Genomic DNA, 42942 nt, shown 5'->3' with positions numbered 1-42942 from the left:
GGGGTGGGCGCGCCACCTTGGGCGCAACCGCGAATGGAGCGCCTGCGCCCGGCCACCCGCACCATCGACCCAGTGACAGGTAGGCGCGCCAAGGCGGAACCCGAATTCACCTTTCGATTGAACGGGTCGCCCTCTCGACGGATGGTGGGGTTCGCGGGCGCAGGCGCCGATTCGCGGTTGCCACAGAGGGTGTGTGAAACAACGGTGTTGATGAAGTAACTCTGGAGCGCTCGGGCAGTCGACCGCGAGCAGCGCCGGAGAACGCGGACCACGCCAGCCGTCAGCGCGAAGTCCACCGAACGAGAGAAAGATGGGATTCGTCGGATAGGACGATATTCCGAAGCACGGCGCTTCCTACGATCCCGGCAACCCCCGCAAAAGAGCGGGCCCACAACGATGCCCCGCGTGCACAACGCACCGCAGGGCCGCCGACGGAGACCCAGTTGCTCATCCTTCAAATCCTCGTGGCAGGCATCGCGCTAGGCTGCGTCTACGGCTTGATCGCACTCGGTTTCGTGCTGATCTACAAGGCCACCGAAACCGTCAACTTCGCCCAGGGCGAACTCATGATGCTCGGCGCCTTCATCTGCCTCGCGTGCATGGGCCCCCTCGGCATGCCCTTCTGGCTCGCCGCCGTCGCCGCTGTCGCCGCCATGGCCCTCGTCGGCCTGGGCCTGGAGCGCGCCGTCATCCGCCCCGTGCTCGGCCAGCCTGCCTTCTCCATCGTCATGCTCACCATCGGCGTCGGCTACGTCGCCCGTGGCGGCGTCACCATGATCCCCGGCATCGGCACCGACACCCACACCCTAGCCGCTCCCTACAAAGGCGAAGCCGTCGAACTCAGCGGCCTCGTGCTCGCCGGCGAACAGGTCCTCATCATCGCCGCCACCGCCGCCCTCTGCGCCGGCCTCTGGCTCCTGTTCCGCTTCACCCGCGTCGGCATCGCCATGCAGGCCTCCTCGCAGAACCAGCTCGCCGCCTACTACATGGGCATCCCGGTGCAGAAACTCAACGGCCTCGTCTGGGCCCTCGCCGCCGCCGTCGCCACCGTCGCCGGCATCCTGCTCGCGCCCATCACCTTCGTGCACGTCAACATGGGCTTCATCGGCCTCAAGGCCTTTCCCGCCGCCATCATCGGCGGCTTCAGCAGCCTGCCCGGCGCCATCGTCGGCGGCCTCGTCATCGGTGTCGTGGAAGCCCTCTCGGGCTTCTTCCTGCCCGAAGGCTTCAAGGACGTGATGCCCTACGTGGTCGTGCTGATCATGCTCGCCGTGCGCCCCACCGGCCTGTTCGGCGAACGCGCCAGAAAAAAAGTCTGAGGCCGGCCCGATGCGATTCATCTTCAAGACCTCCTACGACCAGGACATCCACCTGGTTCGCCACGAAGGACAGCGCTTCTGGTACGGCCTGCTGCTCGTGGCCCTGCTCGCCGCGCCCTGGCTGCTGCCCGACTACTGGCTCGCGCAGCTCACCTTCGTCTTCATCTACGCCATCGTCGCCGTCGGCCTCATGCTGCTGGCCGGCTTCACCGGGCAGTTCTCCATCGGCCACGCCGCCTTCATGGGCGTGGGCGCCTACACCGAGGCCTGGCTGGCCGCGCGCGGCTGGCCCTTCCCGGTCTCGCTGGCCTGCGCCATGGGCCTGTCGGCGGCGGTCGGCGTGATCGTCGGCCTGCCGGCGCTGCGCGTCAAAGGCATGTACCTCGGCATCGCCACGCTGTCCTTCGGCTTCATCGTCGAAGAGGTGCTGGCGCGCTGGGAGTCGGTCACCGGCGGCAGCGCGGGCCAGAGCGTCAAGCCCATGGCCCTGTTCGGCTGGACCTTCGACTCGGACCGCTCCTTCTACTTCGTCTGCCTGGTCTGCCTGGTCTGCATGGTGCTCAGCACGCTGGCCGTGCTCAACCTGCTGCGCGCGCCCACCGGCCGCGCCTTCGTCGCCATCCGCGACTCCGAGGTGTCGGCGCAGAGCATGGGCATTCACCTGGCGCGCTACAAGTCGCTGTCGTTCGGCATCTCGGCCGCGCTCGCCGGCCTGGGCGGCGCGCTGTACGCGCACAAGATGACCTTCATCTCGCCCGACCAGTTCAACCTCGTGCAGTCCATCGACCTGCTGCTGATGGTGGTCATCGGCGGCCTGGGATCGATGCACGGGGCTTTCTTCGGCGCCATCTTCCTGATCGGCGCGCCGCAGGTGATCGCGCTGTTCAAGGACCTGCTGCCGCCCGCCATCGGTCAGGCCACCGGCCTGCAGGCCGTGGTCTACGGCCTGGTGCTGATCGCCTTCGTGATGTTCGAGCCCATGGGCATCCACGGCCGCTGGCTGAAGATCCGCACCTGGCTGGAGCTGTACCCGTTCTACCGGCGCGGCATGTTCAAGCGCCAGAAGAGCTTCCAGAAATCGGAGCGCTTGAAATGAACGACGACATTCTGCTTTCAGCCCGCAACCTCAGCGTGCGCTTCGGCGGCGTGCTCGCGGTGAACAACGTGAGCTTCGATGTGAAGCGCGGCGAGGTCTTCACGCTGATCGGCCCCAACGGTGCCGGCAAGACCACGGTGTTCAACCTGATCAGCCGCATCTACACCCCCACCTCGGGCACGCTGGCTTTCGACGGCCAGGCGCTGAATGCGGTGCCGCCGCACGAGGTGGCCCTGCTGGGCATCGCGCGCACCTTCCAGAACATCGAGCTGTTCGAGCACGCGACCGTGTTGCAGAACCTGCTGATCGGCCGCCACATCCGGCGCCGCACCTCGGTCTGGCGCGAGGCGCTGTTCGGCCCCGGCGTTCGCGCGGCCGAGCGCGAGACACGCGCCAAGGTGGAAGAAGTGATCGACATGCTGGACCTGCAGCACCACCGGGACTCGCTGGTGGCGGGCCTGCCGTACGGCGTGCGCAAGGTGGTCGAGCTGGCGCGCGCGCTGTGCATGTCGCCGAAGCTGCTGCTGCTGGACGAACCCTCGTCCGGCCTGAACAGCGAGGAAACCGGCGACATGGCTTTCTGGATCCAGGACATCGTGCGCGACCTGGGCATCACGGTGCTGATGGTCGAGCACGACATGGGCCTGGTCTCGCGCGTGTCCGACCGGGTGCTCGCGATGAACCAGGGCGAGGTGATCGCGGTGGGCGCGCCGGCCGATGTGCAGTCGCACCCGGCGGTGGTGGAGGCCTACCTGGGCAGCGTGGACGACGTGGCCTCGCTGCGCCGGCCGGTGGAGGTTTCAGCATGAGCGAGCCCGTTCTGACCCTGAACAACGTGGAAAGCGCCTACGGCCCGGTGAAGGCGGTGCGCGGCGTGAGCCTGAGCGTGCACGCCGGGCGCATCGTCACCGTGCTGGGCTCCAATGGCGCGGGCAAGACGACCATCCTCAAGACCATCAGCGGCATCCTCGACCCGCGCAAGGGCAGCATCCGCTTCGAGGGCGAGGACATCACCGCCGCCGATCCCACGCACGTGGTGCGCAAGGGGCTGGTGCACGTGCCGGAGGGGCGCGAGGTGTTCCCGCTGCTCTCGGTGCGCGACAACCTGCTGATGGGCGCCTACACCCGCAGCGACCGCGACGGCATCGCGCGCGACATGGAGACCGTGTTCGGCTACTTCCCGATCCTGAAAGACCGCGCCGCGCAGGACGCCGGCCTGCTTTCCGGCGGCCAGCAGCAGATGCTGGCGATTGCGCGCGCCATCCTCGCCGGCCCCAAGCTGATCCTGCTCGACGAGCCCAGCCTGGGCCTGAGCCCGAAGCTCACCAAGGACATCTTCGAGATCGTGGTGCGCATCAACCGCGAGCGCGGCACCACCATTCTGCTGGTGGAGCAGAACGCCAACATGGCGCTCAACGTGGCCGACCATGGCTTCGTGCTGGAGAACGGCCGCATCGTGATGGACGACAGCTGCGAGAACCTGCGCGAGAAGGACGACATCAAGGAGTTCTACCTCGGCATGAAGGAAACCGGCGCGCGCGGCGAGCGGCGCTGGAAAAAAAAGAAGAACTGGCGGTAACCCCCATGGCACAACTCTGGAACCTCGAATCCCTGCGGCCGCGCCAGCGCGAGCCGCTGCCCGGCGAGACCATCCCCGCCATGTTCTGGGCCGGCGTGGCGCGCCGCGCCGATCGCGTGCTGATGCGGCAGAAGACGCTGGGCATTTGGCGCGAATGGACCTGGCGCGAGGTCGGCGACACCGTGCGCGAGATCGCCCTGGGCCTGGTGGACCTGGGCCTGCGCCCGGGCGACACCGCGTCCATCCTCTCCAATACGCGGGTGGAATGGGTCTGGTGCGACCTCGCCGTGCTCAGCGCAGGTGGCGTGTCCAACGGCATTTACCCGACCGACGCGGCCGGCCAGGTGCAGTACCTGTGCGAGGACTCGTCCACCAGTGTGCTGTTCGTGGAGGACGAGGAGCAACTGGACAAGGCGCTGGAGGCGCGCGCCCACCTGCCGCGCCTGCGCTGCATCGTGGTCATCGACCCCAAGGGTCTGGAGCATTTCAGCGACCCGGGCGTGATCACGCTGGACGAGCTGCGCCGCCGGGGCGCGGCCCAGCCCGATACCCTGGCGCAGCGGGCCGGCGCGCGCCAGGCCGGCGACCTGGCGATCCTGATCTACACCTCCGGCACCACCGGGCGGCCCAAGGGCGCGATGCATTCGCATGCCAGTCTGCTGGCCACCGTGCGCGGGCTGGACGGCATCCAGCCGCAGGACGAGAACGACGAGCGCATGTGCTTCCTGCCGCTGTGCCATGTGGCCGAACGCGTGATCGGGCTGTATGCCTCGTTCTACAGCGGCACGCGCATGAACTTCGTGGAGAACCCCGACACCGTACCCGAGAACGTGCGCGAGATCGCGCCCACCGTGTTCGGCGGCGTGCCTCGGCTGTGGGAGAAGTTCTATTCGGCCGTGACCATCTCGGTGCAGGAGGCGGGTCGGGTGCAGCAGGCCCTGTACGCCTGGGGCATCGGCGTCGGCCACGAGGTGTCTGCCGCCGTGCTGGCGGGCCGGCCGGTGGGCCCATGGCTGCGGCTGAAGTACCGGCTCGCGGGCCTGGCCTCGCTGGACCACGTGCGGCGCTTCATCGGCATCCACCGCTGCCGCTTCCTCATCACCGGCGCGGCACCGATCTCGCCCGACCTGATCCGCTGGTACCTCGCGCTGGGCGTGCCCATGCTGGAGGCCTGGGGCCAGACCGAGTCGGGCGGCATCTCCACCATCATGCCGGCGCAGGCCATGCGCCCGGGCAGCATCGGCCGCGCCGCGCCCTGCAACGAGGTGCGCGTGGACCCGCAGACCGGCGAGCTGCTGGTGCGCGGGGCCAACGTGTTCATGGGTTACCTGAACCAGCCCGAGAAGACCGCCGAGGCGATCGACGCGGACGGCTGGCTGCGGACCGGCGACGTGGGCGTGGCCGACGAGGGCGGCTACTTCCGCATCACCGACCGCATGAAGGACATCATCATCACCGCCGGCGGCAAGAACATCACGCCCAGCGAGTGGGAGAACGAGCTCAAGTTCTCCCCCTACGTGACCGACGCCGTCGTCATCGGCGACCGGCGCGCCTACCTCACGGCCATCGTGATGATCGAACAGGAGAACGTCGAGAAGTTCGCGCAGGACCACGACGTGCCCTTCAGCAACTACGCCAGCCTGGCGCGCTCACCCGAGGTGCAGGCGCTGATCCGCGGCGAGATCGACAAGGTGAATGCCAAGTTCGCCCGCGTCGAACAGATCAAGAAGTTCTTCCTGCTCGAAACCCGCCTGGGCGCGGAGGACGAGGAGCTCACCCCCACGATGAAGCTCAAGCGCAAGCTGGTGCAGACCAAGTACGCCGAGCAGATCGAGGCCATGTACCGCTGACTACCTGAAAGGACCGTTCCAATGAAGACGTTTTCCCTCCTCGCCGCCGCGCTGCTGGCGCTCTGCGGCACGGCCTCGGCCCAGTCGCTGGGCGTGAGCAAGGACGAGATCCGCATCGCCACCATCCCCGATCTCTCGGGCCCGCTGGCCGGCTACGGCAAGGACATCCGCAACGGCATGCAGCTGCGCGTGGCCGAGATCAACGAGCAGGGCGGGGTGCACGGCCGCAAGATCACGCTGCTGGTGGAAGACGCCGGCTACGACCCCAAGCGCACCGTGCTGGCCGCGCAGAAGCTGGTCAACCAGGACAAGGTGTTCGCGATCGTGAGCACCTTCGGCACGGCGCACGCCAACGCGGCCATGCCCATCATGTTCTCCAAGCACGTGCTCAGCCTGTTCCCGCTCTCGCTCTCGCGCGACATGTACGAGCCCCTGCACAAGTACAAGTACGCGCTGATCGCTTCCTACTTTGACCAGATGGCCGTCGTGGTGCCCAAGCTGTACCGGGAGAAGGGCGCGAAGAAGGCCTGCGCCATCTACCAGGACGACGACTTCGGCACCGAGGTGCTCAAGGGGGCCGAGGCCGGCCTGGAGAAGGTCAACGCCAGGTTGGAGGAAAAGGCCAGCTTCAAGCGCGGCGCCACCGACTTTTCCTCGCAGGTGGCGCGGCTGAAGGCCGCGGGTTGTGACTTCATCGTCATGGGCACGCTGATCCGCGAGTCGGTGGGCACCATCGCCGAGGCCCGCAAGCTGCAGTTCAACCCGGTGTTCGTCGCCACGTCCTCCGCCTACACCGACCTGATCCCGCGCCTGGGCGGCAAGGGCATGGACGGTTTCTACGCCGCCACCACCGCGCAGCACCCCTACCTGGACGACGCCTCGCAGCCGCTGCGCTTCTGGGCCAACAAGTACCAGACGCGCTTCAACGAAGCGCCGACGACCTTCTCGACCTATGGCTACACCATGATCGACCTGTTCGCCCGCGCGGCGCAGAAGGCCGGTCCGGCGCTCACGACCGAGTCGTTCGTCAAAGCGATGGACAGCCTGGGCAACATCCCGGGCGACCTGTTCGGCAACCCGCCGATGTCGTTCTCGCCCACCAAGCACCTGGCGTCGGACGCCTCGCGCCTCTCGCAGATCCAGGACGGGCGCTGGAAGGTGGTGTACGACTACGCGCAGATGAAGTGAGCCCCATGAGCCGGAATGTGTTTGTGACGGGCGTGGGCATGGTGCCATTCACCAAGCCCGGCGCCGGCGACCCCTACCCCTTGCTGGGCGCGGCGGCCATCAAGGCCGCGCTGGCCGACGCGGGGGTGGACTACCAGTCGGTGGACCAGCTCTACGCCGGCTTCGTCTACGGCGACTCCTGCTGCGGCCAGGCGGCGGCCTACCACGTGGGCCTGACCGGCATCCCCGTCGTCAACGTCAACAACAACTGCGCCACCGGCTCCACCGCGCTCTGGCTGGGCCGCCAGGCCATCGCCAGCGGCGAGGCCGAGTGCGTGCTGGTGGTGGGCTTCGAGCAGATGCAGCGCGGCGCGCTGGCGGCGCACTTCACAGACCGACCCGACCCCTCGCAGCGCCTGCTCGACGTGATGGCCGACACCCAGGGCCGCGACGAGGCCGCGCCGATCGCCGCGCAGCTCTTCGGCGGCGCGGGCCGCATGCACATGCAGCTCTACGGCACGCGGGCCGATACCTTTGCGCGCATCGCGGTGAAGGCGCGGCGGCACGCGGCGAACAACCCCAACGCCATCTTCCGCGAGCCGATCACGCTGGACCAGGTGCTGGCCTCGCCCTCGGTGTTCGATCCCCTGACCCGGCTGCAATGCTGCCCGCCGAGCTGCGGCGGCGCGGCGGCGGTGCTGTGCTCCGAGGCCTTCGCGAAAAAGCACGGGCTCAACCGCCAGGTGCGCATCGCCGGGCAGGCGCTGGTGACCGACGGCAACAGCAGTTTCGACGAGAACGACATGCGCAAGCTGGTCGGCTTCGACATGACACGCCGTGCGGCCCAGCGCGTCTACGAACAGTCGGGCATCGGCCCGGGCGACGTGCCGGTGGTCGAGCTGCACGACTGCTTCACGGCCAACGAACTCATCACCTACGAGGCCCTGGGCCTGGTGGAAGAGGGCGGGGCCGAGCGCTTCATCCTGGACGGCGACAACACCTACGGCGGCCGCGTGGTCACCAACCCCTCGGGCGGCCTGCTGTCCAAGGGGCACCCGCTGGGCGCGACCGGGCTGGCGCAGTGCGCCGAGCTGGTGTGGCAGCTGCGCGGGCAGGCCGGGGCCCGGCAGGTGGATGGCGCGAAAGTGGCCTTGCAGCACAACCTGGGCCTGGGCGGGGCCTGCGTCGTTACGATGTACGCAAGGACGGGATGACATGGCAACCGAAGGCGCGCGACTGAGACTGGTGAGCACGGCGACCGAGGCCGTGGACGAGGCCGCGCGCGGCTCGCCGCTGGCGGCCAAGCTCAACCCGCCGCTGCCCACGGCTTTCGAGATCGTGCGCGCCGAGGTCGGCGAGAAGATCTTCAGCGCCGGTTCGGCGCGGCTGGTGCTGCTGCGCGCGCCGGCGGGCTTCGGCAAGACCACCGTGATGCTGCAGGTGCGCCACCGTTTCGAGGAGGCCGGCCTGCCCACCGCCTGGCTCACGCTGGACCGTGCGGACAACGACGTGGGCCGCTTCCTCACCGTGCTGGCCGCCGCGCTCGAACCGCTGGTGCCCGGCCTGGCGCGCGCGCGCGGCGCGCCCGTGGGCAACCTGGAGGAGCTGGCCTTCTCGGTGATCGACCACGTGGCGGCGCACCCCGCGCCGTTCGCGCTCTTCCTCGACGACTTCGAGGCCTTGCAGAACCCGGTGGCGCTGGGCCTGGTGAACGAGCTCATCGACCAGCTGCCGCGCGGCGCCCAGCTCATCGTGGGTTCGCGCGGCGCGCCCGAGCTGAGCCTGGGCCGGCTGCGCGCGCGCGGCCGCCTGCTGGAGATCGACCCGGCACAACTGCGCTTCTCGGTCAGCGAGACCGAGGGTTTTCTGCGCGAGCGGCGCGGCCTGGTGCTGGAGAGCGAAGACATCGTGCGCCTGCACCGCAGCACCGAAGGCTGGGCGGCGGCGCTGTGGCTGGCCTCGGTCTCGCTCGAGCACCGCGACCACCCGGGCCCCTTCATCGCCGGCTTCACCGGCTCCAACGCCGCCGTGGTGGACTACCTGGTGGAAGACGTGCTGGCGCGCCAGACCGAGGACGTGCGCGGTTTCCTGCTGCGCTCCAGCGTGCTCGCCGTGCTCAACGCCTCGCTGTGCAACCTGATCTGCGGGCGCGAGGACAGCGCCGCCATGCTGCGCTCGCTGGAGCAGTCGCACCTGTTCCTGATTCCGCTGCAGCCTGAGGGCAGCGGCTACCGTTACCACGGCATGTTCGCCGAGTTCCTGCGCGCGCAGCTGCAGCGCCAGTACCCGGACGAGGTGCCGGGCCTGCACCGCGCGGCGGCGCGCTGGTTCCTGGGCCAGGGCCGGCCGGTGCCCGCCATCGAACACGCGCTGGCCGCCGGCGACGTGCGCACCGCGCTGCCGCTGCTGAACCAGCACGCGCAGGCCCTGCTGGACCAGGGTCGCATGCGCCTGCTCTCGCGCTGGCTGGACCCGCTGCTGGAGCGCGGCCTGCTCGACGAACACCCCATGCTGCAGGTGGTGCACGCCTGGGCCGTGTGTTTCGCGCGCGGGCCGCTGGCGGCCGCGCCCCTGCTGGAGCGGCTGGAGCGCCGCGCCGACCCGGACGAGGAGGTGGGCGCGCACCGGCTGGCCATGAAGCCGCTCTTCATGGTGCTGACCGACCGCACCGACGAAGCCACCGAGCTGGCCTCGGCCCTGCTGGGCGCATTGCCCAGCCACGTGAGCTTCGTGCGCGGCTTCCTGGAGATCATCCTGGCCAACCTGGCGATGATTGCGGGCCGCTACCACGAGGCGCTGCGCTACGCCGACGCCGCGCGCAGCCGCCAGCCCGAGCACCGCAGCAGCTTCAACTTCACGCTCTCCGAAGCCGCCGAGGCGGCGGTGGACCTCACGCAGGGCCGGCTGCGCAAGGCGCTCGCGCGCCTGCGGCTGGCCGTCAATGCCGGCACGCACGACGCCGGGCGCACCACCAACGGCAACGCCATGGCCGGCGTGCTGCTGGCCGAGGCGCTGTTCGAGGCCGACCAGCTCGACCAGGCCGAGCGCCTGCTGGCGGTCTACATCCCGCTGATCCGCCACGTCGGCATTCCGGACCAGCTGATCCTGGCCCACGTGGTGATGGCGCGCATCGCGCAGGACCAGGGCGACAGCGACCACGCGCTGCAGTTGCTGGCCGAGCTGGAGCACCTGGGCCACCGCGACGGCCTGCCGCGCGTGGTGGCCGGCGCGCGGCTGGAGCGCGTGCGCATGCTGGTGACCGAAGGTCGGCTGGGCCGCGCGCGCGCCGAGATCGACCACTGCGGCGACAAGGCGCTGTGGGCGCGCGTGAGCCGCTCGTCCTTGCGTGCCAACGAGGTCGAGACGCTGGCGCTGGCGCACGCGCGCTGGGCCGTGCAGGCCGGGCACGCGGCCGAGGTGGTGGCGGAGTTGCGCGCCGAGGTGGACGCGGCCGAACGCGCCCAGCGCGAGCGCCGCGCCATGACACTGCGCCTGGTGCTGGCGCAGGCCCAGTACAAGCTGGGCGAGCGCAACCGCGCCATGCGCGTGCTGGCCAAGGCCGTGTGCTTCGGTGCCGCCGAGGGCTATGTGCGCGCCTTCCTGGTGGAAGGGCCGCTGTTGCTGGTGATGCTGCAGGAACTGCGCAGCGGGCCGACCGACCTGCTCGATGCCGACGGCGGCGCGCCCATCGCCTTTCTGGACAGGCTGCTGCGCGCGCCCGTGGCGCCGCTGCCGCCGCCTGCCGTGGCCGGCGCGGCGACGCCGTCGGCCAGCGCCATCGATGCGCTGACCAAAAAAGAACTGCAGGTGCTGCGCCTGGTGGCCGAAGGCCTGTCCAACGACCAGATCGGCGAGCGCATGTTCGTGGCCGAAACCACCATCCGCACCCACCTGCGCAACATCAACGTGAAACTCGACACCCGCAACCGCATGGAGGCCGTGCAGGTCGCCCGGCGCGCGGGCTGGCTGGCCTGAGAAAGCTTTTATTCCCATGATGCAACGCGAGATCTTCCAACCCGAACACGAACTTTTCCGCGAGACGGTGCGCCGTTTTCTGCAGGCCGAGGTGGCGCCGCAGATCGAGCACTGGGAGGCGCGCGGCGGCTTCGGGCACGGCTTCTTCGAGGCGGCTGGCGCGGCCGGCCTGCTGTGCCCCACCGTGCCCGAGGCCCTGGGCGGGCCGGGCGCCGACCTGCTGTACTCCGCCGTGCTGCTGGAGGAGGCCGCGCCTTACAGCAACTTCGGCCTCTCGCTCACCATGCACTCGGAGATCGTCACCAACTACCTGCTGCACTTCGCGGGCGAACACCTGCAGCAGCGCTGGCTGCCGCGCATGGTGACGGGCGAGGTGATCGGTGCGCTCGCCATGACCGAACCCGGCGCGGGCTCGGACGTGAAGGCGGTGCGCACGACGGCGGTGCGCGAGGGCGATGTGTTCGTGCTCAACGGCTCCAAGACCTTCATTTCCAACGCCACGGTGTGCGACCTGGTGATCGTGGTCGCCAAGACCGACCCGGCCGCCGGCGCCAAGGGCGTGAGCCTGCTGGCGGTGGACACCACCTTGCCCGGCGTGCGCAAGGGCCAGCCGCTCAAGAAGATGGGCCTGAAGTCGCAGGACACGGGCGAGCTGTTCTTCGAGAACGTGCGCGTGCCGGCCGACGCCCTGCTGGGCGAGGAGAACCAGGGCTTCGTCTACCTCATGCGCGAGCTGCCCTGGGAGCGGCTGCAGATCGCGATCTCGGCCATCGCCGCCGCCGAGGCGGCCTACCGCTGGACGCTGGACTACGTGCGCGAGCGCAAGGCCTTCGGGCAGGCGGTGGCCGATTTCCAGCACACCCGCTTCGTGCTGGCCGAGCTCAAGACCGAGATCCAGATCGGCCGCACCTTCGTCGACCACTGCCTGGCGCTGCTGCTGCGCGGCACGCTGGACGCGCAGGCCGCCTCCATGGCCAAGTACTGGACGACCGACCTGCAGGGCAAGGTGGTGGATGCCTGCGTGCAGCTGCACGGCGGCTACGGCTTCATGGCCGAGTACCCGATCGCGCGCGCCTACGTGGACGCGCGGGCGCAGCGCATCTACGGCGGCACGAACGAGATCATGAAAGAGCTGATCGCGCGCGATCTGTAGCCGGGTTTTCCGGGCTTGCCTGCCAGGGGGCGGGCGTGCCATGCTGGATGCCATGAACACCCCGCTGCGCCGCTGGAGCACCGAGGCCGCCGGCGCCGGGCGGTCCCTGGACTACTGGGTGGAGGCGGTCTGCGAAGGCTTTCTGGAGATGGACGTGCGCAGCCGCGCGCCGCAGCGCTTCGACGCCGCGCTGACGTCGGCCCCGCTGGGCGAACTGCAACTCAACCGCGTCGAGGGCAGCGCGCAGGACGTTTACCGCACACCCCGGCACCTCTCGCGCGGCGGGCCGAATTTCTTCTACCTGCTGTGCAAGGCCGATGAGCCCTGGGCCGGCGCCCAGGAAGAGCGCGGCGCGCGGCTGGCGCCGGGCGACTGCCTGCTGGTCGATTCGCGCCGCCGCTACGAGTTTCACTTTCCCACCCGTTGCGACACGGTCTCGCTGCAGCTGCCATCGGACTGGGTCGAGCGCTGGATGCCCGACCCGGCGGCCGCCTGCGGGCGCGCGCTGGACGGCCGCAGCGGCTTCGGTGCCGCGCTCTCGGCCTTCGCGCGCCAGCTGCAGCCGGAGCTGGCGCTGGCGCCACCGCTGCCACCCGCGCTGCTGGCCGATCAGCTGGGGGCGCTGCTGGCGCTGGCGGCCGGCACCGAGGTACCGCTGGCCCGTCCCGGCCTGGCCGCGCGCATCGCCGACGCGGTGCGCGAGCGCCACGCCGAGCCCGGGCTCACTGCCGCCGCCGTGTCCGCCGGCCTGGGCATTGGCGAGCGCAGCCTGCACCGGGGGCTGGCGGCCCACCAGCACACGTTCGCGCAGCAGCTCATGGCCTGCCGCATGGACAGCGCGCGCCGCCTGCTGGCCGACCCGCGCTTCGACCGACTGACGGTGGCCGAAATCGGCCGCCGCGTGGGCCTGCTCGACCCCTCGCATTTTGTGCGCGCCTTCCGCAGTGCCACCGGGCAGACGCCGGGTGCCCTGCGCCGCCAGCGCTGACGCTCAGCGGCCATGGGCCTGGCCGGCAGCGGCCATCCGCAGCCGCCGGCGCGGCCTACAGTTCGCTCCACTTTCAACAGGAGACCCTCATGTCCGACACCTACGTCCTTGTCCACGGCGCCTGGCACACCGGCGCTGAAATCGAAGCCACCGCCGAGCACCTGCGCGCCGCCGGCCACACCGTGCACTGCCCGACCCTGGCCGGCAACCGGTCCGGCGACGACCGCGCCAGCGTGGGCCTGGCCGATGCGGTGGCCTCGCTGGTGCACGAGGTGGAAAGCCGCGACCTCAAGGCGGTGCGCCTGGTCGGCCACAGCTACGGCGGCATGGTCATCTCGGGCGCGGCCGAGCGGCTGCTGCCGCGCCTGGCGCGCCTGGTGTATGTGAACGCTTTCGTGCCGCAGCCGGGCGAGTGCCTGAACGACATGGTGCCGCCGCACTACAAGGCGCTGTTCGACCACATTGCCGGCGCGAACGGGCAGGCGGTGATGCTGCCGTTCGAGATCTGGCGCGAGGCCTTCATCAACGATGCCGACCTCGCCCTGGCCAAGGCCGCGTATGCCAGGCTCAACCCCCATCCTTATCGCACCTTCACCGAGCCCTCGGCCATCACCCAGCCCCTGGCCGCGCTGGCGGTCGGCAAGTCGTATGTGAACTGCGTGCTGGACGTGGCGCTGCCCGGCAGCCTGCCCTGGCACCCCCGGCTGTCGGAACGGCTGGGCCTGTTCCGCTATGTCGAGGCGCCCGGCAGCCACGAGGCCTGGTTCACGCGCCCGGCCGAACTGGCGCAGGCGATCATCGCGGCCGGGCGCGACTAGGATCTGTAGGGCCGGGCGGGATCTGGCGGATGAGGTCCCGCAGCCACACGAACAGGGGCAGGCGGTGGGTGCGCTCGTGCCAGACCATCACGGTCTCGATGTCGGCCAGGGGAAAGGGCACGGGCCAGATGTCCAGCGGCAGGTGCGCCGCGAACTGCTCGCAGATCCAGGTCGGCAAGGTGGCGACGTGGTTGGAGCCGGCGACGATGTGGGGAATCAGCAGGACGGAGGGCACGCGCACGGACCGCACGCGCTCGTGGCCGACGGCCTTGAGCGCATGGCTCAGGGTGTGCTCCAGCGTCGAGCGGGGTGAAAAGGGCGAGCCCAGCACCACGTGGGGGCGGTCGAGGTAGGTGTCCAGCGACATGGCCGGGCAGCTGCCGCGCGCGGTGATGCAGGACATCGGCTGGGAGTACAGCGGGAGGCGGCGCAGGTCGGGATGGACCTCGGGGAAGTAGCCGATCGCGATGTCGCATTCGCCCTCGCTGAGCCATTCCTTCACATGGTCGGGGTCGGGCGCGCGCACGTTCAGCACCAGGCCGGGCGCCTGGTCGGCGATCAGGCGCGAGAGCGTCGGCAGGTAATTGAGGCCCAGGTTGTCGGCGGCCGCCAGCGTGACGGTGGCCTGGGTCTGCGCCAGGTCCAGCGAGCCCTCGTTGGCGAAGATCTCTTCCATGAGCTCGATGCCGTTGCGCACCTTCTGCGCAATGGTCTGGGCGCGTTCCGTGAGGTTGAACTCGTTGCCGGAGCGCACCAGCAGCGGGTCGCCGATGAGCTCGCGCAGGCGGGACAGGGCGTTGCTCATGCCGGACTGGCTCATCTCCAGCCGCTCCGCCGCCCGGGTGACGGAACGGGTGGTCAACAAGGCGTCCAGACACACCAGCAGGTTGATGTTGCTGCGTTTCACAAAGGGCCTGTCAACACGGTTTTCTGAAGTGGAAGGTGGTCACCTAGGGTTTGTTCCTATCCACGCGGGGCAATGACCACATTGCATCGCCTTGATTGTTCGGGGTGGTCGATCTTGATTGAATCGGAAGTCTAACGAACTTACCGAGGCCCCCATGACCATTCCCGCCGTCAAACCCACCCGAGAAGCCATGCTCGCCTGCGTGGCCCGTTTCCAGGATCTGCAGCGCTGCGAGACCGGCCTGCCGGACATGCAGCTGCCCGAATGCAAGCGCGCGTTCTACAACGTGCTGGGCTTCGACCAGCCCAAGGGCGAGGGCAAGTTCTCGCCGTTCGGCGACCGCGCCAAGGCCCGCGTCTCTCACCTCACGGCCGGCTTCGGCGTGTCCTTCATCGCGGCCGAGCCCGGCAAGGGCGTGCTCATGCACACGCACGACACGGTGGAGACCTTCATGGTGATGAAGGGTGTCTGGAAGCTGGAGTGGGAAGGCGACCAGGGCGACGATCACGTGATCCTGCGGCCGCTGGACTTTGTCGCCTTCCCGCTGGGCGTGCAGCGGCGCTTCGAGTGCGTGGAAGCGCCGGCAGGCGAAACCGAAGGCCTGCTGCTGGGCATGATCGGCGGCAACGCGCCGGCGGCCGAGATTTCCACCGGCGGCATCGAGCGCCTGATCGAAGCGGGCATCTTCCAGCGCCAGACGGCGCCGGCCTGAGGCCCTGCATCCCCACGAACCCAATACAACAGGAGACAAACATGAGCAAGATCTTTCGCGCCGCCTTGGCGGCCTGCGCCGCGGCCCTGACGCTGGCCCCGGTGGCCGCACAGACGGCCTACCCGACCCGCACCGTGCGCATCATCGTGCCCGCGCCGGCCGGCACGGGCCCCGATGTGCTGGCGCGCCTCTACGCCCAGCACCTGGGCCAGGCGCTGGGCCAGCCCTTCGTGGTGGACAACCGCCCAGGCGCTTCCGGCAACCTCGGCGCGGAGGCGGTGGCGAAGGCGCCGGCGGACGGCTACACCCTGCTGTATGGGTACAACCAGATCTTCACGATGAACCCGCACCTGTTCACCAAGCTGGCGTACGACTCGGCGAAGGACCTGGCCCCGGTCACGCAGACCGTGGGCACGGCCTATGTGCTGGCGGGCAACAACAACCTGCCGGCCCAGGACCTCGCGGGCGTGATCGACTACGCGCGCAAGAACCCCGGCAAGCTGGCCTACGCGAGCTACGGCCCGGGCACGGCCTCGCACCTGATCATGGAGCTGATCCAGGACAGCGAGAAGATCCAGCTGCTGCACGTGCCCTACAAGCAGGGGCAGATGACCGATGTGATCAACGGCCAGGTGGCGATGGTGATCGAGCCCTTTCCTTCCGGCATTCCGATGGCGAAGTCCGGCCGGGTGAAGGCCCTGGCGGTGACGGGAGAGAAGCGGATCGCCGAGCTGCCCAATGTGCCGGCGATGAACGAGGCCGTGCGCGGGCTGAACCTGCTCGGCTGGCAGGGCATCTGGACCACGGCGGGCACGCCGCCCGAAGTCATCACGCGCCTCAACGCCGAGTTCGTGCGCATCACCAAGCTGCCGGACATGCAGAAGCGCATCCAGGATTTCGCGTCGGTCCCGATCGGCTCGTCGCCGCAGGAGATGGCCGCCGTGATCCAGCGCGAGTCCCGGCAATGGGGCGCGGTGATCCGCGACAAGCACATCGTGCTGGACTGAGCGAGCGCGCCGACCGACATGAACGCCCCTGAACAGATCCACGGCTGGCTGCCCGAGGTCCGGCCGCGCACCGTGCCGCCGGCCTTTCTCGACGCCTTGCGCGAGCGCTTCGGCGAGCGCTGCAGCATCGCGCTGGCGGTGCGCGAGCAACATGGGCGCGACGAGTCGGCCTATGTGAGCGTGCCGCCGCCCGAGGCGGTGGTGTTCGCCGAAAGCACGCAGGACGTGGCCGATGTGCTGCGCGGCGCCGACGCGCAGGGCGTGCCCGTCATTCCTTTCGGCGCGGGGTCCTCGCTGGAAGGCCACCTTCTCGCCGTGCAGGGCGGCATCAGCATCGACGTGTCGCCCATGAACCGGGTGCTGTCCATCGATGCCGACGACCTGACGGTGACGGTGCAGCCGGGCGTCACCCGCAAGCAGCTCAACGAGGCGCTGCGCAGCACAGGCCTGTTCTTCCCGATCGACCCGGGCGCCGACGCCACCCTCGGTGGCATGGCGGCCACCCGCGCCAGCGGCACGAACGCGGTGCGCTACGGCACCATGCGCGAGAACGTGCTCGCGCTGGAAGTCGTCACCGCCACGGGCGAGGTGATCCGCACCGGCACGCGGGCGCGCAAGTCCAGCGCGGGCTACGACCTGACGCGACTTTTCGTGGGCAGCGAGGGCACGCTGGGAGTCATGACCGAGATCACGCTGCGCGTCTTCCCCTTGCCCGAAGCGGTGTCGGCGGCGGTCTGCTCCTTCCCCAGCCTGGAGGCGGCCGTGCGCACCACCATCGAGACCATCCAGATGGGGGTGCCGATCGCGCGGGTGGAACTGATCGACGGGCCATCGGTGCGCATGGTCAACCAGCACGCGCGGCTCGGCCTGCGCGAGGAACCGATGCTGCTGATGGAGTTCCACGGCTCGCCGGCGGGGGTGCAGGAGCAGGCCCTGGTGGTGCAGGAGATCGCGGCCACGCACGGCGGTGCGGCGTTTGAATGGGCGACCACGCCGGAAGAGCGCACCCGCCTGTGGACCGCACGGCACAACTTCTACTTCGCGGCCCTGCAGAGCCGCCCGGGCTGCCGCGCGATCTCCACCGACACCTGCGTGCCGATCTCGCGCCTGGCCGACGCCATGCTGGCCTCGGTGGACGAAGCCCGGGCCAGCGGCATGCCCTACTTTCTCGTGGGCCACGTGGGCGACGGCAACTTCCACGTGGGCTACCTGATCGACCCGCACGACGAGGCCGAACGCGCGACGGCCGAGCGCCTGAACCACCAGCTCGTGATGCGCGCGCTGGCGCTGGGCGGCACCTGCACCGGCGAGCACGGCGTGGGCTTGCACAAGATGGACTTCCTGAGCGCCGAAACCGGCCAGGGTGCGGTGGCCATGATGCGCACCCTCAAGCGCGCGCTCGATCCGAAGAACATCCTGAACCCCGGCAAGATCGTGCGCGTGGACTGAGCGGCCGGCCATGCAGCGACAGTTTCCGCGTTGGCGCGAGCTCCGACCTCTGTTGTCCTTCCAGCGCTTCGAGTGGAACGGCACGGCCCGGCGCCTCGCGAAGGCACACACCATCGACGACCTGCGCGCGATCGCCCGGCGGCGCACACCGGCGGGGCCGTTCCATTACGTGGACGGCGCCGCCGACGAGGAGATCACCCTCGGGCGGGTGCGGCAGTACTACCGCGACCTGGAGTTCCAGCCGGGCGTGCTGCGCGACGTGTCGGTGACCGACCCGGGCACCGAGCTGTTCGGCCGGGCGCTGCGGCTGCCCTTCGGTTTCGCCCCGACCGGCTTCACGCGCCTGCTGCATGCCGAGGGCGAGCGCGCCGTGGTGCGCGCGGCGCAGGCCAAGGGGATTCCCTATGCGCTGTCCACCATGGGCACGACCGGCATCACCGAGCTCGCGCAGGCGGCGCCACACGCGCGCCGCTGGTTCCAGCTCTACCTCTGGAAGGACCGCGAGCGCTCGCTGCGCTTCATCGAGCAGGCCCGGGCGGCGGGCTACGACGCCCTGGTGGTCACCGTCGACGTGCCCACGGCGGGGAACCGGCTGCGGGACCTGCGCCACGGCATGACCATGCCGCCGCGCCTGTCCCTGAAGACCTTGCTCGACGCCTCGCACCGCCCGAACTGGTGGTTCGACTTCCTCACCACGCCGCCGCCGCGTTTCGCGTTTGCGTCCGCCGGCGAGCACGAGGGCGCGGCGGAACTGGTGGCCAAGCTCTACGACACCAGCGCCACGGTCGAGGACCTGCGGTGGATGCGCGAGGCCTGGAACGGGCCGCTGGTGGTCAAGGGCATCCAGACCCTGGAGGACGCCCGGCGCGTGGCGGATTTCGGCGCCGACGGCATCGTGCTCTCCAACCATGGCGGGCGCCAGCTGGACCGCGCGCCCATCCCCTTGCGGCTGCTGCCCGAGGTGGTCGATGCGGTGGGCCGGCAGACGGCGGTGATGATCGACTCCGGCATCCAGCACGGCGCCGACATCGTCGCGGCCCTGGCCCTGGGGGCCCGGTTCGCCTGGGTCGGTCGCGCCTACCTCTACGGCCTGATGGCCGGGGGCGAGGCCGGTGTGCTTCGCGCCGCCGACATCCTCGAATCGCAGATCGTCCGGACCCTGAAGCTGCTGGGCGTGCAGCGCATCGACCAGCTCCACCGCGACCACGTCCGCCTGCTGGAAGCGCAGGCATTCACCACAAGGAGAACACATGTTGAAGTGGCAAGGTGAGGCCGAGGTGGTCGGGCAGGTCCGCTGCCGGCGTTTTGTGCCCCGGTCCCAGGCCGATGGCGCGGCGACGGGGGCGGTGTACGAACCCGTGGGCGATGCGCGGCCAGCGCGTCTGGCGCTCATCCAGCACGGCGGCAGCTCGCACAAGGCAGGTGCCGACGTGTGGGACGTGGCGCACGCGCTCACCGGCCGGGAGGGCGTGCGGCTGGTCGCGCTGGACGGGCCGGTGCACGGCGCGCGCCTGGGCCGCGACGAGGTGCTCGAACCCCTGGCGGTGCGCGCGCGTTTCTTCGAGAAGTGGGCGCACGAGCCGGCCCACGTCGGGCAACACGTCGAAGCCTGGCGGCGCCTGATCGACGAGCTGGTCGGCGCCTGGCGGCCCGAACACCTGGCCTGGGTCGGCGTGTCCATGGGGACCGCCTACGGCCTGCCGCTGCTGGCGCAGGAGGACCGCATCCATGCCGCGGTGATCGGCATGTGGGGCACGAGCTTCGTCAACTCCGCCCGCCTGCGGGCCGATGCGATGGCGGTGCGCGCGCGGGTCCTGTTCCAGCAGAAATGGCACGACGAGCTGTTCAGCCGGGACGGGCAGCTGGAACTGTTCGACGCGCTGGGCACCGATGACCGGCGCCTGCACGTCTACCCCGGCGGCCACACCCGCCTGGGCGAGGAGCAGATGGCGGACCTGGTGCGCTTCGTCGTGAATGGGCCCTAATCGTCCAAGGCGACGATATTCCGGAGCACCCCCGCTGGCAGAGTGGCGGGCATGTCAACTGCCACCGCCACCCGGCCCGCCGCCGGCATCACCCTGCGCACCGAAGGCGCCGTCGCCACCCTGGTGCTGGACCTCGCGCAACCCAAGAACACCTTCCGCACCGCCGACGTGCAACGCCTGGGCGCGCTGCTGGACGAGGCGCTCGCCGGCGGCGCGCGCTGCCTGGTGATCCAGGGCGCCGGCGCGGTGTTTTCCGCCGGCTGGGACATCGGCTCCATCGACCCGGCGGCCGACGACCCCATGGCCCTGATCGCGAACGTGGTCGGCCCGTTCTGCCGCCGACTGCGCGAGCTGCCCATCCCCACGGTGTCCGCCGTGACCGGCCCGGCCCTGGGCTTCGGTTTCGGCCTGGCGCTGTGCTGCGACCTCTGCTTTGCCGAGGACGGGGCGCTGTTCGGCAGCCCGTTCCGCCACATCGGCATGGTGCCCGACAGCGGCACCCACCACTTCCTGCTCGACCGCCTGGGCCATGCGCTGGCGGCCGAGCTGATCTACACCGGGCGCCTGCTGAGCGGCGCCGAGGCCGCGCGCCTGGGCCTGATCAACCGCGCGCTGCCGCGCGACCAGCTCGCCGACGAGGTGGCGAAGACGGCGCAGGCCATCGCCGCCGGGCCGACGCAGGCGCTGCGCCTGTCGAAAGAGATCCTGCTGCAGGGCGGTGACTTCGACGCCATGTTCGCCCACGAGGGCCGCCAACTGGCCCAGGTGTTCGCCACCGCCGACCTGAAGGAGGGCATCGCCGCCTTCCAGCAGCGGCGCCCGGCCGTGTTCCAGGGGCGCTGAAGCGCGCCATTCCCCAACCATTCCTTGCAATATGACGGAAGCCTACATTCTTGACGCCGTGCGCACCCCGCGCGGCCGGGGCCGCGCCAGCGGCGGTCTGCACGAGGTGCCTTCGGCGCGCCTGGCCGGGGGGCTGCTCGCCGCGCTGCGCGACCGGCACGGCCTGGACACCTCGCAGTTGAACGACGTGATCCTGGGCTGTGTCGAGCCGGTGCAGGAGCAGGCGGCCGACATCGCCAAGAGCGCGGTGTTCGCCGCCGGCTACGACCAGGCGGTGCCCGGCATCCAGATCAACCGCTTCTGCGGCTCGGGCCTGGAGGCCTGCAACTTCGCGTCCGCGCTGGTGAAGTCCGGGCAGGCCGAGCTGGTCATTGGCGGCGGCGTGGAGAGCATGTCGCGCGTGCCCATGTTCACCTCGGGCGGCCCGTGGATCACCGACCCGCAGCTCACCATCCCCAACCGCATCGTGCCCCAGGGCATTTCGGCCGACCTGATCTCCACGCTCTACGGCTACAGCCGCCAGGACGCGGACGCCTACGCGGTCGAGAGCCAGCGCCGCGCGGCCCAGGCCTGGCGCGAGGGTTACTTCGACAAGTCGGTGGTGCCGGTGCGCGACCTCAACGGCCTGGTGATCCTGGCGCGCGACGAGCATGTGCGCGGCGACACCACGATGGAGACGCTGGCCAAGCTCGATCCTTCGTTCACCGCGCAGGGCGAGAAGATGGGCTTCGACGCGCTGGCGCTGCACCGCTACCCGCAGCTTGGCGGCATCGAGCACATCCACCACGCCGGCAACTCCTCGGGCATCGTGGACGGCGCCTCGGCCGTGCTCATCGGCACGAAGGAAGCGGCGGCCGCGCAGGGCCTGAAACCGCGCGCCCGCGTGCGCGCCTTCGGCACCGTGTCCACCGAGCCCACCATCATGCTCACCGGCCCGGCGCCGGCCGCGCAGGCCGCGCTCAAGCGCGCCGGCATGAACGCGCGCGACGTGGACCTGTTCGAGTGCAACGAGGCCTTCGCCTCCGTGGTGCTGCGCTTCATGGAGGTGCTCGACGTGCCGCACGACCGCGTGAACGTCAATGGCGGCGCGATCGCCATGGGCCACCCGCTGGGCGCCACCGGCGGCATGCTGCTCGGCACGCTGCTCGACGAGCTGGAGCGGCGCAACCTGAGCACCGGCGTGGTCACCATGTGCGTGGGCGGCGGCATGGGTTCCGTCATGGTCATCGAGCGCGTCTGAGCGCCACAACAACAAGCAACTGGAGCGAAACAATGGTGGATTACACGGTGGACGCGGACGGCATCGCGACCCTGACGTGGAACGTGGCCGACCGGCCGATGAACGTGCTGAACACGGACTCGATCGCGGCCTTCGGCGCGGCGGTGAGCCGCGCGGCGGCAGACGCGGCGGTGCGCGGCGTGATCGTGACCTCGGCGCGGCCCGAGTTCCTGGCCGGCGGTGACCTCGAATTCATCCGCACCATCTCGAGCGCGCAGCAGTCGATGGACATCACCGCGCCGCTGAGCGCCACGCTGCGCCGCATCGAGACCTCGGGCAAGCCCTTCGTGGCCGCCATCAACGGCACCGCACTGGGCGGCGGCCTGGAGGTTTGCCTGGCCTGCCACCGCCGCATCGCGGTGGACGACGCCCGGCTGCAGCTCGGTGTGCCCGAGGTGACGCTGGGCCTGCTGCCCGCCGCCGGCGGCACGCAGCGCCTGCCGCGCATGATCGGCATCAAGGCCGCCTTGCCCTACCTGCTGGAGGGCCGCAAGGTCGGTCCGCAGAAAGCGCTGGAAGCGGGCATCGTGGACGAGGTGGTGCCGGCGGCCGAGCTGCTGGCGCGCGCGAAACAATGGCTGCTCACGGACGGCCCGCAGGCCACCGTCAAACCCTGGGACGCCAAGGGCTACAAATTCCCCGGCGGCACGCCGCAGTCGCCCGGGCCCACGCAGGTGTTCTTCGGCGTGTCCGGCCACCTGCTGGGCAAGACGCAGGCGCTGTACCCGGCGCCCGAGGCCATTCTGGCCAGCGTGTACGACGGCTGCCAGGTGGACATCGACACCGGCCTGCGCATCGAGCAGCGCCAGTTCGCGCGCCTGGCGACCTCGCCCGAAACCAAGAACATGATCCGCACGCTGTTCTACGCCATGGGCGACGCGAACCGGCTCGCGGGCCGGCCCCAGGGCGTGCCGCCGCGCAAGTTCGGCAAGGTGGCGGTGCTGGGCGCCGGCATGATGGGCGCGGGCCTGGCCCATGTGTGCTCGGTGGCGGGGCTGGAGACGGTGCTGCTGGACGTGAGCCTGGCCGCCGCCGAGAAGGGCAAGGCCTACGGCGCGAAGATCCTCGACGGCCAGGTGGCCAAGGGCCGCCTGGACGCGGCCCAGCGCGACCAGACCCTGGCGCGCGTGAAGACCACCACCGACATGGCCGAGCTCGCGGGCTGCGGCATCGTGATCGAGGCGGTGTTCGAGGACCGTGCGGTCAAGGCCGACGTGACGCGCCGCGCCGAGGCCGCGATGGACGCCGACGCCATCTTCGCCACCAACACCTCCACGCTGCCCATCACCGGCCTGGCCGAGGTGTCCTCGCGCCCCGCCTCGTTCGTGGGCCTGCACTTCTTCTCGCCGGTGGAGAAGATGCCGCTGGTCGAGGTGATCCGAGGCGAGAAGACCGGCGAGGCCGCCGTGGCGCACGCGATGGACTTCGTCAAGCGCATCCGCAAGACGCCCATCGTGGTCAACGACTGCCCGGCCTTCTACGCCAACCGCGCCTTCGGCATGTACCCCTTCGAGGCCATGACCATGCTGGCCGAGGGCGTGAACCCGAACCTGATCGAGAACGCCGGGCGCCTGGCCGGCATGCCCATGCCGCCGCTGGCGCTGATCGACGAGTTCTCGGTCGAGTTGCTGCACAAGGCCATGAAGCAGGGCCGCCTCGATCAGGGCGCGGCCTACCGCGAACAGCCGCAGGACGAGGTGCTCGTCGCCATGGTGGACGAGCTGGGCCGCCCGGGCCGCAAAGCCGGCAAGGGCTTCTACGACCACCCCGCCGAGGGCGGCAAGAAGCTCTGGCCGGGCCTGGCGCAGCGCTTCCCGCTGGCGGAGGAACAGCCCAGCCTGGACGACGTGCGCAAGCGCCTCATGTACTCGCAGTCGCTGGAGGCCGCGCGCTGCGTGGCCGAGGGCATCGTGAGCACGCGCGACGCCGACGTGGGCTCCCTGCTGGGCTGGGGCTTCCCGGCCGTGCTGGGCGGCGCCATCAGCCACATCGACATGGTGGGCGCGGCCCGCTTCGTGGACGAATGCGACCGCCTGGCCAAACGCCACGGCCCGCGCTTCGAGGCGCCGCAGGCGCTGCGCGACATGGCCGCAGCGAACGGCCGCTACCACGCGATCTGATTCACTTTCACCACCACTGCAGGAGACAAGAGATGAAGCACCGCCACCTGATCCCATTGGCCGCCGTGTCCCTGGCGGCGCTGGCCTGGCCCGCCCTGGCCCAGCAGCAGGGCGTGAGCAAGGACCAGTTGCTCATTGGCTCCATCCTCGACCTCTCCGGCCCGCTCGCGGGCTACGGCAAGGACCTGCGCAACGGCATGAACCTGCGCATCGCCGAGGTGAACGAGCAGGGCGGGGTGCACGGCCGCAAGCTCGCGCTGCGGGTGGAAGACAACGGCTACGACCCCAAGCGCGCCGTGCTCGCCGCGCAGAAGCTGGTGAACCAGGACAAGGTCTTCGTGATGGTCGGCATGCTGGGCGCGGCCAGCGCCAATGCGGCCATGCCCACGCTGGCGCAGAAGAACGTGATGAACTTCTTCCCCATGGCGCTGGCCAAGGACATGTACGAACCGGTGGACAAGCTCAAGTTCGCTTTCGTCTCGTCCTACATCGAGCAGATGACGCGCGCCACGCCTCGCCTGTACAAGGAAAAGAACGCCACCAAGGCCTGCACCCTGTACCAGGACGACGACTACGGCCAGGAGGTGATGAAGGGCGCGGAGATCGGCCTCAAGAGCATCAACGTGGAGTTCGCCGAGCGGACCACCTACAAGCGCGGCGCGACCGACTTCTCTTCCCAGGTGGCGCGCCTGCGCGCGGCCAACTGCGACTTCGTGGTGCTGGGCACGGTGATCCGCGAGACCGTGGGCGCCATCGCCGAGTCGCGCAAGCTGGGCTACAACCCGACCTTCCTGACCTCGGTGGGCGCCTACACCGACCTGATCCCGCGCCTGGGCGGCAAGGGCATGGACGGCCTGTACTCGACCATGATGGCGCAGGTGCCCTACGAGGACGACGCCTCGCAGCCGCTGCGCTTCTGGGCCAACAAGTACAAGACCGCCTACAACGAGAACCCCACCGTGTTCTCGACCTATGGCTACGTGATCATCGACCGGCTGGCGACCGCGCTGCAGAAGAACGGCCCGGCGGTGAGCACCGATTCGCTGGCCAGGACGCTGGAGTCGCTCAAGGTGCCGAGCGACATGTTCGGCATGCCGGCAATGAGCTGGTCGCCCACCAGCCACCTGGCCACCAGCGAGGCGCGGCTCTCGCAGATCCAGAACGGCCGCTGGAAGGTCGTGCTCGACTACGACCAGATGAAGAAGTGAACCGCGCGCCTACTTCTCGGCCATGAAGCCGAGCAGGAACAGGCGCGTGATGCGCTCGCACAGCTCGTCGGACTTCATCGGGCCGCCGGGCCGGTACCAGTAGTCGGTCCAGTTCAGCATGCCCAGCAGCATCATCGCGTAGGGCTTGTAGACGCCGTCTTCCAGACCGGGATTGACCTCGCGCAGCAGGTCGGCCACCTGGTCGGTGACCTTCTTCTCCAGCTGGCGCAGCGGCGTCTGCATGGCCTTGGGCAGGAACTTCACGTCGTTCATGGCGATGACGTGGCGCCGCCGCGACTGGGCCGACTTCTGCGCGTAGGTCTGCACGAAAGCGGCGAAGCGTTCCTTCGCCGGCCGGCTGCCGGCCACCGCCTCGTCCACGCTGGCAATCACCCGTTCCAGGTGCTCGGTCAGCATCGCGCTGAGCAGGTCGTCCTTGGTCGGGAAGTAGTGGTACAGCATGGACTTGGTCGCGCCGCAGGCCTGCGCGATGTCCTGCATCTTCGCGTTGGGGTAGCCCACCTTCGCAAAAAGCGCGGCAGCGCTGTCCATGATGGATTGGCTCTTGGCGTCGTAGTCGTCGGATCGCACGCGTGGCATGTCTGTTCCCTCTCAGAGGCCTGTGAGTGTACCTGCTGATTTTCGTCTGCCCGCCTCGCGTCGGGCTCTTTAAATAACCCGACGTGTCGGACTATAATAGTGGCAAGAACCACCCGGAGACCCTCCCATGACCCTGCCTTACTTCAGCGAACCCGACATCGTCGACGAGGACCTGCGCATGGTGCGCGAACAGCTGCGCCGCTATGTGGACGAGGTGATCGTCCCCAACGGCGACGCCTGGGAGGCCAGCGGCGAGATTCCGCGCCATGTCTTCACCGACCTGGGCGCGATGGGGTTCCTGGGCATGCGCCACCCGGTCGAGTACGGCGGCGGCGGCCTGGGGGCCCTGTCCTCGCTGGTGCTGGGCGAGGAACTCTCGCGCTCGACCTACGGCGGCGTGGCCTCCGCGCTCACGGTGCACAGCGACATGTCGCTCTCGCACATCGCGCACCGCGGCACGCACGAGCAGAAGGAGCGCTACCTGCCGGCGGCCTGCGCGGGCGAGAAGGTGGGCGTGATCTGCGTGACCGAAGCGCACGCCGGCTCCGACGTGGCCGGCCTGAAGACGCGCGCCGAACGCACCGACAGCGGCTGGGTGATCAACGGCTCCAAGATGTTCATCACCAACGCGGTGTTCGGCGACATCTACATCGTGGCCGCGCGCACCGACCCGCACGCCAAGGGCAGCAAGGGCCTGTCGCTGTTCATCGTGGAGAAGGGCAACCCGGGCCTGAAGATCGCGCGCAAGCTGGACAAGCACGGCTGGCGTTCGTCCGACACGGCGGAGCTCTACCTGGAAGACCTGCACGTGCCGCACGACGCGCTGCTGGGCGAGGAGGGCAAGGGCTTCTACTACATCATGAGCACCTTCCAGAACGAGCGCCTGGTGATCGGCGCGCTGAGTTCGGGCACGGCCTCGCGCGCCATCGAGCTGACGGTGGAATACGTGAAGCAGCGCCAGGCCTTCGGCAAGTCGCTGTGGGACCAGCAGGTGGTGCGCAACAAGCTGGCCTGGATGGCGTCGAAGACGGCGGCCGTGCGCTCGCTCACCTACCAGTGCGCGCAGATGATCGATGAGGGCAAGGACATCGTGCGCGAGGTGTCCATGCTCAAGTGCTTCGCCGCCGAAACCCTGCAGGAGGTGGTGCACACCTGCCTGCAGCTGCACGGCGGCACGGGCTACATGATCGGCACGCCGGTCGAGCGGATGGCGCGCGACGCGCGCATCCTCACCATCGGCGGCGGTGCCACCGAGGTGATGCTCGAAGAAGTCGCCAAGCGCATGTGAGGTGAGGGCAGCATGAGCGGACCCCTGCAAGGCGTCACCGTCATCGAACTCGCGGGCATCGGCCCGGGCCCCTTCGCCGGCATGATGCTGGCCGACATGGGCGCCCAGGTGATCCGTGTGGACCGCATCCCCACACCCGGCGGCGGCAGCGCGCTCGAAGCGCTGATGCGCAACGACAGCGTGGTGGACCGCGGCCGCCATTCCATTGCGCTCAACATGAAGGACCCGCGCGCGGTGGAGACCGTGCTGCAGCTGGTGGAGCGGGCCGACATCCTGATCGAGGGCTTTCGCCCCGGCGTGACCGAGAAGCTCGGCGTCGGGCCGAAAGACTGCCTGGCGCGCAACCCGAAGCTGATCTACGGCCGCATGACCGGCTGGGGCCAGACCGGGCCGCTGGCGCAGGCCGCCGGCCACGACCTGAACTACATCGCGCTCTCGGGTGCGGTGCACGCCATGGGCCCGGCCGACCGGCCGCCGGCCGTGCCGCTCAACCTGGTCGGCGACTACGGCGGCGGCGGCATGCTGCTCGCGCTGGGCGTGGTCGCCGCACTGTATGAAGCGCAGCGGTCGGGCGCGGGCCAGGTGGTGGACGCGGCCATCGCCGACGGCGCGGCGGTGCTCATGGCCGCGCAGTACGGCCTGCAGGCCAAGGGCTTCTGGCACAACGAGCGCGAGAGCAACTTCCTGGATGGCTCGGCGCATTTCTATGGCAACTACCGGTGTGCCGATGGGCGCTACCTGTCCGTCGGCGCGATCGAACCGCAGTTCTACCGGCTGTTGCTGGAAAAGTGCGGCATCACGGACTCGCGCTTTGCGCAGCAATGGGAGCGTGCCGAATGGCCCGCGCTGCGCGAGAAGCTGGCGGCGCTGTTCCTGGGCAAGCCGCGCGACGAGTGGTGCGCGCTGCTCGAAGGCAGCGACGCCTGCGTGGCCCCCGTGCTGAGCATGGCCGAGGCGCCCGCGCACCCGCACAACCGGGCGCGCGGCATCTTCGTGGAGCAGGGCGGCGCCGTGCAGCCCGCGCCCGCGCCGCGCTTCGAGCGCACGCCCAGCGAGCTGCCGCCGGCCGCGCCCGCAATCGGCCGCGACAGCCTGGACATCCTGCGCCAGCTGGGCCGCAGCGACGGCGAGATCGACGCCCTGCTGGCCGCGGGCGTGGTGCACGGTGCGCCGGACTGAGATGGCCGGCACGCCACCGCCCCCGGTGACGCGCCGCCCGGTGCACCTGCGGCGCATCCGCTGCGAAGGCTTCGAGCGCAGTGACGGCCTGTACGACATCGTCGGCACACTGATCGACACCAAGCCGTTTCCGATCGAACTGGAAGAGAAGACGGTGGCGGGCGACGAGGCCATCCACCACATGACGCTGTGCCTCACCATCGACCGCGACCGCCTGATCCACGCTGTGGAAGCGCACACGCTGGAGGGCCCGCACGCGGTGTGCGGCGCCATCACCGACAGCTACGGCCGCCTCATCGGCCAGCGCATCCAGCCCGGCTTCATCCGGGTCGTCAAGCGCCTGTTCCGGGCCGAACTGGGCTGCACCCACCTGACCGAGTTGCTGCCGCCCATGGCCACCACCGCGTTCCAGATGCTGTGGAACAGCGCGGACGACGTGACCGACCCCGACCAGCCCGAGCACCGCAACTCGCCCCTGGGCGGTTGCCATGCCCTGAAGCGCGACGGCGAGTTCGTGCGCCTGCATTTCCCCCACCAGTACACCGGCAAGACCGGAGGAGACCTGACATGAGTAGCGCACCCGCCGTGCTGTTCGATGTGGCCGACGGCATCGCCACCCTGACCCTGAACGAGCCCGCTCAGATGAACCCGATCAGCGTGCCGATGCGCCAGGGCTGTCTGCAGGCCCTGGAGCGGGTGCGCGAAGACCGCTCGGTGCGCGCGCTGATCCTCACCGGCAGCGGCAAGGCGTTCTGCTCGGGCGCCAAGCTGTCCGATTTCGACCCCGATCGGCCGGCCCACGGCAGCAGCAGCGCGGGGCGCGCGATCGGCGACATGATGGCCGACGCGGGCAATCCGCTGGTGATGGGGCTGCGCACCTTGCCGGTGCCGGTGGTGTGCGCGGTGAACGGCGCGGCGGCCGGCGGCGGCGCGGGGCTGGCGCTGGCGGCGGACATCGTGATCGCGGCGCGCTCCGCCTTCTTCTACCTGCCCTTCGCCCCGGCACTGGGCATGGTGCCGGACATGGGTGCGAGCTGGGCCCTGCCGCGCGCGGTGGGCCGGGCCCGGGCGATGGGCCTAACCCTGCTGGGGAACCGGCTGAGCGCCGCCGAGGCAGCCGAGTGGGGACTGATCTGGGCCTGCGTGGACGATGCGGCCTTGACCGACGAGAGCCGGCAGATCGCCGCGCGCCTGGCCCAGCTGCCGGCGCATGCGATCCACGAAGTGCGCGAGCTGTACCGCGCGTCGGAAGGCAACACCTTGCCCGAGCAGCTGGCGCTGGAGCGGGAGCGCCAGACCGAGTTGGCCGACGGGCCGGCCTTCGCCGAAGGGGTGCGGGCCTTCCTGGGCAAGCGCAAGCCGCAGTTCGCGCCGCGCTGAGCGGCCGGCGGAGACGAGCGCCGCTCAATCGGCACTGCCCGTCAGCAGTGCGGGAACCTGTTGCTGGAGGAGTTCGAGCAGGCGGCGCGCGACGGGTGAGAGATAGCCGCCGCTGCGCGAACTCACGCCCAGCTCGCGCCGCAGTATCAGGTGCGACGGCTGTATCTCGCGCAGCCGCGCCCGCTTCTCGGTGGCGATGGTGTGGCGCGACACGAAGCTCAGGAGGTTGGTGCCTGCGATCAATTGCGGCAGCAACGGGATGGAGTTCGCCTCGATTTGAACGGGCGGCGGCGGCAGCCCGCGCGCGGCGAAGGCGGCTTCCAGCCATTGGCGGCTGGAGGCCTCTGCCTGGGGCAGCACCCACGGGTAGTCCAGGAGCATCTCCAGACTGATGTGCCGGGCCTTGAAGATGGGATGGCCGCTGCGGCAGGTCACCACCACTTCGTCGATGGCCAGCGGGTATCGCTTGTAGGCCGCATCCTTCTCCGGTGGCAGCAGACCGACCACGAGGTCGAGCTGTTTCTGCCTGAGTTGCTCCAGCAGGTCAAAGCTGGCACCCACCTCGATCCGGACCTGCGACTTCGGCGCCTGCTCGAGCAGCAGGCGGCACACCTGCGGCAGCAGGGCGCCGACGCTGACGGTGCCGCTGCCGATGCGGACCAATCCCGCCACGCCTTGCGAGAAGTCCGCGACATGGCGCAATGCCTCGTCCGCAGAAACCCGCAACTGACGGGCTTCCTCCACCAGCACCTGGCCCACCGGCGTCAGCCGAACGCCGCGTCCGGCCTTCTCGAACAGCGGCCCGCCGACCGTCTGCTCCAGGCGGCGAATGGCCTTGGTCAAAGCCGGCTGGCTGCGCGCGATCGTCTCGGCCGCGCGGCCCAGGTTTTCGGTCTGCGCTGCGATTTCAAAGTACCGAAGGTCGCGCAGATTCAGTTCCATTCCAAACTCCTAGTTATCAATCAAGGAATATTAGCGAATGGACAGTTAAACGTCGAGCGTCGAACATCCGTGCCCATGGACCTCTCTTTGAATCCGCCGACGACGACCCGCACCAGCCGCGGGGGCATGCTGGTGGTCTGGCACGACGTCGCACCTGGACAGGCTCCCGCAGTCCGGGAGTGGTATGCCCGGGAGCACCACTTTGAACGTCTGGACATCCCCGGTTTTCTCGAAGCCCGCCGGTTCGAGCGGGTGTCCGGCACGGGTGCCGAGGTGTTCGGTGCCTATCGCGTGGCGGCGACCGACGTGTTGCGCAGCGCCGACTACCGCGCCCGTGTTGACGCGCCCACGGCTTGGACCCGCGAGTCGATGCTCCACTTTCGCCGCATGTCGCGCACGGTCTGCGCCATCACGGCCTTCGCGGGTCGCGCCCAGGGTGGACACGTGGCGACCCTCGCTGCCGCGGGGGGCGGGGCGCCGGACCTGTCGGCAGCCTGCGAGCGGCTGCTGGAGCGGCCCGGCGTCCTGCAGGTCACCGCACTGAATGCCGAACGCGCGGCGCCGGCGACCGCGAGCGCCGAGCAGGCGCTGCGCGGTGCACCGGACGCGCAGGTCGCCTGGGCGTTGCTGATCGACGCCGATGTCCTCGATGCAGCGGAGCAGGCCCTGCACGCTGCCCAGGAACTCACCGAGTGCCGCGATCCCGTGCAGTCCGGGGTCTATCGGCTTTGCTTCACCGCCCGCCATTCCTCTTGAGATCAGATCCCTTGAAACACCTTCGCATCATCACCAAGAATCACACCAACCCGGCCTATGGCGGGGCGCTGGTCGGCGCCCGTGCCGTGGCGCACCGCATGGGTTGCACGCTGGATCACTTCGCACCGCAGGTGGCCGACAGTCCCGAAGAGCAGTCCCTGCTGGTCGAGCAGGCCATCGCCGACCGGCCCGATGCCATCGTCCTGCTGCCCGCCCACGCGACCGGTGTCAACGATGCGATCGCGCACGTCAACGCGGCCGGCATTCCCCTGATCCTGTTCGTGAGCGAACCGACGGCGGGCCAGTGGGTGGGCTTCATCGGGTCCGACGACACGCGCATGGCCGCTTCGCTGGCCCACGCCTTGTTGCCGCGGCTGCGCCCGGATGCCCGGGTAGCGATCATCGATGGTCACCCGGGCTCCATCACCACGCCACAGCGCCGCCGCGGATTCGAGCAGGCGCTTGCGAAGTACCCGGGCATGCAACTGGTGGACGTGATTGCCGGTGACTACCAGCACGCACCCGGCCGCGATGCGGCGCTGGCCTTGCTCTCGCGCCATGCGCGGCTGGACGCGATCCTGGCGGCCAATGACCTGATGGCGATGGGCGCTCTGGAGGCATTTGAACTGCAGGGGCGAAGCGTGCCGATCGTGAGCATCAACGGAACACCCGATGCCATCGCCGAGGTGCGCTCGGGCCGCCTGGCGGCGACCGCATCGTTCAACACCCACCACTTTGGTTGCCTGGTGGTCGAGATGGCCTTGCGCCACCTGCGCGGCGAGCACGTTCCGCGTCGCATCGACCTGAGGCCGGACATCATCGACGCCGACAACGCCGCCGAGTGGGACAAGCCTTACGAGATGCGGCAGTGCCCTGACTGGGATCAGGTCGTCGCGCGTCAGCCGCAGGCACTGGTGGCCTGAAACCTTTTCCCTTCCATGACCCCACCAGGAGACTGATTCCATGCGTTTGAACAACAAGGTCGCTTTCATCACCGGCGGTGGTGCGGGCATCGGCGCTGCAGCCGCCATGCGTTTTGCACGAGAAGGCGCGGCCGTGATCGTCGCCGAGATCGACGAAGCCCGTGGCCGCGACGTGGCGCAAGCCATCCGCGCCGATGGCGGCAAGGCCCAGTATGTGCATTGCGATGTCACCGACGAAGCGTCCACCGAACAGGCGGTGGCCCAGGGCACCGCAGCGTTCGGCGGCCATCTCGACATCCTGTACAACAACGCCGGCGGCTCAACGCCCCACGACGACATGGTGACCGTTGTCGACATGGCGGAGTTCTGGCGCTGCATGAAGCTGGAGTTGCTGGGCACCTTTCTGTCCAGCCGCTTCGGCATCCGAGCCATGCAGAAGGCCGGGCGCGGTGGCTCGGTCATCAACACCGCTTCGTACAACGCCACCATCGGGACGGCGGGTCGCGACTGCTACACCGCCGCCAAGGGCGCGGTGATCGCGCTGACCCGTTCGATGGCCGTGGAGTACGCGCCGGACGGCATTCGCGTCAACTGCATTGCGCCCGGGGTGGTGATCAGCCCGCGCATGACCAAGTTCCAGCAGGACTTTCCCAACCACCGCATTTTCAACAAGAAGAACCGCCACCATCGACCGGAAGTGCCGTCCCACCTGCTGGGTCCGATCGAGATCGAGGACCTGACGCACATGGCCCTGTTCCTCGCATCCGACGAATCGAAGCGGATCACGGGCCGCATCGAACTCGTGGACAGCGGCGCCACCGCGTCCTGATCCCTCACCGACGACAACAAGGAGACAAGACATGCCCAAGACCTCATTCGTGTGCGGCGCACGCCGCCTGTTCCTCGCCGCCGGCCTCGCGCTGTGCGGCACCGCCTTCGCTCAGGGGGCTGCGAGCTTCCCGAGCAAGCCGATCCGCGTGATCGTTCCCTTCACGCCGGGCGGCGGCTCGGACGCGGCGGCCCGCTTCTTCGGGGAAAAGCTGGCCGTCGCGCTGGGTCAGCCGGTGCTGGTGGAGAACCGGCCGGGCGGCAACAGCGGTTCGATCGGCACCGCGTTCGTGAAGAGCCAACCGGGCGACGGTTACACACTGCTGTTGGGCAGCACCGCGCCCCTGGTGACCAACGTGGTGATGGTGAAGGAACTCCCGTACGACGCCACCAAGGACTTCAAGCCGGTTGCGGGGCTGACCAAAAACACGACCGCCATCGTGGTGCCGGCCAACTCGCCGCACAAAACACTTGCCGATCTGGTGGCCGCGTCGAAAAAATCCACGATGAACGCCGGTACCGCATCCGCAGGATTCCACCTGGCGGCCGACTGGTTCGCGAACCTGGCGGGCTTCAAGTACACCCACGTGCCGTACAAGGGCCTGGCTCAGGCGCTCACCGACGTCGTCGGTGGCAGCCTCGACTGGGCGATCGTGGACCTCGCGGGCGCCACGCCCCTGCTGCAGGGCAGCCGCATTCGTGCGTTGGCCGTCACGGACGATGAGCGGCATCCCTTCTTCCCGAACGTGCCCACGGTCAAGGAGAGCGGCTTTCCCGAGTTTGTCTACAACACCTGGACGTCTTTCCACGTGCGCTCGGATACGCCGGAAGACACCACGCGCCGACTGACCGAAGCGACGATGAAGATCCTCGGCTCGGAGGCCGCCCGGGACTACGCGCACAAGGCCGGCACGCAACTGCTGCCGCTGGGCCCGGCGGAGTTCGCCAGGTACCAGCGAGAGGAGGTCGAGCGCTTCCGCAAGGTGGCGGAATCCTCCGGCATCAAACCCGAATGAGAACCGAGATGGCCGACGCTTTCCTCGCCCACATCGCCGAGATCGACTGGCTGCAGTACCCGGGGCACTTCGGCGGCGCGCTGTCCAAGCCGCTGGTGACGCCACAGACCTGCCGCTCGCAACGCATCGACCACCGCATTTCCTGCTATGCGCCGATGGCGTTCGTGGAGGAACATGTGCACAAGGTGCAGGAGCAGGTCTACCACGTGCTGGAGGGGGAAGGCCTGCTCACCCTGGACGGCAAGCGCCACGTGCTGCGCCGCCACGACTACGTGTTCGTGCCGCCCGGTGTGCGCCACGGCTTCACCAACAACGGCACGGTGCCGCTGGTGTTTCTGGTCGTCAGCACACCGGTGACCGATGAGGTGCCGGTGTGATGGCCGCGTCCTTGCAGACCTGCCGTCTGCTTCTCGCAGGTCAGTGGCAGGACGGCGTCGACAGCGCCGTCGTCCTCCACAAGTACCTTCAGCAGCCGTGGGCAGACGCTCAGTTGCCCTCCCGTGCACAGGTCGCCCAGGCCGTGGCGGCGGCCGACCAGGCCTTCCGTGCCAGCACGCTGGACGCGCACAGCCGCGGCGCCATTCTGGACCGCGCGGCCACCCTGCTCGAAGGCCGGGCCGACGAGCTGGCGGCGGTGATGCAGGCGGAAGCCGGCTTCACCAGGCACGATGCGGCCAACGAGATCCGTCGAGGTGTGATCACCCTGCGGTTGTCGGCCGAGGAGGCGCGCCGTTTCGGCGGTGAGTTCGTTCCCATGGAAGGCGCCCCCGGGCAGGCGGGCCGCATCGGATTCACCCTGCGCGTCCCGCTGGGCGTGGTGTGTGCCATCACCCCGTTCAACGCACCGCTCAACACGGTGATCCACAAGGTCGGACCGGCGCTGGCCGCCGGCAACGCCGTGGTCCTCAAGCCGTCGCTGCACACCCCCATGACGGCGGGCATCCTGGCCGAAGTGCTGCTCGCGGCGGGCCTGCCCGCCGGACTGTTGTCCATCCTGCACGGCGGCGTGCAGGTGGCCCAGTGGCTGCTGGACGAGCCCGCCATCCGCTTTTACGCCTTCACCGGCAGCACCGAGGCCGGGCGCTTGATCCAGCAACGCGCAGGCCTGAGGCGCACGCAGATGGAGCTCGGGTCCATCGCCCACTGCATCGTCTGCGACGACGCGGACCTCGACCGCGTGCTGCCCAAGATCGTCAACGCCGCGTACCGCAAGGCCGGTCAGGTCTGCACTTCGGTGCAGGTGTTGCTGGTGCATCGCTCGCGCGTGCCCGACGTCGAGCGGCGCCTGGCCGCCCAGGTGGCGGCGCTGCCCAGCGGCGATCCCGCGGCCGCTGAAACCGTGGTCGGCCCCGTGATCAGCTTGGCCTCGGCCGAGCGCATCGCCGGGTGGATCGACCAGGCGGTGGCCGCCGGGGCCCGCCGGCTGGCGGGTGGCGCCCGGCGAGGCGCCGTGGTGCCGCCCACGCTGCTGGCCGACGTGCCGCCGCAGACGCCGATCGGCCACCAGGAAGTCTTTGGCCCCGTGATGTGCATCGCCCCGTTCGACACCCTGGACGAAGCGATCGCCCGGGTCAACGCGACGCCGTTCGGGCTGGCCACGGGCGTGTTCACCAACCGGCTGGCCGACGCGCTGGCGGCGGCGCGCCGGCTCGAAGTGGGGGGGGTGCACATCAATGAAACCTCCAGTTCGCGCGTGGACCTCATGCCCTACGGAGGCTCCAAGGACAGCGGTTTCGGCCGCGAAGGACCGCAGCATGCAGTGCGCGAAATGAGCGAGGAGCGCATGGTGACGCTGCTCGCGCCCTGAATCCCCCCCCGGAGAAATTGTCATGTCCCGTATCAAAGGTGGCGAGCTGATCGCCGAGTACCTCGTCAAACAGAAAGTGCCGTACGTGTTCGGCATCTGCGGTCACGGCAACGTGGGCATCCTGGACGCCTTGCACCAGGTGCGCGACCAGGTGAAGCTGGTGTCGCCGCGCCACGAGCAGTGTGCCGGGCACATGGCCGATGCCTACTTCCGGGTCAAGCACCAGCCCGTGGTCACGCTCACGTCCACCGGGCCGGGTTCGGCCAACATGGTGATGCCGCTGGCCACCGCGCTGGCGGACTCCTCCGCCTTCCTGGCCATCACGGCCAACGTGCCGACCTCGCAGGCCAACCGGGCACCGTTCCAGGAGCTCTATGCGCACAACCAGTCGGACTTCGCGCAGGTGATGCGGCCGGTGGTCAAGCGCAGCTTCCAGCCGAGCCGGGTCGACATGCTGCCGCTGGCGATGCGCCAGGCCTTCGACTGCATGGTCACCGGCCGCCCCGGCCCGGTGAACATGGACATCCCCTACAACGTCTTCCAGGAAGAGGCGGACGTGGAGGTGCCGTCCGTGTCGCACCGGCACGGCGCGCACCGTCCCGGCGCCAGCGGGACCGACCTCGCCGAGGCGGTCAGCTTGCTGTCGCAGGCCGAGCGCCCGGTGCTGTTCATCGGTCACGGCGCCACCCTGGCCGAGGCCGGGGAGGCGCTCACCGCGCTGCAGCGGGACCTGGGCATTCCCATCATCACCTCGCCGAACGGCATGGGCTGTGTACCCGCGGACGACCCGCTCACGCTGGGCTTCATCGGTCGCAACGGCGCCTACCCGGCCAACCAGGCCGGCCGCCATGCCGACCTGGTGATCTGCATCGGCACCCGCTTCGATGACCGTTCGTCTTCGACCTGGCACCCCGGCTACTCCTGGAACTTCCCCAGTTGCAAGCTGCTGCACGTCGACATCGACCCGGCCGAGCTCGGGCGCAACTACCCGCCGACGCTGGGCATCATCGCCGACGCCCAGGTGTTCACGCGGCAGCTGCTCGCCGCCGTGAACCCGACCGCCGCGGCGCACAGGGGCCGCTTCACCGCCTGGCGCGAGCAGGTGGCGGGTTGGTGTGCCGAGTGGGAGACTTTTGTGCGACCGAACTTTGGTGCGATCACGACGCCGATCCGCCCCGAGTACGTGGTGAGCGCGCTGCAGGACGTGCTGCCGCCGGATGTGATCCTGGCGCTGGACTCCGGCGTGCATCACAACTGGTTCATGCAGTTCTGGAAGCCGCAGCGCGCGCAGAGCATGCTCAACAGCTGGGGTTACTCGTCCATGGGTTTCGGCGTGTGCGGCGTCCTGGGCGCCCAGCTGGCCGCGCCGGATCGGCCTTGCGTCGCCGTGGTCGGGGACGGGGGCTTCATGATGGCGCCCTATGTCGTGGCGACCGCCGTGGAGTACGAACTGCCCTGCGTCTGGATCGTCTGGAACAACTTCGCTTGGGGGGCCATCCGCGATCTGCAGCACGGGCTGTTCGACGGCCGGGAAATCGGCACCGGCTTCTACCGCGGCCGGCAGGGGCCCGGTGGCGAGCGCTACAACCCGGATTTCGCGGCCTGGGCGCGCGCTTGCGGCGCCGACGGCATGACCGTCACGCGCAGCGAGGACCTGCGAGGTGCGGTAGAGCTGGCGGTGCGCAACCGCCGGCCTTGCGTGATCGATGTGCACATCGACTCGGACGTGCGGCCGCCATCGACCGGCACATGGCAGCTGCCCCCCATTCCGTACAAGGAGCCGGCGTTCGGCAAGCCATGGGTGGCCTGAGGTTGCCATGGACCTGCGGCAACTGCGTTATTTCGTCGGCATCGTGGAAAGCGGAAGCCTGACCCGCGCGTCGCGCCGCCTGTGCATCGCTCAGCCGGCGCTCAGCCAGCAGGTGTTGAAACTGGAGGCAGAGGTCGGCAAGGCCTTGCTGCATCGCTCCGCCAAGGGCGTGGTGCCCACGGACAACGGACTTGCGCTGTACCACCATGCCCGTCTCATGCTGCGCCAGTTCGAGCAGGCCTTGTCCATCGCGCGGCAGGAGGGCGGCGACGCCCAGGGCGTGGTCTCGCTGGGCCTGCCGGCCACCATGCTCCGCGCCATCGGGCTTGCGCTGGTCCGCGAGATCCGGCGCAAGTACCCCGGCATTCTGCTCAATGTGGTGGAGGGTCTCAGTGGACAGATCGAGCAGATGATGCGCCTGGGCCAACTGGACCTCGCCGTGCTGTTCGCCCTAGATGCCTTGCCGGAGTTCAAGGCGCAGCCGCTGGTGGAGGAAGAACTCTTCGTGCTGCTCGCGGAAAACAGCACGCTGGTGGACGCCGACTGCCAGTCGCTCACCCTGCAACAGGTTTCGCAACTGCCGCTCATCCTGCCCACAGGCCGGCACGGGCTGCGGCGCCGGGTCTGTGCGGAGTTCGAGCGCCGCGGCCTGGCGCCCAACGTGGTGGCCGAGATCGACTCGGCCGGGCTGCTCATGGACTGTGTTTGCGACGGTATGGGCGCCACCATCAAGCCCGTGCCCGCGTCGACGCCGTCCGCAAGCCACCGCACGGGCTGGCGCGCACTGTCGATCAACGATGTGCGCATCACCCGCCGCAACTACCTGTACGCGGCCGCGACCGACGCGCCGTCGCCATCCCAACGGGTCGTTGCCCGAGAACTGTGCGAGGTCGCGGCGGCGCTCGCGGACAGCGGTGACTGGCCGGGTGTCACGCGGCTGTCCTGAGCCTTCACTGCGGCTCCAGCCGCGCGTTGCGCGCAACCGCCGCCCAGCGCTCCGTTTCGACCTGCAGAAACTTCGCGTAGTCGGCGGGGCTGGACCCCAGCGCCTGCGTCCCCTGTTCGTCGAGCTTCTGACGCACCTGGGGGGACTGCAACGCCGCGAGCAAGGCGGCGTTGAGGCGATCGACCGCAGAACGCGGCGTGCGCGCGGGAACCATCATCCCGGACCAGGCCCCGCTCTCGAAATGCGGTACGCCCGATTCCGTGAAGGTCGGAACCTGTGGGTGAAACGCCAGCCGGCGCGGTGTTGCCGTCGCCAGCAACTTGAGCTTGCCTTCCTTCAGGAAACCGGACACGTTGCTGACCGTGTCGATCATGAAGTGGATCCGGCCGCCGACCAGGTCGATGGTGGCCGGGGCACTGCCTTTGTAGGGCGCATGCACGGCGTCGATGCCCAGCGCCTGGGTGAACTGCAGCGCCGTCATGTGGTTGATGTTGCCTGCGCCCGAGGACCCGTAGACTAGAGCGCCGGGGTTGGCCTTCGCGTGAGCGATGAACTCCTGGAGTGTGCGCGCTTGCAACTGGGGGGCCACCAGCAGACCGGTGGGGATGGAGGCCGAGAGTCCCACCGGAAGCAGGTCTTTCAGCGCGTCGAAGCCCGGATTCCGGTAGACCGCGGGACTGATGACCATTGACGACGTGTTGTAGAGGACCACGTGGCCGTCCGCGGGCGCTTTGGCCACGAAGGCGCCCGCGATGTTGCCGTTCGCGCCCGCCTTGTTTTCCACGATGACCGGTTGACCCAGGGTGGATTCCATGTGCTGCGCGACCACGCGCGCCACGAGGTCGGTGCCGCCACCGGCGGCAAAGGGCACGACCAGGGTGACCGGCCGTGTCGGGAACGTGGCCTGGGTCCATCCGGCCCGGGTCGAGAGGAGTGCCGGCAATCCGATCAGCAGAGCGCGGCGGCGTAGGGGGGTCTTCATCTTGTCTCCTTGTTGTGGTGCATGAAATCGGCCTCGGGTTCAGCCCATGAAGCGCCCGCCGTTCACGTCAACGATGGCGCCTGTGCAAAAGTCGCCCCGGGTGGTCAGAAAGTGGATCGCGTCGGCCACGTGGGCCGCGGTGCCGAGCCGGCCAAGCGGGGTCTTGGCGATGCGTTCGAGCTGGTAGTGTTCGGCGTCCTTGCCGCCGCGCTCGGCGGCTCGCCCCTTCAGGATGTCGGTGTCGATGGACCCCGGCGTGACCGAGTTGACCGTGATGTTGTCCTTCGCCACCTCGCGCGCCAGGCAGCGCGCCAGTCCCAGCATGCCCGCCTTGGCCGCGGCGTAGTGGCAGGCGCCGAAGCCGCCGCCGTCGCGCGCGACCATCGAGCTGACGAACACGATGCGTCCCCATTGGCGCCTGCGCATGAAGGGCAGGGCCGCCTGGCAGGCGTGGTAGACGCTCTTGAGGTTCACGCTCAGCATGCGGTCCCACTCCGGCTCCGAGATCTCCGAGAACGGGATCGACTGCGTGATGCCGGCGTTGGCCACCAGGATGTCGGGCTCGCCGAGTTGCCTGACCACTTCGGCGTAGAGCGCATCGACACCGGCGCGAGACGCGACGTCGGCCTGCAGCGCGAGGGCTCGGCCGCCCCGGCCGCGAATCTGCCGCGCCAGTTCGGTGACGCCGTCGAGCTGGATGTCGGCGACCGCCACGGCGATGCCGCTGTCGGCCAGAGCAAGGGCGGTGGCCCAGCCGATGCCGCGCGAGGAGGCCGCACCGGTGATGACGGCCACGTGGGAGTTCTTGTCGTGCATGGTGTTTTCCTGCTCAAGCTGCGCAGTGGGTCGCGAGGGTCTGATCCCAGTCGGGCAGGGGTCGCTGGTCGTAATTGAGGTCCCAGGCCTGCAGGTTGTCTGCCTCGACCAGTTCCGCCGGAAGCACGATGTGCTTCGGAACGGCTTGCCCCTTGAGGATGCGCAGGGCCGCTTCCATGGCGATGCAGCCCATGCCCATGGCGTTGAACGCCGCACTCACCAGCATGTCGCCGGCGCGAATGGCCGCAATGCCCTCCGGGGTTGCGTTCACGCTGCCCAGCACCGCGCGCACGCCTCGCTCCCGAAGCGCCTCCAGTGCGCCGAGTCCCATGAAGTCGTTGGCCACCAGCACGGCGTCGGTGGGCCCGTGGCGATCCAGCAGCTCAAGCATGGCCCGGCGCGCAGGTTCGCGCAGAAAATCTCCGTCGCGCGCACCGACGATGCGCATGCCGGGGTGCTCTGCAAGTCCGGCCCGAAAGCCGTTGGCGCGCGGTTCGTACAGAATGCCCAGCGGGTTGCCGTCCAGGATGGCGACTGTGCCCCTGCCATCCGCGCGGCGCGCCACCGCACGCGCCACGGCCTGGGTCATGAGTCGGTCATCGGATCCGACGTGGCAACGCGCGAGATCGTGCCGCCTGGGACGGCCGACGAACGTGACGACCACCACGCCGGCTTCGCGCAACTGTTCGAGCATGGGGTCGAGGAGGCTCTCGTGCGCTGGCGAGACGAGCACGGCGTCGGGTCGCTCGCGGGCCAGCAGCGCCAGCACCTCCTTCTGCTCGGCGATGCTGTCGTCGACGTTGGGCATCCAGTGGCGCACATCGACGCGACGGGCCTTGGCCAGGCGGTCCATGCCGATGCGGGCACCGCGGTAGGCAGGGTTGCTGCCGTTCTTGCTGATGGTGACGAAACGAATTGGAGACATGGTTCCTGCTGTGTGCCGGGCCCCCGTGGCCCGGATGCAGCCGCATTCTGGAGAGCGCAGGATCCATTGGGAAATACTGTTTTCCTCTGAAAGGCAGACCGCTGCGGTATGCCTCTTCATCCCAGGTATTCGTCCGCATCTCCCGGCAGTTCGGGATGGCTTTGCCGGATGCCGTGGCGGCGCCTGTCGAGATGGGGTAAATCTGGGCGCATGCGAGAGCCCGATGGGATCGCCTGGATGGACCACTTCGAGCGTGTTACGCCGTGGAATCGAGAAAGGCCATTGGACGCAAGGCCTTGCCGAGAGACTGGTGGAGACGAGGAGGATCGAACTCCCGACCTTCGCATTGCGAACGCGACGCTCTCCCAGCTGAGCTACGTCCCCACTGGCCGAAATGGTAGCAAAGACGCTCAGTTCATGCCATTGCGGCGCGCGAGTTCGACGAACAGGCCCGAGTGGTCCAGGTCGGCCAGGCCGTGCGCCCCGGCCTGGGCGTACAGCTGCTCGAACAGGCCGGTGATCGGTGCCTCGAAGCCGATCTCGCCGGCCGTGGCCAGCGCATTGCGCATGTCTTTCAGCTGCACCGCGATCGCCGCGCGCTTGGTGAAGTCGCGCTCCACCATGCGCTGGCCGTGCACCTGCAGGATGCGGCTGTCGGCGAAGCCGCCGCTGATGGCCTGGCGGACCTTGCCCATGTCGGCACCGCCCTTCTCGCACAGCAGCAGGGCCTCGGCCACCGCGCCGATGGTGATGCCCACGATCATCTGGTTGGCCAGCTTGGCGAGCTGACCCGAACCGTGCGGGCCCACGTGCACCGCCTTGCCCAGCAGCTCGAACACCGGGAGCGCGCGCTCGAAGTCGGCCGTGGCACCGCCGGCCATGATGGCCAGCGTGCCCTGTTCGGCGCCCACGGTGCCGCCCGAGACCGGCGCGTCGAGGTGGCGCACGCCCTGTTCGGCGAGCCGGGCGGCGTGATCGCGCGCCTGCCGGGGCTGGATGGACGACATGTCCACCACCAGAGTGCCGGGCCGCAGGCCGGCGGTGGTGCCTTGCTGGAACATCACGTCTTCCACCACGCCGCCGTGTTCGAGCAGGGTGATCACCATGTCGGCCTGGGCCACGGCCTCGGCGGGGGTGTCGGCCACGGTGGCGCCGAAGGGCTGGAGCCGTTCGGCCTTGGCGCGCGATCGGTTCCACACGCTGACATCGCAACCGGCCTCGCAGAGGCGGCGCGCCATGGGGAAGCCCATCATGCCGATGCCGAGCACGGCGATGCGGGTGGGCAGGGG

Annotated in this window: 39 protein-coding genes and 1 tRNA gene; 32 read left to right on the top strand and 8 right to left on the bottom strand. The window is 69.3% G+C overall.

What is annotated here, in order from left to right; genetic code table 11:
* Positions 1–443 precede the first annotated feature (443 nt).
* The 11 genes from AC07ZS_RS05695 to AC07ZS_RS05645 all read left to right on the top strand — a co-directional run bounded on the left by AC07ZS_RS05695 (position 444) and on the right by AC07ZS_RS05645 (position 13945).
* Positions 444–1319: a branched-chain amino acid ABC transporter permease gene (locus AC07ZS_RS05695; protein ID WP_494797609.1), complete on the top strand. Its 876-nt coding sequence runs from the start codon at positions 444–446 to the stop codon at positions 1317–1319.
* A 10-nt stretch (positions 1320–1329) separates the two neighbouring features.
* The gene (locus AC07ZS_RS05690) at positions 1330–2415 is read left to right on the top strand and encodes a branched-chain amino acid ABC transporter permease (protein ID WP_494797608.1); all 1086 of its coding nucleotides are present in this window, start codon (positions 1330–1332) and stop codon (positions 2413–2415) included.
* Positions 2412–3224 carry an ABC transporter ATP-binding protein gene (locus tag AC07ZS_RS05685; RefSeq protein WP_494797607.1) on the top strand — a complete coding sequence of 271 codons (813 nt, stop codon included), beginning with the start codon at positions 2412–2414 and terminating at the stop codon, positions 3222–3224. The genes AC07ZS_RS05690 and AC07ZS_RS05685 overlap by 4 nt, the downstream gene beginning before the upstream one ends.
* Positions 3221–3994 (top strand): ABC transporter ATP-binding protein, encoded by a 774-nt coding sequence (locus tag AC07ZS_RS05680; protein ID WP_382158020.1) that lies wholly within the window; start codon positions 3221–3223, stop codon positions 3992–3994. The genes AC07ZS_RS05685 and AC07ZS_RS05680 overlap by 4 nt, the downstream gene beginning before the upstream one ends.
* 5 nt (positions 3995–3999) lie before the next feature.
* Positions 4000–5844, top strand: coding sequence for an AMP-dependent synthetase/ligase (locus tag AC07ZS_RS05675; RefSeq protein ID WP_494797606.1), 1845 nt, complete (start codon positions 4000–4002; stop codon positions 5842–5844).
* A 21-nt stretch (positions 5845–5865) separates the two neighbouring features.
* Positions 5866–7032, top strand: a complete 1167-nt coding sequence (locus AC07ZS_RS05670) for an ABC transporter substrate-binding protein (protein ID WP_494797605.1) — start codon at positions 5866–5868, stop codon at positions 7030–7032.
* 5 nt (positions 7033–7037) lie between these two features.
* Positions 7038–8225: a lipid-transfer protein gene (locus AC07ZS_RS05665; RefSeq protein WP_494797604.1), complete on the top strand. Its 1188-nt coding sequence runs from the start codon at positions 7038–7040 to the stop codon at positions 8223–8225.
* Between the two features lies 1 nt (position 8226).
* Complete coding sequence (locus AC07ZS_RS05660) at positions 8227–10986, top strand: winged helix-turn-helix domain-containing protein (RefSeq protein ID WP_494797603.1); 2760 nt, start codon at positions 8227–8229, stop codon at positions 10984–10986.
* Positions 10987–11002: 16 nt separating this feature from the next.
* Entirely contained in the window at positions 11003–12139 is a 1137-nt protein-coding gene (locus AC07ZS_RS05655) for an acyl-CoA dehydrogenase family protein (RefSeq protein ID WP_494797602.1), read from the top strand.
* A 52-nt stretch (positions 12140–12191) separates the two neighbouring features.
* Entirely contained in the window at positions 12192–13127 is a 936-nt protein-coding gene (locus AC07ZS_RS05650) for an AraC-like ligand-binding domain-containing protein (RefSeq protein ID WP_494797601.1), read from the top strand.
* An 89-nt stretch (positions 13128–13216) separates the two neighbouring features.
* Positions 13217–13945 (top strand): alpha/beta hydrolase, encoded by a 729-nt coding sequence (locus tag AC07ZS_RS05645; RefSeq protein ID WP_494797600.1) that lies wholly within the window; start codon positions 13217–13219, stop codon positions 13943–13945.
* Here the strand turns inward: AC07ZS_RS05645 and AC07ZS_RS05640 are convergent.
* Positions 13923–14852, bottom strand: a complete 930-nt coding sequence (locus tag AC07ZS_RS05640) for a LysR family transcriptional regulator (protein ID WP_494797599.1) — start codon at positions 14850–14852, stop codon at positions 13923–13925. The two genes, AC07ZS_RS05645 and AC07ZS_RS05640, sit on opposite strands and share 23 nt — an antisense overlap.
* Positions 14853–15006: 154 nt before the next feature.
* On the opposite strand from AC07ZS_RS05640, the gene AC07ZS_RS05635 reads away from it, so the two are divergent.
* The 9 genes from AC07ZS_RS05635 to AC07ZS_RS05595 are packed head-to-tail and all read left to right on the top strand — an operon-like array spanning position 15007 to position 25455.
* Entirely contained in the window at positions 15007–15564 is a 558-nt protein-coding gene (locus tag AC07ZS_RS05635) for a cupin domain-containing protein (RefSeq protein WP_494797598.1), read from the top strand.
* A gap of 41 nt (positions 15565–15605) precedes the next feature.
* Entirely contained in the window at positions 15606–16571 is a 966-nt protein-coding gene (locus tag AC07ZS_RS05630; RefSeq protein ID WP_494797597.1) for a Bug family tripartite tricarboxylate transporter substrate binding protein, read from the top strand.
* Positions 16572–16589: 18 nt separating this feature from the next.
* A complete protein-coding gene (locus AC07ZS_RS05625) occupies positions 16590–18020 on the top strand; it encodes an FAD-binding oxidoreductase (RefSeq protein ID WP_494797596.1) in 1431 nt (476 codons plus the stop codon).
* A gap of 10 nt (positions 18021–18030) precedes the next feature.
* Positions 18031–19290 carry an alpha-hydroxy acid oxidase gene (locus AC07ZS_RS05620; RefSeq protein ID WP_494797595.1) on the top strand — a complete coding sequence of 420 codons (1260 nt, stop codon included), beginning with the start codon at positions 18031–18033 and terminating at the stop codon, positions 19288–19290.
* The gene (locus AC07ZS_RS05615; protein WP_494797594.1) at positions 19271–20005 is read left to right on the top strand and encodes an alpha/beta fold hydrolase; all 735 of its coding nucleotides are present in this window, start codon (positions 19271–19273) and stop codon (positions 20003–20005) included. The genes AC07ZS_RS05620 and AC07ZS_RS05615 overlap by 20 nt, the downstream gene beginning before the upstream one ends.
* Before the next feature lie 51 nt (positions 20006–20056).
* Positions 20057–20848: an enoyl-CoA hydratase/isomerase family protein gene (locus AC07ZS_RS05610; protein WP_494797593.1), complete on the top strand. Its 792-nt coding sequence runs from the start codon at positions 20057–20059 to the stop codon at positions 20846–20848.
* 31 nt (positions 20849–20879) lie between these two features.
* Positions 20880–22088, top strand: a complete 1209-nt coding sequence (locus AC07ZS_RS05605) for an acetyl-CoA C-acetyltransferase (protein ID WP_494797592.1) — start codon at positions 20880–20882, stop codon at positions 22086–22088.
* A gap of 32 nt (positions 22089–22120) precedes the next feature.
* Positions 22121–24247, top strand: coding sequence for a 3-hydroxyacyl-CoA dehydrogenase NAD-binding domain-containing protein (locus AC07ZS_RS05600; protein WP_494797591.1), 2127 nt, complete (start codon positions 22121–22123; stop codon positions 24245–24247).
* Positions 24248–24279: 32 nt separating this feature from the next.
* Positions 24280–25455: an ABC transporter substrate-binding protein gene (locus AC07ZS_RS05595; RefSeq protein WP_494797590.1), complete on the top strand. Its 1176-nt coding sequence runs from the start codon at positions 24280–24282 to the stop codon at positions 25453–25455.
* Between the two features lie 9 nt (positions 25456–25464).
* On the opposite strand, the gene AC07ZS_RS05590 is transcribed toward AC07ZS_RS05595, so the two are convergent.
* Entirely contained in the window at positions 25465–26055 is a 591-nt protein-coding gene (locus AC07ZS_RS05590) for a TetR/AcrR family transcriptional regulator (RefSeq protein ID WP_494797589.1), read from the bottom strand.
* 127 nt (positions 26056–26182) lie between these two features.
* On the opposite strand from AC07ZS_RS05590, the gene AC07ZS_RS05585 reads away from it, so the two are divergent.
* From AC07ZS_RS05585 to AC07ZS_RS05570, 4 genes are read left to right on the top strand one after another with little or no spacing between them, the layout of a single operon-like run.
* Positions 26183–27343, top strand: a complete 1161-nt coding sequence (locus AC07ZS_RS05585) for an acyl-CoA dehydrogenase family protein (protein WP_494797588.1) — start codon at positions 26183–26185, stop codon at positions 27341–27343.
* Positions 27344–27355: 12 nt separating this feature from the next.
* Positions 27356–28522 (top strand): CaiB/BaiF CoA transferase family protein, encoded by a 1167-nt coding sequence (locus AC07ZS_RS05580; RefSeq protein ID WP_494797587.1) that lies wholly within the window; start codon positions 27356–27358, stop codon positions 28520–28522.
* 1 nt (position 28523) lies between these two features.
* Positions 28524–29093 (top strand): DUF2889 domain-containing protein, encoded by a 570-nt coding sequence (locus AC07ZS_RS05575; protein WP_494797586.1) that lies wholly within the window; start codon positions 28524–28526, stop codon positions 29091–29093.
* Positions 29090–29902: an enoyl-CoA hydratase-related protein gene (locus AC07ZS_RS05570; protein ID WP_494797585.1), complete on the top strand. Its 813-nt coding sequence runs from the start codon at positions 29090–29092 to the stop codon at positions 29900–29902. The genes AC07ZS_RS05575 and AC07ZS_RS05570 overlap by 4 nt, the downstream gene beginning before the upstream one ends.
* A 24-nt stretch (positions 29903–29926) precedes the next feature.
* Here AC07ZS_RS05570 and AC07ZS_RS05565 read toward each other — a convergent pair whose 3' ends face one another.
* Entirely contained in the window at positions 29927–30844 is a 918-nt protein-coding gene (locus tag AC07ZS_RS05565; protein WP_494797584.1) for a LysR family transcriptional regulator, read from the bottom strand.
* Between the two features lie 75 nt (positions 30845–30919).
* On the opposite strand from AC07ZS_RS05565, the gene AC07ZS_RS05560 reads away from it, so the two are divergent.
* From AC07ZS_RS05560 to AC07ZS_RS05525, 8 genes are read left to right on the top strand one after another with little or no spacing between them, the layout of a single operon-like run.
* A complete protein-coding gene (locus tag AC07ZS_RS05560) occupies positions 30920–31600 on the top strand; it encodes a hypothetical protein (protein ID WP_494797583.1) in 681 nt (226 codons plus the stop codon).
* Between the two features lie 11 nt (positions 31601–31611).
* Complete coding sequence (locus AC07ZS_RS05555; RefSeq protein WP_494797582.1) at positions 31612–32523, top strand: sugar ABC transporter substrate-binding protein; 912 nt, start codon at positions 31612–31614, stop codon at positions 32521–32523.
* A 40-nt stretch (positions 32524–32563) separates the two neighbouring features.
* The gene (locus AC07ZS_RS05550; RefSeq protein WP_494797581.1) at positions 32564–33352 is read left to right on the top strand and encodes an SDR family NAD(P)-dependent oxidoreductase; all 789 of its coding nucleotides are present in this window, start codon (positions 32564–32566) and stop codon (positions 33350–33352) included.
* A 31-nt stretch (positions 33353–33383) separates the two neighbouring features.
* Complete coding sequence (locus AC07ZS_RS05545; RefSeq protein WP_494797580.1) at positions 33384–34367, top strand: Bug family tripartite tricarboxylate transporter substrate binding protein; 984 nt, start codon at positions 33384–33386, stop codon at positions 34365–34367.
* Between the two features lie 8 nt (positions 34368–34375).
* Positions 34376–34744: a cupin domain-containing protein gene (locus AC07ZS_RS05540; protein WP_494797579.1), complete on the top strand. Its 369-nt coding sequence runs from the start codon at positions 34376–34378 to the stop codon at positions 34742–34744.
* On the top strand, positions 34744–36174 hold the full coding sequence (locus AC07ZS_RS05535) for an aldehyde dehydrogenase family protein (RefSeq protein ID WP_494797578.1): 1431 nt from the start codon (positions 34744–34746) through the stop codon (positions 36172–36174). Before AC07ZS_RS05540 ends, AC07ZS_RS05535 begins: the two co-directional genes overlap by 1 nt.
* A gap of 22 nt (positions 36175–36196) precedes the next feature.
* Entirely contained in the window at positions 36197–37984 is a 1788-nt protein-coding gene (locus AC07ZS_RS05530; RefSeq protein WP_494797577.1) for a thiamine pyrophosphate-binding protein, read from the top strand.
* 7 nt (positions 37985–37991) lie between these two features.
* Positions 37992–38930, top strand: a complete 939-nt coding sequence (locus AC07ZS_RS05525) for a LysR substrate-binding domain-containing protein (RefSeq protein ID WP_494797576.1) — start codon at positions 37992–37994, stop codon at positions 38928–38930.
* Between the two features lie 4 nt (positions 38931–38934).
* On the opposite strand, the gene AC07ZS_RS05520 is transcribed toward AC07ZS_RS05525, so the two are convergent.
* From AC07ZS_RS05520 to AC07ZS_RS05500, 5 genes are all read right to left on the bottom strand, one after another.
* Positions 38935–39912 carry a Bug family tripartite tricarboxylate transporter substrate binding protein gene (locus tag AC07ZS_RS05520; RefSeq protein ID WP_494797575.1) on the bottom strand — a complete coding sequence of 326 codons (978 nt, stop codon included), beginning with the start codon at positions 39910–39912 and terminating at the stop codon, positions 38935–38937.
* A gap of 39 nt (positions 39913–39951) precedes the next feature.
* Entirely contained in the window at positions 39952–40728 is a 777-nt protein-coding gene (locus AC07ZS_RS05515) for an SDR family NAD(P)-dependent oxidoreductase (RefSeq protein WP_494797574.1), read from the bottom strand.
* A gap of 13 nt (positions 40729–40741) precedes the next feature.
* A complete protein-coding gene (locus AC07ZS_RS05510; RefSeq protein ID WP_494797573.1) occupies positions 40742–41653 on the bottom strand; it encodes a sugar ABC transporter substrate-binding protein in 912 nt (303 codons plus the stop codon).
* 308 nt (positions 41654–41961) lie between these two features.
* Positions 41962–42037, bottom strand: a tRNA-Ala gene (locus AC07ZS_RS05505).
* A 26-nt stretch (positions 42038–42063) separates the two neighbouring features.
* Complete coding sequence (locus tag AC07ZS_RS05500; protein ID WP_494797699.1) at positions 42064–42939, bottom strand: NAD(P)-dependent oxidoreductase; 876 nt, start codon at positions 42937–42939, stop codon at positions 42064–42066.
* Positions 42940–42942 lie beyond the last annotated feature (3 nt).

The organism is Hydrogenophaga sp. GW456-12-10-14-TSB4 (assembly GCF_059424305.1).
This window is presented reverse-complemented; position numbering and strand designations above follow the sequence as displayed.

What these genes read in the sequence shown, in the direction of transcription:
- AC07ZS_RS05630 (WP_494797597.1), top strand. Translation starts at nt 15,606, where the DNA reads ATGAGCAAGATCTTTCGCGCCGCCTTGGCGGCCTGCGCCGCGGCCCTG.
- AC07ZS_RS05585 (WP_494797588.1), top strand. Translation starts at nt 26,183, where the DNA reads ATGACCCTGCCTTACTTCAGCGAACCCGACATCGTCGACGAGGACCTG.
- AC07ZS_RS05655 (WP_494797602.1), top strand. Translation starts at nt 11,003, where the DNA reads ATGATGCAACGCGAGATCTTCCAACCCGAACACGAACTTTTCCGCGAG.
- AC07ZS_RS05530 (WP_494797577.1), top strand. Translation starts at nt 36,197, where the DNA reads ATGTCCCGTATCAAAGGTGGCGAGCTGATCGCCGAGTACCTCGTCAAA.
- AC07ZS_RS05610 (WP_494797593.1), top strand. Translation starts at nt 20,057, where the DNA reads ATGTCAACTGCCACCGCCACCCGGCCCGCCGCCGGCATCACCCTGCGC.
- AC07ZS_RS05680 (WP_382158020.1), top strand. Translation starts at nt 3,221, where the DNA reads ATGAGCGAGCCCGTTCTGACCCTGAACAACGTGGAAAGCGCCTACGGC.
- AC07ZS_RS05575 (WP_494797586.1), top strand. Translation starts at nt 28,524, where the DNA reads ATGGCCGGCACGCCACCGCCCCCGGTGACGCGCCGCCCGGTGCACCTG.
- AC07ZS_RS05515 (WP_494797574.1), bottom strand. Translation starts at nt 40,728, where the DNA reads ATGCACGACAAGAACTCCCACGTGGCCGTCATCACCGGTGCGGCCTCC.
- AC07ZS_RS05565 (WP_494797584.1), bottom strand. Translation starts at nt 30,844, where the DNA reads ATGGAACTGAATCTGCGCGACCTTCGGTACTTTGAAATCGCAGCGCAG.
- AC07ZS_RS05540 (WP_494797579.1), top strand. Translation starts at nt 34,376, where the DNA reads ATGGCCGACGCTTTCCTCGCCCACATCGCCGAGATCGACTGGCTGCAG.
- AC07ZS_RS05590 (WP_494797589.1), bottom strand. Translation starts at nt 26,055, where the DNA reads ATGCCACGCGTGCGATCCGACGACTACGACGCCAAGAGCCAATCCATC.
- AC07ZS_RS05620 (WP_494797595.1), top strand. Translation starts at nt 18,031, where the DNA reads ATGCAGCGACAGTTTCCGCGTTGGCGCGAGCTCCGACCTCTGTTGTCC.
- AC07ZS_RS05600 (WP_494797591.1), top strand. Translation starts at nt 22,121, where the DNA reads ATGGTGGATTACACGGTGGACGCGGACGGCATCGCGACCCTGACGTGG.
- AC07ZS_RS05595 (WP_494797590.1), top strand. Translation starts at nt 24,280, where the DNA reads ATGAAGCACCGCCACCTGATCCCATTGGCCGCCGTGTCCCTGGCGGCG.
- AC07ZS_RS05510 (WP_494797573.1), bottom strand. Translation starts at nt 41,653, where the DNA reads ATGTCTCCAATTCGTTTCGTCACCATCAGCAAGAACGGCAGCAACCCT.
- AC07ZS_RS05535 (WP_494797578.1), top strand. Translation starts at nt 34,744, where the DNA reads ATGGCCGCGTCCTTGCAGACCTGCCGTCTGCTTCTCGCAGGTCAGTGG.
- AC07ZS_RS05690 (WP_494797608.1), top strand. Translation starts at nt 1,330, where the DNA reads ATGCGATTCATCTTCAAGACCTCCTACGACCAGGACATCCACCTGGTT.
- AC07ZS_RS05625 (WP_494797596.1), top strand. Translation starts at nt 16,590, where the DNA reads ATGAACGCCCCTGAACAGATCCACGGCTGGCTGCCCGAGGTCCGGCCG.
- AC07ZS_RS05650 (WP_494797601.1), top strand. Translation starts at nt 12,192, where the DNA reads ATGAACACCCCGCTGCGCCGCTGGAGCACCGAGGCCGCCGGCGCCGGG.
- AC07ZS_RS05580 (WP_494797587.1), top strand. Translation starts at nt 27,356, where the DNA reads ATGAGCGGACCCCTGCAAGGCGTCACCGTCATCGAACTCGCGGGCATC.
- AC07ZS_RS05635 (WP_494797598.1), top strand. Translation starts at nt 15,007, where the DNA reads ATGACCATTCCCGCCGTCAAACCCACCCGAGAAGCCATGCTCGCCTGC.
- AC07ZS_RS05665 (WP_494797604.1), top strand. Translation starts at nt 7,038, where the DNA reads ATGAGCCGGAATGTGTTTGTGACGGGCGTGGGCATGGTGCCATTCACC.
- AC07ZS_RS05660 (WP_494797603.1), top strand. Translation starts at nt 8,227, where the DNA reads ATGGCAACCGAAGGCGCGCGACTGAGACTGGTGAGCACGGCGACCGAG.
- AC07ZS_RS05525 (WP_494797576.1), top strand. Translation starts at nt 37,992, where the DNA reads ATGGACCTGCGGCAACTGCGTTATTTCGTCGGCATCGTGGAAAGCGGA.
- AC07ZS_RS05615 (WP_494797594.1), top strand. Translation starts at nt 19,271, where the DNA reads ATGTTGAAGTGGCAAGGTGAGGCCGAGGTGGTCGGGCAGGTCCGCTGC.
- AC07ZS_RS05545 (WP_494797580.1), top strand. Translation starts at nt 33,384, where the DNA reads ATGCCCAAGACCTCATTCGTGTGCGGCGCACGCCGCCTGTTCCTCGCC.
- AC07ZS_RS05670 (WP_494797605.1), top strand. Translation starts at nt 5,866, where the DNA reads ATGAAGACGTTTTCCCTCCTCGCCGCCGCGCTGCTGGCGCTCTGCGGC.
- AC07ZS_RS05675 (WP_494797606.1), top strand. Translation starts at nt 4,000, where the DNA reads ATGGCACAACTCTGGAACCTCGAATCCCTGCGGCCGCGCCAGCGCGAG.
- AC07ZS_RS05685 (WP_494797607.1), top strand. Translation starts at nt 2,412, where the DNA reads ATGAACGACGACATTCTGCTTTCAGCCCGCAACCTCAGCGTGCGCTTC.
- AC07ZS_RS05645 (WP_494797600.1), top strand. Translation starts at nt 13,217, where the DNA reads ATGTCCGACACCTACGTCCTTGTCCACGGCGCCTGGCACACCGGCGCT.
- AC07ZS_RS05605 (WP_494797592.1), top strand. Translation starts at nt 20,880, where the DNA reads ATGACGGAAGCCTACATTCTTGACGCCGTGCGCACCCCGCGCGGCCGG.
- AC07ZS_RS05550 (WP_494797581.1), top strand. Translation starts at nt 32,564, where the DNA reads ATGCGTTTGAACAACAAGGTCGCTTTCATCACCGGCGGTGGTGCGGGC.
- AC07ZS_RS05560 (WP_494797583.1), top strand. Translation starts at nt 30,920, where the DNA reads ATGGACCTCTCTTTGAATCCGCCGACGACGACCCGCACCAGCCGCGGG.
- AC07ZS_RS05570 (WP_494797585.1), top strand. Translation starts at nt 29,090, where the DNA reads ATGAGTAGCGCACCCGCCGTGCTGTTCGATGTGGCCGACGGCATCGCC.
- AC07ZS_RS05520 (WP_494797575.1), bottom strand. Translation starts at nt 39,912, where the DNA reads ATGAAGACCCCCCTACGCCGCCGCGCTCTGCTGATCGGATTGCCGGCA.